Raw genomic sequence first — 55329 nt, 5'->3', positions numbered from 1 at the left:
CGTCGGCGAGCCTGCGGCCGGCGAGCTGCCACAACTCCTCGAAGAGCTGGGGCGCGGTAACGATGGTCGGACCGGCGTCGAAGGTGAAGCCGTCCTGCCTGTGGACGCGGGCCCGTCCCCCGGGCTGCGCGAGGCGCTCCAAGACGGTGACGCGATAGCCGCGCGCGCCCAGCCGGACCGCCGCGGCGAGACCGCCGAAGCCCGAGCCGACCACGACGGCGTGCGGGCGCCGATCGATCTCTTGCGCAACCCGATGGTCGACCGCGAGTGTCAGCATTGCTTGACACTATCGCGGTCCTTTCCCGCCGCGCAAGGACGAAATCATGCGCGTTCCTGGCGGCGATGGTCGCGTCAGAACTCGCCCGCGAGGCCGGCGCGGACACCGACAGCGTTGTCGCCGCCGTAGGCCACGCCGGCGGTCACCGCGATCGGGACGCAGCAGGTCGGCAACCGGTGCGCCACAGCGAGACCGCCGGCCCACTCGCCCCGGTAGGTCGCCCCGTTGGTGGCCCAGGTCGTCTTGCCCGGCGCCGACGGCATCGGCGCGGTCGCCATCGCGATGGCCATGGCGACGCCCTGCCGGGCCTCCTTCCGCGTCTGGATCGCGTAGCGCTGGACCGAGTCGGTCTTGGCTTCCAGGTTGTTGACCTGCGCCTGCACCGAATCGATCCGGTTGCCGAGGCCGGCGATCGTCGACGGTCCGTAGGCCGAGGCCGCGAGGTTACCGTTCGCGTCCGTGGTCACGAAGGCCGTCGCTCCGCTCTGGGCGGCGGTGCTCGCCTGCGAGGCGATGCCGGCCAGCGTGTAGGTGTTCGCGGAATTGCCGATCGCCACCTGGTTGGCCTGGGTCGTCTTCACGTTCGCGCCGATCGCGATCGTGTTGGCCTGATTGGCGGCCGCCCCGTTGCCGAGCGCGACGCTGTTGTTGCCGGCCGCCGAGGCGGCCGCGCCGACGGCGGTCGAGCCGGTCCCGGTCGCGCCGGCGACGAAGCCCAGGGCGGTGCTGCCGGCTCCGGACGCCGCGGAGGCCGTGCCGATGGCCGTTCCGCCGAGGCCCTGCGCGCTGGCCGCGTAGCCGAGGGCGACGCTGCCGGTGTTGGCGGCGCTGGCGCCCGTGCCGACCGCGGTCGAGGCCGTCCCGGCCGCGCTCGAACCGTAGCCCACCGCCAGCGCGTCGCTGCCGACGGCGATCGGCGCGGCCTGGTTGCTGGTATTGTTGGCGGCGACGCCCGTGACGCTCGTGAGCTGCGAGAGCCTCAGCTCGTTGATGACGGTCTGCCCCTGGGACTGCGTCACGTTGCCGGTGATGATGTAGATGCCCTGATTAGACCCGCCACCGGTACCACCACCGGTTCCGCCTCCGCCGGTCCCACCCCCGCCGGTGCCGCCGCAAGTGCCGCAGCCGCCCGTTCCGGTCCCTCCCGCGGTTCCCAGGGTGAGACCGGTGCCGAGCAGCCCGTCTCCCGGACCGGTCGTGCCGACGAGCACGCCGGTCCCGAGCACACCCCCGCTGGTGGTTCCTACGTTGAGGCCGGTCCCCAGCACGCCGGTGCCGGGATCTGTGGTACCGACCGTGACGCCGGTGCCGAGAAGCCCGCCGCTCGTCGTGCCGACATTGAGGCCGGTTCCGAGCACGCCGCTGCCGGGGCTGCTCGTGCCGATCGTGAGCCCGGTGCCGAGGATGCCATTCGTGGTTGTATCCAGCGCGCCGCGCAGGAGCTGCGCCTGGGCGGGCGTCGCCAGGGCCGTGCAGAGCAGGAGCCCGGCCGCGATCGGGATCGCGCGGGCGGCGCCCGGACGGAGGACAGCGATCATCGCAGTCCGCGGCGTAACCGGGACGACGGTCAAGGGACGCATCTGGAACTCCATTGCTGCGCGGCCGGGGAGCGATTCCGATCCGGCCCTGCAACCCGTTGGTCGGCAAGCAGGAACGAGATGCAGCTTCTGGTAGAATGATTAACGCTAACTTTCAGTTGTATTTGGTTTCGTCGTTTCCCGTACAATGACGCGGTTCGCGGAGGCCGGCGCGCGCGCCGTCGCCCGCCTCAGAAAACGCGTGTTTGCGCGGCGATATCGCGCCGCAAAGGGGCTATAGGGGCTTGGAAATCCGAGCTTTCGGCAGGGAACGGACGCGTGATGGACGGTCGAGGTCAGACCATTTTCGTGGCGGGCCATCGCGGCATGGTGGGCTCGGCGATCGTGCGTCGCCTGCGTGAGCTCGGTCACGAGCGGATCCTCACGGCCGACCGCCGGACCCTCGACCTCCTCGATCAGGCCGCGGTCCGGCGCTTCTTCGCCGAGAACCGCATCGACCAGGTCTACCTCGCCGCCGCGCGCGTCGGCGGCATCCACGCCAACAACACCTACCCGGCCGAGTTCATCCACGAGAACCTGCTGATCCAGTCGAACCTGATCGACGCCGCGCACACGCACGGCGTCGACCGGCTGCTGTTCCTGGGCTCGTCCTGCATCTACCCGAAGCTCGCGCCCCAGCCGATGCGCGAGGACGCCCTGCTGACCGGGCTGCTCGAGCCGACCAACGAGCCCTACGCGATCGCCAAGATCGCGGGGATCAAGATGTGCGAGAGCTACAACCGCCAGTATGGGCGCCGCTATCGCAGCGTGATGCCGACGAACCTCTACGGCCCGAACGACAACTTCCATCCCGAGAACGCCCACGTGCTGCCGGCGCTGATGCGCCGCTTCCACGAGGCGAAGCGGGAGGGTCTGGCGAAGGTCACGGTCTGGGGCACCGGCCGGGCGATGCGCGAGTTCCTGCACGTCGACGACATGGCGCGGGCCAGCGTCTACGTGATGGAGATGGACGACGCGGTCTACGCCGCGAACACGCGCCCCGACCTCTCGCACATCAACGTCGGGACGGGTGAGGACTGCACCATCCGTCAGCTCGCCGAGGCGCTCGCGCGGGTGATCGGCTACGGGGGGGAGCTGGCGTTCGACGCGACCAAGCCCGACGGCACGCCGCGCAAGCTGATGGACGTGTCGCGGCTGCGGGCGATGGGTTGGCGGCCGGAGATCGCCCTCGAGGACGGCCTGCGCCAGACCTACGGCTGGTTCCTGGAGAACCACGCGACGCTGCGGAGCTGACCGGGCCCGCAGTCCCGCCGCCCGGCTCACCGACCATCGCACAGCCACCGGGCATCCGCCCGGCGAGGAGACGGACCATGGCCCACCGGCCGCCCGACGACAGCGCGGACGCGCGACGGCGGAAGTTCCTGCAGAGCTTCCAGAACTTCGACGCGAACAGCCGGTTTCCCGCGCCCTACGCGCAGTTCGCCGGGAAGCCGCTGACCGAGGCGTCCGGTCAGGGCTGGCGCTACGACGCCCTTGGGTATCGCAACGACGCGCACGCGGACGCGCGGCCGCCCTCCGAGACGCTGCGGGTCTTCGTCGTCGGCGACAGCACGCTGATCGACGGCCAGGTCTTCGCCGATACCGTGCCCGGACGCCTGGAGACCGGGCTGAAGCAGGCGCACGGGCCCGGCGCGCGGGTCTACAATTTCGGCGCGGTCTCGGCCTGTCTCAACCAGATGATCGCCCTGATCACGACGCGGCTGATGGACCTGCAGCCCGACGTCATCCTGGTGGTCGGCGGCGCGACCGACATCTTCCAGCCGTGGAGCTTCGATCCGCGGGCCGGCGTTCCCTACAATCACTTCGCGAACGAGAGCCTCTACGACTACTTCTTCGACCCGAGGAAATCCGCCGAGGACGCGGAGGACCTGTCGTATGACGGCCTGCAGGCGATGATCTTCAATCGCCTCGAGAACCTGCGCGCGCTGACGAACTGGCAGTCCGACATCTGGGAATGGGAGGTGGTGCGGCAGTTCGAGCTGGCGCTCAGGCGCCTCGCGCGGCTCGCGCCCGGGATCGGCGCGCCGGTCCGGTTCCTCCTGCAGCCGACGGTCGTCCGCAAGGGGGCGCTCGCGGGCGCGGAGGCCGGCGCCGCGTCCGGCGCGTTCCTCGCCTATCTCGACCGCCAGTACGAGCGCTTCGAGAGTGTCCTCGGGCGGCTGGACACGGCCGACCGGTCTTTCGCGGCGCGGGATCTGAGCCGGCTGTTCGAGGCCGACGCCCGCGCCCTGTTCACCGACATCGTCCACGTGACTTCGGAGGGGCGCCAAGTGATGGCCGACCGTCTCCAGGCGGAGGTGGTCGAGACGGTCGGGGCGGCGACGGCCGCCTGAGCCATGGCCGAACCGATCGTCTTCGTGGGCGACTCGATCACGGAGCTCTGGGGCTTCCACCGGGCCGGCACTTTCGAGGCCTACGACCTCATCCCCCGTGGCGGCTCCGGGCAGACGGCGCGCTGGATCACCATGCGGTTCGCCCGCGACCTCGCGGAGACCGGCGCCCGGGGCGTGCATCTCCTGTGCGGCGTCAACGATATCGGCCGCAACGAGGGTGTCTTCGTCCCGGTCGAGGAGATCTGCCGCACGCTCGCCGGCATGCTCGACGAGGCCCGTGCCCTGGGCGTGAAGGCCTGGATCGGCTCGCTCACGCCGGTGGACGGCATCCCGTGGAATCCGGAGGTGCGGGACGCCCCCGCCATGATCGCGGCGGTCAACGCGTGGCTCCGGGATCACGCCCACGAGCACGGCGCGACGTTCATCGATTACCACGCCGTGCTGGTGTCCGAGACCGGCGGACTCCGGCCGGATTACGGGACGGACGGGCTCCACCTGAGCCCGGCCGGATACGCGGCGATCGAGCCGTTGATGCTCCGGGCGCTGGGGCGCATCCCGGACGCCCCATCCGCCCCTGCCCTGTCGGTGAACGGTGCGCCCGCGAACACGGCCCGGTCCGTCCGCGCGCGCCTCATCGGCGTCGCGGTGGTGGCGGCGGCCCTGTTGGCCGCCATCGCCGCCCTGGTCCTCGAGCTCCGCTGATCAGACCCGGCGCACCGCGCCGTGCGCCGCGCTCGTCGTGAGCATGGCGTAGGCGCGCAGGGCCGCGCTCACCTTCCGCTTGCGCGGCTTCGCCGGCTGCCAGCCCGCCGCCTCCTGGGCGGCCCGCCGCTGGTCGAGCTCCCCCGTCTCGACATCGAGGTGGATGCGCCGGTTCGGGATGTCGATGGCGATCCGGTCGCCGTCCCGCACGAGGCCGATGAGGCCGCCCTCGGCCGCCTCGGGCGAGACGTGCCCGATGGACAGGCCCGACGACCCGCCGGAGAATCGTCCGTCGGTGACGAGCGCGCAGGCCTTACCCAGACCCTTCGATTTCAGGTAGCTCGTCGGGTACAGCATCTCCTGCATGCCGGGGCCGCCGCGGGGGCCCTCGTAGCGGATCAGCACCACCTCGCCGGCCGTGACCTTGCCGTTGAGGATGCCGTCGACGGCCGCGTCCTGGCTCTCGAACACGCGGGCGGTGCCCGTGAAGGTCAGGATCGAGGTGTCGACGCCCGCGGTCTTCACGATGCAGCCCTGCTCGGCGAGATTGCCGTAGAGCACGGCGAGGCCGCCATCCTGCGAGTAGGCGTGCGCCGCGTCGCGGATGACGCCGCCCTCCCGGTCGAGGTCGAGCGCGTCGAAGCGCGATTCCTGGCTGAACGCCACCTGGGTCGGCACGCCGCCCGGGGCCGCGCGGTAGAAGGTCTGGACCGAGGCGGCCGGTTCGCCGCGCACGTCCCAGCGGGCGAGCGCCCCGCCGAGCGTTCCGGCCGAGACGTTGCCGACGCCGGTGTCGATCAGGCCGGCCCGGTCGAGCTCGCCCAGGATCCCCATGATGCCGCCCGCCCGGTGGACGTCCTCCATGTGGACGTTGGCCACCGCCGGGGCGACCTTGCACAGCACCGGCACCCGCCGGGACAGCCGGTCGATGTCGGCCATGGTGAAGGGCACCTCGCCCTCGTGGGCGGCGGCCAGCAGGTGCAGCACCGTGTTGGTCGAGCCGCCCATGGCGATGTCGAGGGTCATGGCGTTCTCGAACGCCTGGAAGCTCGCGACCGCGCGCGGCAGCACGCTGGCGTCGTCCTGCTCGTAGTGGCGGCGGGCCAGATCGACGATCAGATGGCCGGCCTCGACGAAGAGGCGCTTGCGGTCGGCGTGGGTGGCGAGCACCGAGCCGTTGCCCGGCAGCGCCAGACCCAGCGCCTCGGTGAGGCAGTTCATCGAGTTCGCCGTGAACATGCCCGAGCAGGAGCCGCAGGTCGGGCAGGCGGAGCGCTCGATGACGGCGACGTCCTCGTCGGAAATCCGGTCGTCGGCCGCCGCGATCATCGCGTCGACGAGGTCGACCTTCCTGGCGATGCCCGGCAGCTGGACCTTGCCGGCCTCCATCGGGCCGCCCGAGACGAAGACGGTCGGGATGTTGAGGCGCAGCGTCGCCATCAGCATGCCGGGGGTGATCTTGTCGCAGTTCGAGATGCACACCATCGCGTCGGCGCAGTGCGCGTTGACCATGTACTCGACGGAATCGGCGATCAGCTCGCGGGACGGCAGCGAGTACAGCATCCCATCGTGGCCCATCGCGATCCCGTCATCGACCGCGATGGTGTTGAACTCCTTGGCGACGCCGCCGGCCGCCTCGATCTCCCGGGCGACGAGCTGGCCGAGGTCCTTCAGGTGGACGTGGCCCGGCACGAACTGCGTGAAGGAGTTCACCACCGCGATGATCGGCTTGCCGAAATCCGAATCCTTCATGCCGGTGGCGCGCCAGAGGCCGCGGGCACCGGCCATGTTGCGGCCGTGGGTGGTGGTGCGTGAGCGATAGGCAGGCATCGAGAGCTTCGACTGGTTCAAAGGTGAAGGGCTTCTGCGCCCGCGCCCGCGCATCCGCAAGCGTCGCCGGGAGACCGGCACCCGTGGCATGCTTCTGGCGGATGGCAGGAGGGAGGGGCGGATCACGATGACACAGGTGGATTTCCTCCGGCGCGCGATCGCGCAGGGTCAGGGCCGGGCCGAAGCCGATCTGGTCCTAAAGGGCGGCCACTTCCTCGACCTCGTCACCGGCGATCTGGTGGCCTCCGACATCGCGATCTGCGGCGACCGGATCGTCGGGACCTTCGGAGCGTATAGCGGCACCCGGGAGATCGACGTGTCCGGCAAGGTCGTGGTGCCGGGCTTCATCGACACGCATTTCCACGTCGAGTCGTCGCTGATGCCGCCGCAGGAATACGAGCGGTGCGTCCTGCCGCACGGCGTCACCACCGGGATCTGCGACCCGCACGAGATGGCCAACGTGCTCGGCACCGACGCCTTCACGTGGTTCCTCAGATCCTCCGAGACGCTGGCGATGGATCTGCGGGTGCAGCTCTCGTCCTGCGTGCCAGCCACCGACCACCTGGAGACCTCGGGCGCCCGGATCGAGGCGCAGGATCTCCTGCCCTTCGCGACGCACCCGAAGGTGATCGGCCTCGCCGAGTTCATGAACTTCCCGGGTGTTCTGGCGAGCGACCCGGGCGTGCTGGACAAGCTCGCGGCCTTCCAGGGGCGGCACATCGACGGGCACGCGCCGCTCCTGCGCGGCCTCGGCCTCAATGGCTACATCGCGGCGGGCATCCGCACCGAGCACGAGGCGACATCGCCCGAGGAGGCCCGCGAGAAGCTGTCGAAGGGCATGACCGTGCTGATCCGCGAGGGCTCGGTGTGCAAGGACCTGCACGCCCTCGCGCCGATCCTGACCGAGCGGACGGCGCCGTTCCTGGCCTTCTGCACCGACGACCGGAATCCCCTCGACATCGCCGAGGAGGGGCACCTCGACTTCGTCATCCGCACGGCCATCGCCCTCGGCGTGCCGCCGCTGGCCGCCTACCGGGCGGCCTCCTGGTCGGCGGCCCGCGCCTTCGGGCTGCACGACCGGGGCCTCGTCGCGCCCGGCCAGCGCGCCGACCTCGTGGTGCTCGACGATCTCGCCGCCTGTGCCGTGTCGCAAGTCCTCAGCGCGGGCCGGCCGGTGGACGCCGCGCTCTTCGACGCGCGCGCGTCGATCGAGCCGATCGGCCGCCGGAGCGTGCGGGCGCGGCACGTGACGGCCGCCGACTTCGCCGCTCCGGGCTCCGGGCCGTCGACGCCGGTGATCGGCGTCGTGCCCGGCAAGATCATCACCCTGCGGCACGACCTGACCCTGCCCTATTCCGGCGGCGAGCGCCGGATCGACCTCGACCAGGACGTCATCAAGGTCGCGGTGGTCGAGCGCCACGGCCGGACACAGCCGGGCGCGCGCGGCGTCGGGGTCGCGTTCGTGAAGGGGTTCGGCCTCAAGCGCGGCGCCATCGCCTCGTCGGTCGGGCACGACAGCCACAACATCACGGTGGTCGGGGCGGACGACGCCGACATGGCCGTGGCGGTGAACCGGCTCGGCGCGATCGAGGGCGGCTTCGTGGTGGTCGAGGGCGGCCGGGTGCTGGCCGAGATCGCGCTGCCGGTCGCCGGGCTCATGAGTCTCATGCCGTTCGACGCCATCCGCCGCTCGCTCGTAACCTTGCGCGACGCGGCGCGAAGCCTGGAGGTCGTCCTTCCCGAACCCTTCCTGCAGGTGGCCTTCCTGCCCCTGCCTGTGATCCCCCACCTGAAGATCACCGATCGAGGGCTCGTCGATGTCGACCGCTTCGCGCTGATCGATCCTTGAAACGCTGATTGATCCTTGAAATTAGATTGTGCGCAATCTAAATGGGCTGTGCGGAAGCGAGTCGGCACCTACATGCCGGCGGCATCCCCAAACCGGAGAGTCCCATGCCCGTAGACGTGAAGTACCGCACCACCGCCACGGCCACCGGCGGCCGCGACGGCGCCGCCCGGACTGCCGACGGCAGCTTCGAGGTCAAGCTCTCGACCCCGAAGGAGCTCGGCGGCGCGGGCGGTCCGGGCGCGAACCCGGAGCAGCTCTTCGCGTCCGGCTACTCGGCCTGCTTCCTCGGCGCCATGAAGGCCGTCGCGCCGTCGCTGCAGCTGAAGGTCCCGGCCGAGACCACCGTCACCGCCGACGTCGGCATCGGCCCGCGCTCCGAGGGCGGCTTCGGCATCACCGCCGACCTGACCATCAGCCTCCCGGGCCTGGACCGCGCCGACGCGCAGAAGCTCGTCGACGCCGCCCACCAGGTCTGCCCGTACTCCAACGCGACCCGCGGCAACGTCAACGTTGGCCTGAAGCTGGCCTGATCCCGCCCGGGGCCGGCCCGCGGACGCGTCCGCGGGCCGCTGTGCCGCTTTTGCCCGCGCGCGGCGCGACGGCGGTGCCGATCCCGTCCCAATCTTGGATGCGGACCGAGCGTCCGCGGCCGCTCACCCGTCGGCCCGGGCCCGCATGCAGACCTGGCCCCCCGCGTCGAGGGTCGCGCCCTCGAACGCCGTCCCGGCGACCCGCCCGCAGACCCGAAACACCTGGTTCGCCGTCATCGGCGCGACGCCGCGATACGTGAACGTCCGCGGCACGCGTCCGAGGAGCGTCGCGGCGAGGTTCATCAGCAGCGTCGCCTGCATCGGGCCGTGCACGACGAGGTCGGCGTAGCCTTCCACCCGCGTCGCGTAGGGCTGGTCGTAGTGGAAGCGGTGGCCGTTGAAGGTCATCGCCGAGTAGCGGAACAGCAGCGTCGGGGTCGCCGGCACCTCCCAGATCACCGCGTAGGATTCGGAACCGTCGCGCTCGGGCGCGGCGCCGGTTCCCGTCTGCGCGCCCGCCGCCTCGCGGTAGACGATATCCTGCCGCTCGCGGATCGTGACGCCCCGTTCTGTCGAGACCGTGTGGTCGACGGTGACGAAGCACAGGCTCCCGCTCCGCCCGCTCTTGAAGGCGACGTCCCGCACGGTCTCGGTGCGCGTGACCGTGTCCCCCGCGCGCAGGTCGGAGAGCGTCTCGATCTCGCCCCCCGCCCACATCCGCCGGGGCAGCGGCACCGGGGGCAGGAAGCCGCCCTTGGCGGCGTGGCCGTCGGGCCCGAGGGAGTCGGCCGGCGGCGTCTCCGGCGCGAGGCACCAGTGCAGGGCCGGCGGCGCGATCCCGTCGGCGACCGGCGCCAGGTGCGGCGCGAAGGTCGCGCGGAACTCGGCGAGGAGGCGCGGGGTGACGAGGTCGGACGCCGCCCGCGTCCGGCCGATCCAGGCGCTGAGATCGGTCATGTCAGTACGAGCGCGGCAGGCCGAGCACGTGCTCGGACAGGTAGGCGAGGATCAGGTTCGTGGAGATCGGCGCGACCTGATAGAGGCGCGTCTCGCGGAACTTGCGCTCCACGTCGTACTCCTCGGCGAATCCGAAGCCGCCATGGGTCTGGATGCAGGCGTTGGCGGCCTCGAAGGAGGCGTCGGCGGCGAGCATCTTGGCCATGTTGGCCTCGGCCCCGGGATTGGCCCCGCCCTCGTAGAGGGTCAGCGCCTCGCGGACCATCAGCTCGGCCGCGCGCATGTTGGCGTAGGCCTTCGCGATGGGGAACTGCACGCCCTGGTTGGCACCGATCGGCCGCCCGAAGACGGAGCGCTCGCCGGCATAGGCCCGGGCCCTGTCGATGAACCACTTGGCGTCGCCGACGCACTCGGCGGCGATCAGGATCCGCTCCGCGTTCATGCCGGACAGGATGTAGCGGAAGCCCCTGCCCTCCTCGCCGATGAGGTTCTGCGCCGGAACGCGGAGATTGTCGAAGAACACCTCCGTGGTGGCGTGGTTCATCATCGTGCGGATCGGCCGGATCGTCAGGCCGTTGCCCTTGGCCGCGCGCATGTCGACGAGCAGCACCGACAGCCCGTCCGTGCGCTTCATGCCCTCGGCCCTCGGCGTGGTGCGGGCGAGGAGCAGCATCAGGTCCGAGTGCTCGGCGCGGCTGGTCCAGATCTTCTGGCCGTTGACGACGTATTGATCGCCCTCCAGGCGGGCCGTCGTCTTCAGGCTGCCGGTATCGGTGCCGGAGGTGGGCTCGGTCACGCCGAAGGCCTGGAGCCGCAGGCGCCCCTCCGCGATGACCGGCAGGTACTCGGCCTTCTGCGCCTCCGAGCCGTGCCGCAGCAGCGTGCCCATCGTGTACATCTGCGCGTGGCAGGCGCCGCCGTTGCAGCCCGCCCGCTGCACCTCCTCGAGGATCGCGGCGGCCGCCGAGAGCGGCAGGCCGGCGCCGCCGTACGCCTCGGGGATCAGCACCGACAGGTAGCCGCTCTCGGTCAGCGCGTTCACGAATTCGGTCGGGTAGGCCATCTCCCGGTCGAGGGCCCGCCAGTACGGTCCCGGGAAGCCGGCGCAGAGCTTGGCGACCGCCTCGCGGATCTCGGTATAGGCTTCCATCGGGGGCTCCTCAGGCCGTGCGGCCGCCGTCGACGGGGAGATCGACGCCGGTGATGAACGCCGCCTCGTCGGAGGCGAGGAACAGGGCGGCGGCGGCGATGTCGCTCGCCTCCGACAGGCGCCCGAGCGGGATCGTGGCGATGAAGCGGTCGCGGTTCTCGGGCGTGTCGAGGACGCCCATGAAGTGCTCGAGGAGCCCCGTGGCGCCCATCACCGGGCAGAGGGCGTTCACCCGGATCTTCCAGGGCGCCAGCTCCAGGGCCAGCGACTTCGAGGCAAGGCTCGCCGCACCCTTGGAGGCGTTGTACCACGTCAGACCCGGGCGCGGCCGCAGCGCCGCCGTCGAGCTGACGTTGAGGATCGCGCCGCCGCCCGCGTCGCGCATCAGCGGGGCGACTTCCCGGACGTAGTGGAAGATCGACTTCACGTTGACCCGGAAGACCCGGTCGAAATCCTCCTCCGTCACCTCCATCAGCGGCTTGTTGCGGTGGGTGGTGCCGGCATTGTTGACGAGAATGCTCGGCACGCCGAAGCGCTGCCGCGTCTCGGCGACGCTGGCGGCGACGTCGGCGGCCAGACCGACATCGGCGGCGATCGCGATGGCGTTGTCGCCGATCGCCGCCGCGACGCGCCCGGCCGCCGCGCCGTCGATGTCGACGCAGGCCACCCTGGCGCCCTCCGCGGCGAAGCGCTGGGCGATCCCCGCCCCGAAGCCGCTGCCGGCCCCCGTCACGAGCGCGATCTTGCCGTTCAGTCTCATCGTCTCCTCCCGCCCACGCCGATGTGCTGTCAGATCACTGTCCTCGAGCGCGGAGCGCGAATTCCTCGCGGATCCGCGCCCCGTGCTCGTCGATCGCGGGGACCGGCCCGAGGGCGCGGACCGCGCCGTCGATCAGCACCGGCGGCGCCACGATTCGGGCCGGCCCCGAAGGCGTCCGGACCTCCGCGCGGATCAGCGCCGGGTGGGTGGCGAGGTCCGCCAGCGTGTTGACGAAACCGTAGGCGGTGCCCGCCGCCTTCAGCCGGGCGGCGGCCGCGTCGCGGCCCAGCCGCACCAGCGCGGCGCCGATGCGCAGATCGACCGCGGCGCGGTTGGCCACCCGGGCGTTGTTGGACGCGAAGCCCTCGGCCCGGGCGAGCTCCGGCTCCCCGAGCACGCCGGCGCAGAAATTCGCCCATTCGCGCTCGTTCTGGATCGAGATCAGCACGAGGCTGCTGTCGGCCGTGGGGAAGGCGCCGTAGGGGCAGATCGACGGGTGCGCGAGGCCGACCCGCTGGGGCGCCTTGCCGGTCCCCTCGAAGTAGAGCAGCGGGACGTTCATCCAGTCGGCGGCGCCGCTGAACAGGCTGACCTCCAGGGCGCAGCCCTGCCCGGTGATCCCGCGGGCGATCAGCGCCTCGAGGACCGCGGCGTGGGCGTCCATCCCGCAGGCGACGTCGCAGACGGAGACGCCGACGCGGCCGGGCCCCGCCGGGTGGCCGGTGATCCCGGCGAGCCCGCTCTCGGCCTGGACCAGCAGGTCGTAAGCCTTCATGTCGCTGTAGGCGTTGCCGGCGCCGTAGCCGGAGATGTCGACGGTGATCAGCCGGGGGTAGCGCGCGCGCAGCTCCGCCGAGCCGAAGCCCGCCCGGGCCGCCGCGCCGGGGGCGAGGTTCTGCACGAACACGTCGGCCTGCGCGAGGATCGCGTGCAGCAGGCTGCCGTCGGCCGGATCCTTGATGTCGGCGACGAGGCTCTCCTTGCCGCGGTTGAGCCAGACGAAGTAGCTCGCCAGCCCGTTGACCGCCGCGTCGTAGCCGCGGGCGAAATCCCCCTCCGGCCGCTCGATCTTGATGACCCGGGCCCCGGCATCGGCGAGCCGCGAGGTGCAGTAGGGCGCGGCGACGGCCTGCTCCAGGGCGAGCACGGTCAGCCCTCGCAGCGGCAGGTTCTGGCTCATCCGCATCCTTCGGCTTCCCGCGGTCTCAGAGGGCCGGTGCCGCATGAACTGGAACGGCGAGAAGCCCCGCCAAGCGGGCCGCGGTGACAGGGCTGCCCGGCCATTGGCTTCGGGACGCCTCTTCCGCGACGCTCAGCGACTCTGCGCGCGGAGCGAAGCGATCCAGGGAAGCGCGACGTCGGCGAGCGCGGCGCATCTGGATCGCTTCGCCGCGCTCGCGAAGACGGCGGTTAGCCTCACTCCGCCGCGCGCAACGCCGGCGGGCCGCGGACCTCCTCCACCGGCTCGGGGTCATCGAGCGCCGCGTCCACCGCCTGCGGCTTGTCGCGGAACGAGAAGCGGTGCGCCAGCCGGTCGAGGTAGATGTAGATCACCGGCGTGGTGAACAGCGTCAGCACCTGGCTGACCGCGAGGCCGCCCACCATGGCGTAGCCCAGCGGCTGCCGGATCTCCGAGCCAGTCCCGGTGGCGACCATCAGCGGGATGCCGCCGAGCAGGGCCGCCATCGTGGTCATGAGGATCGGCCGGAAGCGCAGCAGCGCGGCCTTCCGGATCGCGACCTCGGGCGAGAGACCCTCCTCCCGCTCGGCGACGATGGCGAAGTCGACCAGCATGATGCCGTTCTTCTTCACGATGCCGATTAGGAGGATGATGCCGATCAGCGCGATCAGGCTGAAGTCGAACCCCGCCCACATCAGCACCGCCAGGGCGCCGACACCGGCCGAGGGCAGCGTCGACAGGATGGTGATCGGGTGGATGAAGCTCTCGTAGAGGATGCCGAGGATTAGGTAGACCACGAACAGGGCCGCCAGGATCAGCAGCGGCACCGTCGAGAGCGATTGCTGGAAGGCCTGGGCGGTGCCCTGGAAGCCGCTCACCACGGTCGGTGGGACCTGCAGCTCCCGCATCGCCCGGCCGATCGCCTCCGTGGCCTGCCCGAGGGCGACGTCGGGAGCGAGGTTGAAGCTGATCGTCACCGCCGGGAACTGCCCCTGGTGGTTCACGGCCAGCGGCGCCACCGGAACCGTCGTCCAGCGGGCGAAGGCCGCCAGCGGCACCTGCCCGCCGCCGATCGGCGCCTTGATGTAGATCTTGTCGAGGCTCTCGACGCTGCCCTGCAGCGCCAACAGAACCTCCAGGACGACGTGGTAGCTGTTGAGCTGCGTGAAGTACTGCGCGATCTGGCGCTGGCCGAACGCGTCGTAGAGCGTGTCGTCGATGAGCTGGGGCGTGATGCCGTAGCGCGAGGCGGCGTCGCGGTCGATCGACAGCGTCAGCGTCGTGCCGCGGGTCTGCTGGTCGGTGGCGACGTCGCGCAGCTCCGGCAGCGTCTTCATCTTGTCGAGGATGCGCGGCGCCCAGGTGTTCAGCTCGGCGAGGTCCGGGTCCTGGAGGGTGTACTCGAACTGCGTCCGCGAGGTGCGGCCGCCGGTGCGCACGTCCTGGGTCGCCTGGATGAAGGTCCGGATGCCCTCGACGCGCTCCAGCTTGGGGCGCAGCCGGCCGATCACCTGGAAGGCGTTGACGTCGCGCTCGTCGCGGGGCTTGAGCGTGATGTACATGCGCCCGGAATTGAGCGCCTGGCCGTTGCCGCCGAGCGACATGCCGACGGTGGCGACCGCGGGATCGGCCTGGACGATCGCGCCGACCTTCTCCTGCAGCGCCTTCATCGCCGAGAAGGAGATGTCCTGCGACGCCTCGGTGACGCCGATCATAAAACCGGTGTCCTGCTGCGGGAAGAAGCCCTTCGGGATGGCGACGAACAGGTAGCCGGTCAGCGCCAGCGTGGCGAAGAAGACCAGCAGCGTGACGCGGCGGAAGCGCAGCGCGACGTCGAGGGCGTCGGCGTAGACCGCGAGCAGCCAGTCGAAGGCGGCCTCGCTCATGCGGTAGAGGCGGCCGTGGCGCTCGGCGTCGTGGGATTTCAGCAGCCGCGAGGCCATCATCGGGGTCAGCGTCAGAGACACGAAGGCCGAGACCGCGATGGTCATCGACAGCACCACGGCGAACTCGCGGAACAGCCTTCCGATGATGCCGCCCATCAGCAGGAGCGGGATCAGCACGGCGATCAGCGACACCGAGATCGACACGATGGTGAAACCGATCTCGCCCGCGCCCTTGAAGGCGGCCTCCATGGGCCGCATTCCCTCCTCGACGTAGCGGCTGATGTTCTCCAGCACGACGATGGCGTCGTCGACCACGAAGCCGACCGAGATGGTGAGCGCCATCAGCGAGAGGTTGTCGAGGGTGTAGCCCGCCATCCACATCAGCGCGCAGGCGCCGAGCAGCGCGAGCGGCACGGTCACGCTCGGGATCACGGTCGCCCAGAAGCTGCGCAGGAAGACGAAGATCACCCCGACGACCAGCGCGATCGTCAGCAGGAGGGTGAACTGCACGTCCTCGACCGAGGCGCGGATGGTCTGCGTGCGGTCGCTCAGGATGCCGACCTTGATGGCGGCCGGCAGTGTGGCGGTCAGGCGGGGCAGCTGGGCCTTGATGCTGTCGACCGTGTCGATGACGTTGGCGCCGGGCTGCTTGAACACGACCAGGAAGATGCCGCGCTTGCCGTTGGTCCAGCCGGCCTGCTTGGTGTCCTCGGGGCCGGCGACCGCCTGTCCGATGTCGCGGACGCGCAGCGGCGCGCCGTCGCGATACGCGACGATGACGTCGTTCCAGTTGTGGGCCGCGGTGAGCTGGTCGTTGGCGTAGATGGTGTAGCTGTGGCTGCCGCCGTCGATGCTGCCCTTCGGGTTGTTGACCGTGGTGAGGGTGAGCTGCGCGCGCACGTCCTCCAGCGACAGGCCCTTGGCCACGAGCTTGGCCGGGTCGATCTGGATCCGCACGGCGGGCTTCTGCTGGCCGCCGATGAAGACCTGCGCGACGCCCGAGATCTGGCTGATCCGCTGGGCGAGCTGGACGTCGACCGCGTCGTCGACGTCGATCAGCGGCATGCTGTCGGAGGTGGCCGAGAGCAGCAGGATCGGCGAATCGGCCGGATTGACCTTGCGGTAGGTCGGCGGGGTCGGGAGGTTCTTCGGGAGCTGGCCGCTGGCGGCGTTGATGGCCGCCTGGATGTCGCTCGCGGCGCCGTCGATGTTGCGGTTGAGGTCGAACTGGACCGTGACCGTCGAGATCCCGAGGGAGCTCGTCGAGGTCATCTGCGACACGCCGGGAATCTGCGAGAACTGCCGCTCGAGGGGCTGCGCCACCGACGAGGCCATCGTCTCCGGGCTGGCCCCGGGGAGCTGCGCGGTCACCTGGATGGTCGGGAAATCCACCTGCGGCAGCGGCGCGACGCCGAGCAGCGGGTAGGCCACGATCCCGAGGAACAGGATGCCGACCATGATCAGCGTGGTCGCCACCGGGAACCGGATGAACGGTGCCGAGATGCCGCCCTTCATGGCCGGGCCCCGCGCGGGGACGCGCCCGCCGTGAGGCGTCCCGCGCGCGTCACTGGACCGCCTCCGCCTGCGCGGTGTGGGCCGCGTGCGGATCGGCCACGAGGCTGCCGTCCTGCACCTTGTACTGGCCGGCGACGATCACCCGCTCGCCGGGCCGGAGGTCGCCGCTGAGAACGCGCGTCCGCCCCGAATCCGAGCGGCCCGCCTTCAGCGCGCGCTGATGCGCCCGGCTGGCATCGTCCACCACGAAGGCGAACAGCCCGTCGGGCCCGTGCTGGATCGCGTCGTCCGGCACCGTCGTGGCGACCGCGACCGTGCCGACCCGCATCTTGGTGGAGACCGACAGGCCCGGCCACAGCGCGTGGTTCCTGTTCTCGTAGACGGCCTTGAGGCGGATCGTGCCCGTCGCGGTGTCGACCTGGTTGTTGAACAGGGCCAGCTTGCCGTCGGCGAGCTTGGTCAGCCCGTCCGACGTCCAGGCCTCCACCGGCACGTCACCGGCCTTGAGGGCCGCGGTGATGGCGGGCAGCTGATCCTCCGGGGCCGTGAACACCACGAAGATCGGCTCGACCTGGGTGATCGTCACGATCGGGGTCTGGCCGGCCGCGTTGACGATGTTGCCGATATCGACTTGCCGGAAGCCCGTGACGCCGTCGATGGGCGCGCGGATCGTGGCGTAGCCGAGCTGCGTCGTGGCGTTGTCGATGGCCGCCTGGTCGGACGCCACCTGCGCGGTGAGCTGGGCGACCAGGGCCGTCTGCGTCTCGGTCTGCTGCCGGGAGGCGAAGGCGCCCAGCCCGGTGTAGCGGACGAGGTCCGCCTTCGCGTTGCCGAGGTTGGCCGTGTCCTGCTCCTTCTTGGCCTTCGCCTGATCCAGCGCCGCCTGGTAGGGCCGCGGGTCGATCTGCACGAGCACGTCGCCCTTGCGGACGGTCTGACCCTCGCGGAACGCGACCTGCTGGATCTCGCCGTCGACGCGCGTGCGCACCTGGACGGTGTTGTACGCCTGGACGGTGCCGAGGCCGTTCGACACGAGGGCGAACGGCCCCTGCTCGACCGTGCCGAGGGTGACGGGCACCGGCAGCGGGGCCGCCGCCCGGGACTTCACCGCGGGCTGATTCAGGCGCGTGTAGCCGTAGGCGCCGCCGCCCGCGACGGCGAGCAGCAGGAGGATCAGGCCGGCCGCGCCCGAGCGCTTCTTCGCCGGTTTGGTCGCGGCGCGACGCGCGTCGCCGTGGCGCCGGTCCGTGACCGTCTCGTCCGCGCGAGACTCGTCGCGGTCGTGCACGTCCTCACTCAGCATGCGCCGCTATCCGCCCGTTGATCCGACCGCTTCGCGGGCCGGGATAATTTTGCATTCAATAGCATACAATGGCCGCGCCGGACATCGCGGCGCTCCCCGGATCGCGGCAATGTTCCGTGAGCGGAAAGCGTGCTACCGCCGCCGAGAGTGGGCCGCGCCGCGGGGCCCGACGCCCCGCGCGGACGACAGGCGCCCGGCGTGCCCGCGCGGGACGGCCGCCGACGCCGCGCCGAGGATGTGAGACCGGGACGCCGCATGGCCTCGACCCTGGAACTGGACGGCCTGAACGAACTGCGCGACGCGCTGATCGAGGAGCGGCAGGTCATCGTCGCGTCGGTGCGCAAGCTGCGCGACGCGCGGCGGCAGAAGGGCACCTTCGTGCTGGGCGACGGCGCGGATGCCGGGCCGCGGCTGGTCGCCGTGCAGGAGCAGATCGTCGTGGTCGAATCCATCATCGCCGCGCTGAAGCGATCCCGGGCCTGAGGTGCTCGCGGTCCGATCGGACGCACCCGTGCGGCGCCCGGGCCCTGGCCGATACCGGTCGGGATTGTCACAGTTCGGTGTCCGAGATGTTTCTGAGGCTCGCGGCGTGTGCGGCCCCGTGCGGACACTGTTCGAGACGGCGGGCTGCGTGGCCGGTCGCGTATTTATCGATTATCGTCAATAGATTATTGAATTCATGTCCCGGCAGGCGGCGGAACAGCGGCTCCGGATGCAATTCGGTCCAGCCGGATCATCGTCCCGGTCGATCGACCGCCGTCAGCCTCCCCATCCTCGCCGATCTACGATCCGGTGTTCGGTTTGCCGGCGATGGATTGCGCCGCGCGTGACGATCCCGTCGGCTTGTACAGGATCTGCTCAACTTTCGGGCTGGACGATCGCGATCCTGTCCTGTTAGCGGACCGCACCTCAAGGCGCGGAACCTCGAACATGGACGCCTTCGATCACGCCAATATCGCGCGCGATGCCGACGAAACCGTCGATTCGCCTGTCGCGGATGAGCTCGTCGTGCTCTGGCGGGCGCTCGCCGCGGACCGGCGCGCCCAGGACGAGCGGACCGCGCGCCTGCGCGCCATGCGCCTCATCGGCGGCGAGGACGGCGCCGACTGATCACGCGGTCTCCGGCGCGCCGCCCGGCAGCCGGCTCGCCAGCACGAAGCCGACCGCCATCGCCATGGCCTCGGCCTGCGCGATCAGCGTCGGCTCGCCGGCCTCGCGCGCCGCCTGCAGCAGCTCGATCGCGTGCCGGCCGAGGCGCAGGTCCACATCGTCGTCGCCGGCCGGGACCCCCTCCGGAATCCCGTGATTCTGGCTTCGGTCAGTCATTGGCGTGCGTGGGTCTCGAAGCTGTGGGCAGGGGCCTGAAAGGCGCCGAGGCCGCGATCCAGGATTGCGTGTCGGTGACGTCGCCGAACACCCGCATCACCGCGCTCACCGACCGGTGGATCTCGTCGGCGGAGATGCCGTCGAGGTCGTGGCTCGCGGAGGCGTCGGACAGGAAGGTCACGTCCTGGCCGCGGTGGAAGCCGTCGACCGCCGTCGCGAGGCAGGACGACTCGCCGGCGAAGCCCGCGATGACGAGCGGCGGCGATCCCCGCTCCATCGCGTCCGCGAAGGCGGGGCTGGCGTAGCAGGACGGGCGGTCCCGGTCGAAGATCATGTCGCAGCCGTGCGGCTCGAACCCCTCGATCCAGCGGACGAAGCGGCTGCCCGCCTGGAACAGCGGCGCGCCGATCCAGCGGACGTAGACGACCTGCATGCCGCTCGCGCGGGCATGCGCGAGGGCGCGCCGGCAGTTGGAGAGCGCGGGCTCGATCCCCGCCAGGGCGAGCGGGCGGCCCGCGATCTCGTATTCCTGCTGCATGTCCACCAGCACCAGGGCGGGGACGCTGCGCGGCCGGCGATACAGCGCCGGGTTGATCGGCCGGTTCATCGCGCGGCCACCGCCCGGTCGACGGACGGGCGGGTCACGGCGCGGCTCCGCGAGCGGTCGAGGGCGCCCGCCCGGTGCCAGCGCCCCTCCGGCCGGATGATGACGTAGGGGTCAGCGCCGAGGCCGATCGCCTGCGGGTGCGGCTCCGCCTCCATCAGCATCTCGACGTAGTCGAAATCCGAGAAGACCAGCTCCTGCGCGCCCTCGAAGACGCGGAAGCCGAAGCGGCTCCAGAAGCCGACGAGGCGCTTCTGGGCGTGGCCGTAGAGCCGCCGGTAGCCCTTGACCCGGGCCAGCTCGATCCCGGCGCGGACCAGCGCGAAGGACAGGCGCGTGTTGCGGAACTCCGCTCGAACCGCGAGGCGCTCGATCTTGGCGAAATCCGCGAAGAACCGGATGCGCAGGCAGCCCGCCGGCTCGTCGCCGACGTAGCCGATCAGGTGCGTCGCCGAGAGGTCGTTGCCGTCGAACTCCTCCTCGTACGGGCAGGCCTGCTCCGCCATGTAGACGGCGGCGCGCAGGGCGATCACGCGCGACAGGTCCTCCATGTTCCGCGCGACCGCGACGCTGATGCCGGTCCCGCCGGACCGGTGGGTGTCGTACGGGGGCGCCGGCTCCGCCTTCGGCGCGCGGGCGAAATGGTACAGGGCACCGCGGGCGGAGGTCTGCGCGGTGAAGCCGAGGGTGGTCAGCAGGTCGGCCCCCTCGGGGGTGGCCGCGCGGGCGTAGAAGTCGACGCCCCGGTAGGTCGGGCTCGACAGACGGTCGAAGACGAGGCCGACGCCGCCGGAGAGGCGCCGCCGCGCGTAGACGGCCCAGACGTAGATGCCCGCCGGGCGCTCGTGCTGGCCGGCCAGCAGCGCGGCGGGCGGATCAAACGCGTCGAGCGTCCCGGCCTTGAGCGCCGCCAGGCCGTCGGCGTTCAGCATCAGGCAGGCCACGAACCCCTCGCCCCGCGGATCCGCGGCGTCGAACCGGTGGCGCTGGGCGATCGCCAGGACGCTGTCGGGATTGAGCGACATCACCCGCTGGACGGTGCGCAGGGGCGCGAGATCGGGCAGATCCGCGCGCGCCGCCGCGATCAGCCGCGCCAGATCGTCCGGGGTCGGCGTGAAGATGACGAGGTGCCGGGCAATTCGGCCGACCTCGAGCGCATTCAGCGCGTGCCGCGGCTCGGGAGAGACTAGCGCTGTACCGAGTTGATCGGCGTCCTTGGCCACGAACTGCGCGCTAGCAATGTGCACCGTCATCGGATGACCTGTCATTCGGGTACGGATTGACGGTTAAGCACTTCGCATCTAGCGCTCTGGCTGTATGTGCAAAATTTGAAACAGGGGTGTTCCGTCGATGGAACAGGCGGAGGCGATCCGGGACCCGATGCCCGACTGGCAGAGCATCCGGGTCTTCCTGGCGCTCCAGCGGTCCGGCAGCTTCCGCTCGGCGGCCACGAAGCTCGGCCTGTCGGTGAACTCGGTGCGGCGCCGGATCGACGATCTCGAGGCGCTGATCGGCGCGCCGCTGCTGACCCGCCACGTCGACGGCATCCGCCTGACCGCCGAGGGCCACGCGATCCTCGAGGCCGCCGGCCGCATGGAGGCGGCCGCCTTCAGCCTCGTGCGCACCGGCGAGGGCGCGCCCTTCGCCGAGACCGGCGAGGTGCGGATCGCCGTGACGGAGGGGCTGGGGGCGTTCTGGCTCGCGCCGCGGCTCGTCGAGTTCCAGCGCGCCAACCCGCGCCTGACCGTCGACCTGCGCTGCGCGATGGAATCCGCCGACGTCCTGCGGCTAGAGGCCGACGTCGCGATCCAGCTGACGCGGCCGACCAGCCCGGACCTGCGCATCGTCAAGCTCGGCCGGATCCACATGGTGCCCTACGCCGCGCGGAGCTACGAGGAGACCTACGGGCTCCCGGCGCGCCCCGAGGACCTCGAGCGCCACCGGATCGTGGTGCAGGACGGCGGCCAGACCGTCGCCCTCGAGGATTACGTGCGCACGGTGCCGGGCTTCCCCGCGAAGGTCCCGATCACCCTGAAGATCAACGTCAGCAGCGCGTATTACTGGGCCATCGCCAAGGGGGCCGGGATCGGCCTGCTGCCGACCTATGCCAGCGCGATCGGCGCGCAGGTCGTCCCTGTGGACAATCTCGGCCGCTTCAGCGTCGATATCTGGCTGACCTATCACCCGGACGCCGAGCGGATCACCCGCGTGCGGCGGACGATCGACTGGCTGCGGGCCTCCTTCGATCCGAAGCGCTATCCCTGGTTCCGGGACGAGTTCATCCACCCCCGCGACCTGCCGGGTGCCGTGAAAGGCGCCCCCCTGCCCGACCTGTTCGCCGGCTTCATCGCCATGACGCCGTGACGCCTCCGTGATTCCGGCGGGCCGCGACGGCCGCTGGTCCGGGTCCTGCAACGGCCGACGCCCGCCCTTGACCGCGCCGCGCGCATGATCCTTGCTCCGGCCGCCGCGACGACGAGGTTGCCCGTGCTGCTGACGCCCCGTGAGAAGGACAAGTTGCTCATCGCCATGGCGGCGCAGGTGGCGCGCAACCGCCTCGCCCGCGGCGTGAAGCTCAACCATCCGGAATCGGTGGCGTTGATCACCGACTTCGTGGTCGAGGGCGCGCGGGACGGCCGCACCGTGGCCGACCTGATGCAGGCCGGCGCCACCGTGCTGAACGCCGATCAGGTCATGGAGGGCGTGCCCGAGATGATCCACGACATCCAGGTGGAGGCGACCTTCCCGGACGGCACGAAGCTCGTCACCGTGCATCACCCGATCCGCGGTGCGGCCTCGTCCGACATCCCCGGCGCGGTGACGACGCTGCCCGGCGAGATCGTGTTCAACCTCGGCGCCGAGCGGACCGTGATCGAGGTCGCCAATGTCGGGGACCGGCCGATCCAGGTCGGCTCGCACTATCACTTCTTCGAGGTCAATCCGGGCCTCGTGTTCCCGCGGGAGCAGGCCCGCGGCAAGCGCCTCGACATCGCGCCGGGCACCGCCGTGCGGTTCGAGCCGGGATCGACGCGGGAAGTGGCGCTGGTGCCGCTCTCCGGCGGGCGCACCGTCTACGGGTTCCGCGGCGACGTGATGGGCAAGCTCTGACCATGGCCAACACGCCCAAGCCCGCCAGCCTGCCGCGCTCGGCCTATGCCGACATGTTCGGCCCGACCGTCGGCGACCGCATCAGGCTCGCGGACACGAGCCTGGAGATCACGGTCGAGCGCGACTTCACCACCTACGGAGAGGAGGTGAAGTTCGGCGGCGGCAAGGTCATCCGCGACGGCATGGGCCAGAGCCAGGCCACGAACGCCGACGGCGCCGTCGACACGGTGATCACCAACGCGGTGGTCCTCGACCACTGGGGCATCGTGAAGTGCGATGTCGGCATCGTGCGCGGCCGGATCTTCCGGCTCGGCAAGGCCGGCAATCCGGACGTGCAGCCCGGGGTCGACATCGTGGTCGGGCCGGGCACCGAGGTCATCGCCGGCGAGGGCAAGATCCTGACGGCGGGCGGCTTCGACAGCCACATCCACTTCATCTGCCCGCAGCAGATCGAGGAGGCACTCTGCTCGGGGGTCACCACGATGCTCGGCGGCGGCACCGGCCCGGCGCACGGCACCTTCGCCACCACCTGCACGCCGGGCCCCTGGCACATCGCCCGGATGATCGAGGCGGCGGATTCCTTCCCGATGAACCTCGCCTTCGCCGGGAAGGGCAACGCGTCCCGTCCGGAGAGCCTAGTCGAGATGGTGCGGGCGGGTGCCTGCGCGCTGAAGCTGCACGAGGACTGGGGCACCACGCCCGCGGCGATCGATACCTGCCTGTCGGTGGCGGACGCCCACGACATCCAGGTCATGATCCACACCGACACGCTCAACGAATCGGGCTTCGTCGAGGACACGATCGCGGCCTTCAAGGGCCGGACCATCCACGCCTTCCACACCGAGGGCGCGGGCGGCGGCCACGCGCCGGACATCATCAAGGTGGCCGGGCTGCCGAACGTGCTGCCGTCGTCCACCAACCCGACGCGGCCCTACACGTGGAACACGATCGACGAGCATCTCGACATGCTCATGGTGTGCCACCACCTCGACCCGTCGATCCCCGAGGATCTCGCCTTCGCGGAGAGCCGCATCCGGCGCGAGACCATCGCGGCCGAGGACATCCTGCACGACATCGGCGCCCTCTCGATGATGTCCTCCGACAGCCAGGCGATGGGCCGGGTCGGCGAGGTCATCATCCGCACGTGGCAGACCGCCGACAAGATGAAGCGCCAGCGGGGCGCCCTGCCGGGCGACGCGTCCGGCACCGACAACCTGCGCGCGCGCCGCTACGTCGCCAAGTACACGATCAACCCGGCCATCTCGCACGGCATCTCCCGGCATATCGGCTCGGTGGAGCCCGGCAAGCTCGCCGACCTCGTGCTGTGGACGCCGGCCTTCTTCGGCGTGAAGCCCGACCTCGTGCTGAAGGGCGGCACCATCGCGGCCGCGCCCATGGGCGACCCGAACGCCTCGATCCCGACGCCGCAGCCGGTGCACTACCGGCCGATGTTCGGCGCCTACGGACGGGTTCCCTTCGCCACCGCCCTCACCTTCGTCTCCCGGGCGGCGGTGGAGGACGGCCTGCGGGAGCGGCTGGGCGTGCAGAAGGAGCTGGTCGCCGTTGAGAACGTCCGCGGCGGCATCTCGAAGAAGAGCATGGTGCTGAATGACGCCACGCCGGTCATCGAGGTCGATCCGGAGACCTACGACGTGCGCGCCGACGGCGAGCTGCTGGTCTGCGAGCCGGCCGAGGTGCTGCCGATGGCGCAGCGCTACTTCCTGTTCTGAGATAGGATGGGCTCGGTGGCAGGAGAGCCGCGATGACGAAGATCGCCCAGCTTCCGGCGAGGGACGACCTCTACACGACCGATCTCTGCCTCTGGACTGAGGAGCAGGCGGCCCTGCTCCGGGCCGGGCGCTGGCCGGATCTGGACCGCGCCAACGTCGCCGAGGAGATCGAGAGCTTGGGCGGATCCCAGAAATCCGAGATCCGGAGCCGTCTCGCCATCCTGCTGCTGCACCTGCTGAAGTGGGAATTCCAGCCGGAGAAGCGGAAGTACGGCTGGCGCGCGACCATCCTCGAGCAGCGCATCCGGATCGATGACCTGATCGACGTGAGCCCCAGCCTCCAGTCCTGGCCGGATGCGGTGCTCGCGAAGGCCTATTCCGTCGCTGTCCTCGGGGCCGCGAGCGAGACGGGCTTGCCCGGATCCGTCTTTCCGAAATCCTGTCCCTACGCGATCGAGCAGATCCGTGAGCTCGGCTTCTATCCGGGCACGCCGGAGACGGACGTTGTCTGACCGCGCCCGAGAACCCCACCCGAACCGTCGACCATGATCCGCGCCACCCGCATCCTCCGCCGCGACGCCCTGTCGGGTGGCGAGATCGTCGACCGCGTCGTCCTCGATCACGGCGACCGCCACCGCCGCCGCGTCGCCATGCGCGGCGCGGGGGGGCTGAGCTTCCTGCTGGACCTTCCGGAGCCGACCGTGCTGGAGGACGGCGACGCCCTCGTCCTCCAGGACGGGCGCCTCGTCTGGGTCGAGGCCGCGCCGGAGCGCCTGCTCGAGATCCGGGCTCCCAGCGATCACGCCCTCAAGCGCCTGATCTGGCACATCGGCAACCGGCACATCGCCGCCGAGATCGGCCCGGACGCGGTCTGGATCGCGCACGACCACGTCCTCGCCGAGATGGTCCGGGGCCTCGGCGGCACCGCCGAGCCGGTGGAGCGCCCGTTTCGGCCGGAGGGCGGCGCCTATTCCGGGGATCTCGGCCACGGCCACGGGCACGACCACCCGCATGGCGGCCACCATCACCACCATGCCGCGGGCTGAAGCCGTGCAGGCGCTGCGCCTGATGGCGTGGCTGTCGCCCGGCTACCCGGTCGGGGCCTACGCCTACTCGCACGGGCTCGAATGGGCGGTCGAGGCGGGCGACGTCCGCGACGAGGCGAGCCTGACCGCGTGGCTCCGGGACGTCTGCGAGCGCGGCGCCCTGCGCAACGACCTGATCCTGGCCGCCCACGCCCACGCGGCGGCGCTGTCCGCGGACGGCGCCGCGCTGGTCGCCGTCAACGACCTCGCCCTGGCCCTGGCGCCGTCGCGCGAGCTGCACCTGGAGACGAGCCAGCAGGGCCGCAGCTTCCTCGACGCGACGCGCGGCGCGTGGCCCTGCGACGCCCTCGACGCCCTGGCGGAACGGCTGCCGGGGCCGGTCGCGTACCCGATCGCGGTCGGCCTCGCGGCCGGCGCGCACGGCATGAATCCGGGGCCAGTGCTCGCCGCCTACGGCCTCGCCTTCCTCCAGAATCTCGTCTCCGCGGCCCTCCGGGCGGCGCCCGTGGGTCAGGCCGCCGGCACGCGGGTCGTTGCCGCCCTCGCGCCGCGCCTCGCCGGGCTCGCCGAGGCGGCCGCCGCGGCGGATCTCGACGCCCTCGGTGCCGCCACCTTCCGCCTGGATCTCGGCTCTTTCCGCCACGAGACCCAGTATTCCCGCATCTTCCGATCCTGAGCCCGCAGCATGACCTCCACGAACGGCCCCCTCCGCGTCGGCATCGGCGGACCTGTCGGTTCCGGCAAGACCGCCCTGATGGAGCAGCTCTGCAAGCGATTCCGCGACCGCTACGAGATCTGCGCCATCACCAACGACATCTACACGAAGGAGGACGCGCGGATCCTCACCGTCGCGGGCGCCCTGCCGGAGGAGCGCATCCTCGGCGTCGAGACCGGGGGGTGCCCGCACACGGCGATCCGGGAGGATGCCTCGATCAATCTGGCCGCCGTCGCCGAGATGAGCCGGCGCTTCCCGAAGCTCGACCTCGTGCTGATCGAATCCGGCGGCGACAACCTCGCGGCGACGTTTTCGCCGGAACTCGCCGACATCACGCTCTACGTGATCGACGTCGCCGGCGGCGAGAAGATCCCCCGCAAGGGCGGTCCGGGCATCACCCGGTCCGACCTGCTGATCGTCAACAAGACGGACCTCGCGCCCCTCGTCGGCGCCGACCTGTCGGTGATGGAATCCGACACGCAGCGGATGCGCGGCACCCGGCCGTACGTGTTCGCGTCCCTGCGCGAGGGCGCGGGCGCGGACGCGGTGGCGCGTTTCGTGGAGGAGGCGGGCGGCCTGGGCCGCTGAGTCGACGCGCCGGTCCGGGCCGCCGGCGCGTCACGTTTCCTAGCGGCCGGCCTCGGCCGAGCGCGCGCGGACCGACGACCTGCTCGGGGTGCCCATGAGCGCGTCCAGGCGGCTCATCCGCGCGTTGAAATCGTTCAGGACGGTCTGGCGCGCCTTGATCGCGGCGCTGGGCTGCGCCTTGGCGGGGGTGTGCCGCGGGCGGGCCTCCGCCTGGACCGCCGGAACGACGAGGAGCGCGGCCAGCGCCGCGATGGTCAGAGTGCGGGTCATCGTGAAAACCTTCGGCGCCCGCCGTGTCGGACGGCGCGACGCTGCGCTGAGGATATGCGCGCCCGGAGCGCGGCCGCGTGCGCGAGCGCACAGCACGCAGACGTGATCGGGATGAGCGCCGTCGGGCGCTCGCGGCGTTGACAGCGGTCCGTGACTGATTCAACCCGCGATATCGGGGCCTTCTGAACGGTATCGCGCATGCGAAATCTGCGGTGGCTGGCCGCCCTTCCCTTCCTCGGCATCCTGGTCGGCCCGTTCTTCCTGAACCGGGTCGAGCCCTTCGTGTTCGGATTGCCGCTGCTCCTCGCCTGGCTGGTGTTCTGCGTGATCGGAACCTCGGTCGTGATGGGGGTGATCTACCTGACCGACCCTCAGAACCGCGCGCCGGAGGATCCCCGATGAGCATCGCGCTCGTCATCGTGGCGGCCGGCTTCGCGCTGGCGATCGGGCTCGGCCTCTACGCGCGGCTGGGCCGCGAGATGGGGCTGGAGCAGTGGACTGTCGGCGGCCGCGGCTTCGGCACCGCCCTGGTCTTCCTGCTGATGGCCGGGGAGATCTACACGACTTTCACGTTCCTCGGCGGCTCCGGCATCGCCTACGGCAAGGGCGGCCCCGCCTACTACATCCTCTGCTACCTGACGCTCGCCTACGTCACCTCGTACTGGCTGCTGCCCCCGGTCTGGCGCTACGCCAAGCAGCACAACCTCTACACGCAGCCCGACTTCTTCGCGCGCAAGTACGGCAGCCGCGCGCTCGGCATGCTGGTGGCGCTCGTGGGGATCGTCGCCCTCGTCCCCTACCTCGTGCTGCAGTTCAAGGGCCTCGGGATCATCGTCTCGACGGCGTCCTACGGCGCGATCTCGTCGACGACCGCGGTCTGGATCGGCGCGGCCGCGCTCACCGCCTACGTCGTGGTGTCGGGCGTGCACGGCTCCGCCTGGACGGCCGTGATCAAGGACACCAGCATCCTGTTCGTGGTGGTGTTCCTCGGGATCTACCTGCCGGTCCACTATTACGGCGGCTACGAGGGCCTGTTCACGGCGATCGAGGCGGCGAAGCCCGGGTTCCTGGCCCTGCCCGACCGCGGCCAGAGCCCGACCTGGTTCACCACCACGGTCCTGCTCACAGCGCTCGGCGGCTACATGTGGCCCCACACCTTCGCGTCGCTCTACACGGCGCGGGAGCCCGGTGCCTTCCGCCGCAACGCCGTGATCCTGCCGATCTACCAGCTGATCAACCTGTTCGTGTTCGTGATCGGCTTCACCGCCGTGATGCAGGTGCCGGGCCTGACGGGGCCCGACGTCGACCTCTCGCTGTTCAAGCTCGCCCTCGCGACCTTCCCGCCCTGGGTCATCGGGCTGATCGGCGCCACGGGGGTGCTGACCGCCCTCGTCCCGGGCTCCATGATCCTGATCGCGGGCGTGACCCTGGTGGCCAACAACCTCGTCCGGCCGCTGCGCCCCGGCATGGACGATGCCGCGACCGCGCGGCTGTGCAAGATCCTCGTGCCGGTGCTGGCGCTGGCCTGCGTCGGCTTCACCCTGTCGGGCGGCGACACGATCGTGCAGCTCCTGCTCATGGGCTACAACTTCGTGACGCAGCTCTTCCCCTGCTTCATCACCAGCCTGATGCGCCGCAATCCCCTCGACCGCCGCGCCGCCATCGCCGGGATCGTCGCGGGCGTGGCCACCGTGGCGGCGACCGTCCTCTCCGGGTTCAGCCTGGCGAAGCTGCCGGTCCTGGGACCGCTCCAGGACGTGAATGTCGGCATCGTGGCGCTGGTGGTGAACGTCGTCGTGACGGTCGCCGTGGCGCAGATGGTGCGCGCGGGCACGGCCGCCGCGCAGGCCGCGGAGTGACGCCGCTCAGCCCTGCCCGCGGCGCGCGGTGAGCCAGGACGCCAGCAGCACCGCGACGCTCACCAGCCCGACGAGGAGGGTCGAGGCCGCGTTGATCTCCGGATTCACGCCGAGGCGGACCTGGCTGTAGAGCCGCATCGGCAGGGTGGTGGAGCCCGGGCCGGAGACGAAGCTCGCGATCACCAGGTCGTCGAGCGACAGGGTGAAGGCGAGGAGCGCGCCGGCCGCGAGGGCGGGCGCGAGCAGCGGCAGCGTCACGGTCATCAGCACGCGCGCCGGCGCCGCCCCGAGATCGGCCGCGGCCTCCTCGAGGGACCGGTCGAGGCCGCGCAGGCGCGCGCCGACCACCACCGCCACGAAGCCGGTGCAGAAGGTCGTGTGCGCGATGACGATCGTCAGGAGGCCGCGGTCCAGCCCGATCCCGATGAACATGAGCAGGAGCGACAGCCCGATCATCACCTCCGGCATCACGATCGGCCCGAAGACGAGACCCGTGAACAGGGCGCGACCGCGGAAGCGGCCCTGCCGCTCCAGGGCGAGCGCGGCCAGCGTCCCCAGGATCGTGGCGAGCAGGCTCGCGAGGAAAGCGACCTTCAGGGAGACCCAGGCGGCCGACAGGAGCGGCGCGTCGGCGAGCAGGGCGCCGTACCAGCGGGTCGAGAACCCGCCCCAGACCGCCACCATCGGCGAGGCGTTGAACGAGTACACGATCAGCACCGCGATCGGCCCGTAGAGGAAGCCCAGGCCGGCCACCAGGGCGGTGCGGGTCACCCAGCTCACGGCGCCTCGCCCTCGCCCGCGCGCAGGCTGTCCCGGAACAGCACCACCGGTCCGATGACGATGGCGAGGATCAGCACGGCGACCGCCGCGGCCAGCGGCCAGTCGCGGTTCGAGAAGAACTCGCTCCAGAGCACCCGGCCGAGCATCAGCGTCTCCGACCCGCCGAGCAGGTCGGGGATCACGAACTCGCCGACCATCGGGATGAAGCAGAGCCCCGCGCCGGCCGCGATCCCCGGCAGGCTGAGCGGCACGGTCACGGTCCAGAACACCCGGCTCGGCGAGGCGCCGAGATCCGCCGCGGCCTCGCGCAGGGTCGGATCGAGGCGGTTCATCACCGCGTAGAGCGGCAGCACCATGAAGGGCAGGTAGGCGTAGACGAGCCCGACGATCACCGCCGCGTCGGTATTGAGGATCGTCAGCGGCGCGTCGATCAGGCCGAGCCGGCGCAGGGCGAGGTTGAGCAGGCCCTCGGGCTTCAGGATCGCGATCCAGGCGTAGATCCGGATCAGGAAGCTCGTCCAGAACGGCACGATCACCAGCGCGACGAGGAGCGGCTGCCAGCGGGACGGCGCCCGCGCCAGGGCGTAGGCGAGCGGCGTCCCGAGGGCGACGAGGATCAGGCTGGCGACGCTCGCGTAGGTCAGGGAGCCCAGGGCGGCGTCGCGGTAGAGGGGGTCGGCGGCGAGCGTGCGGTAATTGTCGAAGTTCAGGGCCTCGAGGAAGGCCGACCAGCCGTCGAGCCCGCCGCGCCAGTCGAGCAGCGGCAGGTAAGGCGGGATCGCCGTCGCCGGCTCCGAGAGGCTGATCTTCAGGGTGATGACGAAGGGCAACAGGAAGAACGCCGCCAGCCACAGGAAGGGCGGCAGGCGCGCCAGACGGTCGAACATCCGGCCGCGCTTGCGGGCGCGCGCGGACCCGGCCACCGTTCGCCCGGTCGCGCGGTCGGCCTCCGCTCCGGCGGCCCTCATGCCGGCAGGATCACGGCGACGTCGGCGGGGAAGCTGGCCCGTGCGTCCGAGCCCAGCGCCGCGGCGGCCTCCGCGGGCCGCCCGCTCGCCCGCAGCGTGGCGCCGTCGGGCAGGCGCAGCGTCCGGCGCACCCGGTCGCCCAGGAACACGGCGTCGGCGACGACCACCGGCAGCCCTTCCGCGCCCAGCACCACGTCCTCGGGCCGCACCGCCACCACGACCGCGGCCCCTTCCGCGAGCGCGGCCTCCGCGACGCCCCGCACGGGGCCGTGCGCGGTCTCGACCGTGCGGATCGCCTCGGGGCCCGCAGGCCCTATGCGACCGTGGATGAGGTTCACGTCGCCGAGCAGGCCGGCGACGAAGCGGCTCACCGGGCGCCGGTAGAGATCGGCCGGCGGCCCGACCTGGATCAGGCGGCCCGCCTCCATGACGCCGATCCGGTCGGCGAGCATCATCGCCTCCTCGGGATCGTGCGTGACGACGACGAAGGCGGTGCCGAGGCGGCGCTGGACCGCGCGCAGCTCGCCCTGGGTTTCTTCGCGCAGGCCGCGGTCGAGCGCGCCGAGCGGCTCGTCGAGCAGCAGCAGCTTCGGCTCCCGGGCGAGCGCCCGGGCCAGGGCGACCCGCTGCCGCTGGCCGCCCGAGAGCGTCTCCGGGCGACGGTCGCCGAACCCGTCCAGGCGCACGAGCTTGAGCAGTTCCGACACGCGCTCCGCCGAGGCGGAGCGGCCGAGGCCCTTCAGCCCGTAGCCGATATTGCCGGCCACGCTCATGTGCGGGAACAGGGCGTAGGACTGGAACATCATGTTGACCGGCCGCCGATGGGGCGGCAGCGCGGTCAGGTCCTGCGCGCCCAGCAGGATCCGTCCCGAGGTCGGGCTCTCGAAGCCCGCGATCATGCGCAGGAGTGTGCTCTTGCCGCATCCGGACGGGCCGAGCAGGCAGAAGAACTCCCCCGCCTCGAGGTCGAGGGACACGGCGTCGACGGCCCGATGCGTGCCGAAGCGCTTGGTCAGCTCCTCCAGCCGCAGGCGCGGCGCAGGCCCCTCGGACAACGGATCAGGAATCCTCGCGCAGCGCCTCGGCCACGCGCGCTTCCAGGAGGTCCGGCCGGCGCAGGACCAGGGCGCCGCGGGTGCGGTCGACCAGTCCCTCCGCCGCCATCGCGGTGAACTCCCGGGTCACCTGCTCGCGGCGGCAGCCGATCCGCGCGGCGAGGACGTGGTGGTAGGGCGGCGGCGAGACCACCCGCTCGCCCGCCGTGCCGGCCCGGGGCACGGAGAGGCGGAGCAGCTCGGCGTAGAGCCGGTGCTTCAGGTCGAGCAGGGCGTGTTCCATGAGCCGCGTGTTCAGCTCGCGCACGCGCTTGGCCAGGAGCCGGAACAGCCGGTCGGCGATCGCCTCGGAGGCGAACACGATCTGCCGGAAGACCGGCGCCGGCACCACGCAGACCTCGCCGCGGGTCAGCGCCGTGACGTTGGCCGAGCGGCCGATCCCGTCGATGGCCGCGAGCTCGCCGAAGAAGGCCCCGCCCCGCATCTCGCCCAGGATGACTTCCTTGCCGGACTGGGTCCGGTTCAGGATGCGGACCTCGCCGGAGGCGATGAAGTACACGTCGGTGGAGATATCGTCGAAGTCGACGAGGACCTCGTTCTCGTCGAAGCGGCGCCAGTGGCAGCGGGGCTCGTAGGGGCTGAGCTCGATGCCGGGATCCTTGAAGAAAGGTATTGTCCCCAACCGCGCCATCGATCGTGTTCCCTCAACTCCGGCCTCCGTCCCTGCCCTGACGGGGGCCGGCCAGCAGATCTGGGGACGGGAGCAGCCCGCACAGTGAAGCCGCGCCCCGCCGGGGCGGTGCTGGATCGATCGGGCGCCGCAATCGTGACGGTCGCGGGCGGGGCGGTCAAGCCGCGTCCCGATGAACAGGAGTTTATTAGCGTGGATCAGGTATCAGGGCTAAATTCCTGGCCCGCCGAGGCGGGCAGTATCGATGCATCAAGACGTACCTTTCCCGCGCTCGACATCCTCCACCGGTCCCCGCCAGCAGGCGACACTCGCGCGCCCCTTCGAGCGTTCGGGCCGCAGCCTCCATTCCGGGCGGCACGCCACGGTCCGCGTCAGCCCCGCCCCGGCCGGCCACGGCATCGTCTTCCGCCGCCACCTGAGGGACGGACGGGCGGTCGACGTGCCCGCCCACTGGCACTACCGGGAATCGCAGCCGCTCTCCTCGGCGCTGCGACGCGACGGCGTCCTCGTGCGCACGATCGAGCACCTAATGGCCTCGCTCAGCGCGCTGCGGATCGACAACGTGCTGGCCGAGATCGACGCCGACGAGTTGCCGATCTTCGACGGGAGCGCGACGCCCTGGTGTGAGGCGATACGGATCGCCGGCCGGCGCGAGCAGAGCCTGCCCTGCCGGGTGATCCGCCTGCTGCGCACGGTGGCGGTCGAGAACGGGCGGCGCCGCCTCGAGATCGAGCCGGGCCCGGGTCTGCACATCACCGGCCACGTCGCGCTGGCGCATTTCGGATCGATCGACTGGTCGGGCGCGATCACGCCGGAATCCTTCGAGCGGGAGATCGCGCCGGCGCGCAGCTTCGGGCGCTACGCGCGGGCCATGGCGGGCCGCGCCTACGGCTACCTGATGCGGAACGACTTCCTGCAGGGCGTCTCGCCCCGCTCGGCAGCGCTGCTGGTGCGCGGGCACGTGCTGGGCGGGATGCGCGTCCCCGGCGAGCCGGTTCGCCACCGCATCCTCGACCTCGTCGGCGACCTCGCGCTGGCGGGCCACCCGGTCGAGGGTCGGATCTCGGCGTTCCACACAGGGCACGAGCTGAACCACGCCCTCGTCACCGCCCTGATGCGGGACGGCAAGGCCTGGGAACTCGTCTGAGGGTCGGGTTCAGGCGGAGGCGCGGCGGGGCGTCTCGCAGGCGACCGCGACCGCTCCGAAGGCGCGGACGAGGTCGGCATCGAGCTTCGCCCTCATCGATTCGAGGATGGCGTAGGCCTCGCGCGGGGCCTTCGGCGCCTTGTAGGGGCGCGACTCGATCAGCGCGGCGAAGATGTCGGCGATGGTGATCAGGCGGACGAGGTCGGGGATCTGCTGCCCGCGCAGCCCGTCCGGATAGCCCGACCCGTCGAGATACTCGTGGTGCGAGCGGACCACCGACAGGGTCAGCGCGTCGTAGTCGCCCGTCAGCAGCATCTCGTGTCCGAGCGCCGGGTGGCGAGCCATCTCGGCGCGCTCCGTCGGCGTCAGCGGCGCGGGCTTGTTCAGGATCGCGAGGGGGATCTTGGCCTTCCCGATGTCGTGGAGCAGCGCGCCTTTGACGAGGTAGCGGGAATCCGCCTCGTTGAGCCCCAGGACGCGGGCGAACTCGGCCGCGATCCCGGCCACGCTCAGGCAGTGGCGGTGCGTGACGTCGTCGAAGCTCGCCACGACCCTGAGCCATTCGCGCACCTTGGCCTCGCGGATCGCCTGGTTGACCAAGTCGGCGCCGTTCTCGACCAGAGCGGCCGGGGGCGCCTGATCGGCGCGGAACAGCCTGACGAAGGCCGAGCGGGCCTCGTTCACCTGCTCCTGCCAGTTGCCGGTCTGCGGCGGGGCCTTGGCGGTGCCGATCAGGGTCGCGACCGCGTTCAGCAGCATGGCGCTGACCGCGGCGGCCGGCATCGCGCGGGTCGCGCCGAGGGCGGTGGCCTGGATCTCGCCGCGGCCGAGGTTGCCGTGGATCAGGGCCAGGAACGGGATGCCGGGCCCGCGCGCGGTGGACAGCGCCTGGCGCAGCCGGCGCACGGATTCGGAGGTCAGCGCGCTGACGTCGCTGATGATCAGCCCCGCCCCCCGCGGCGGGATGGCGTCGCCGTAGAGGTCGTGCAGCACAACGGGCGTGACGCCGCCGAGATTGCGCGCGAGCCTCTCGGCGCGCTCGACATCGTCGGTCAGGATCAGGGTCTGGCCCAAGATTCCCCCCTGTGGCTCGCCCCCGCGCGGGCGCTTTTCCGGCTCACGCGACGACGGTCTAGAGCCGATGAACGCACTATCAACGTCTATTTGCGCAGCACTCGCCACAGGTTACACGGCATTCCGTTAAAAATCCGACAGCCGAAGCTGATGTTTGAAGCTTAAAATAGGCGTCGCGTTGTGTCGGGGGGCGACACGGGGATGCCGGCCTGCCCGCGCGACGGCGGCGCTTGCCTCGCGGCGTCCGGACCGCCAGAACGCCGGCATGCTGCGCGTCAACGACCTCACCTACCGCATCGGCGACCGTCTGATTCTCGATTCCGCGAGCTTCACGATCCCGGAAGGCGCCCGCGTCGGGCTGGTCGGGCGCAACGGGGCCGGCAAGACCACCCTGTTCAAGGCCATTCTCGGCGACCTCCCGGTCGACGCGAAGTCGGTGGCGCTGCCCAAGGGCATGCGGATCGGCGCCGTCGCCCAGGAGGCGCCGGCAGGACCGGAGACGCTGCACGCGGTCGTGCTCGCCGCCGACACGGAGCGCGCCCGCCTGATGGCGGAGGCCGAGCACGCGGACGGTCTGCGCCGGGCCGAGATCGAGACGCGGCTCGTGGATATCGGCGCCCACTCGGCGCCGGCCCGGGCCGCCGCGATCCTGCACGGGCTGGGCTTCGACGCGGCGGCCCAGGCGCGGCCCTGCGCGGACTTCTCCGGCGGCTGGCGGATGCGCGTGGCGCTCGCCGCCGTCCTGTTCTCGGAGCCGGACCTGCTGCTCCTCGACGAGCCGACCAACTACCTCGACATCGAGGGCACGCTCTGGCTGTACGATTACCTGGAACGCTACCCGCGCACCGCGATCATCATCAGCCACGACCGCGACCTGCTCGACACCAGCGTCGACCACATCCTGCACCTCGACCGCGGCAAGCTGGCGATCTACCGCGGCGGCTACACCAGCTTCGCCAAGCAGCTCTCGGAGAAGCGCGTTCTCCAGGCCAAGGCGAAGGCCAAGCAGGATGCCGAGCGCGCGCACCTGCAGAGCTTCATCGACCGCTTCAAGGCCAAGGCCACCAAGGCGCGGCAGGCCCAGTCGCGGATGAAGCGGCTCGCCAAGATGGAGCCGATCGCCGCGCTCCTCGAGGACGACGTGCCGGTGATCCACCTGCCGAGCCCGGAGAAGCCGCTGTCGCCGCCGATCGTCGCCATGGAGCGCGTCAAGGCCGGCTACGGGGACCGGATCGTCCTGACCGGCCTCGACCTCAGCCTCGCGCCGGACGACCGGGTCGCGCTGCTGGGCGCCAACGGCAACGGCAAGTCGACCTTCTGCAAGCTGATCGGCGGCCGGCTCGGGCCGGTCGCCGGCGAGGTGAAGCGCTCCTCCAAGATGGAGGTCGCCTACTTCGCCCAGCACCAGCTCGACGAGCTGCGCCCCGCCGAGAGCGCCTACGCGCATGTCCGGACCCTGATGCCGGATGTCCCCGAGGCGAAGGTCCGCAGCGCGACGGCGCGGCTCGGATTCGGCGCCAACAAGGCCGACACGCCGGTCGAGAAGCTGTCGGGCGGCGAGAAGGCGCGCCTGCTCATGGGGCTCGCCGCCTTCCACGGCCCGCACCTCCTGATCCTCGACGAGCCGACCAACCATCTCGACATCGAGAGCCGGCAGGCCCTCGTGGAGGCGATCAACGACTACGAGGGCGCCGTCATCCTCGTCTCACACGACCGGTTCCTGGTCGAGGCCTGCGCCGACCGGCTCTGGCTGGTCGCGGACGGCACGGTGAAGACCTTCGACGGCGACATGGACGATTACCGGCGCTTCGTCCTGTCGGGGCCCGAGCGCGAGGTCGAGCGCGACTCGGAGCCCTCCGGCGGGCAGAAGGCCGAGGCGCGCCGCGCCGGCGTCGAGCGCCGCGCGGCCCTCGCGCCCCTGCGCAAGCGGCTGGAGGCGATCGAGGCGCGGATGGCCAAGCTGACCGCGGCGATCCAGAAGATCGACGCCGCCCTGGAGGACGGGTCCGCGTTCCGGGAGAACGCCGCCAAGGCCGGCGAGATCGCCAAGATGCGGTCGGACGCCGCGACCGCGCTCGCCGCCGCCGAGGAGGAGTGGCTGACGGTCAGCGCGGAGATCGAGGCGGCCTGACGGGGCCGCCTCACACCGAGCCTTCGATCGCCCGCTCCAGGATGTCGACCCCGAGGTCGATCTCCGCGTCCGTGGCCGTGAGCGGCGGGGCGATGCGGAAGACGCCGCCCATGCCGGGCAGCTGCACGATGTTCATGCTCAAGCCGAGTTCGAGGCAGCGCCGCGTGATTGCGTCGCCGAGTTCTGGGGCCGGCACCTTCGTGTCCCGGTCGGCCACGATCTCCACGCCCTGCAGGAGGCCGCGCCCGCGCACGTCGCCGATGCAGGCGAAGCGCTGCTGAAGCGCCCGCAGCCGCGCCGCGAGCCGCGCGCCGGCCGCCTCGGCCCGGCCGACCAGGCCGTCGCGCCGGACGATCTCCAGCACCTTGAGGCCGACCGCGGCGGGAAGCGGGTCGGAGACGTGCGTGGTGTAGAACAGGAAGCCGCGGGCGTGGCAGAGATCCTCGATCTCCGGCGTGGTCAGGACCGCCGCGAGGGGCAGGCCGGCGCCCAGGGTCTTCGACAGGGTGAGGATGTCGGGCACCACCCCGTCGCGCTCGCAGGCGAACATCAGGCCGGTGCGGCCGATGCCCGTCTGGGCCTCGTCGAGGATCAGCAGCATGCCCCGCTCGGTGCACTTGCGCTTCAGCGCCGCGAGGTAGCCGGGCGGGAGTTCGAGGATGCCGCCGGAGCTGAGGATCGGCTCCGCCAGGAAGGCGGCGAGGTTGCCGGTCGACTGCCGGTCCACCAGCGCGAAGGCGTAGTCGAGCTCGGTCTGCCAGTCGGCGGCCCCGTCCCGCGCGAAGGTCGGGCGGTAGGCGTTCGGGGCGGGAATCGCGAAGGATCCGACCGGGGCCGGGCCGTAGCCCTTGCGGCCGGCGCTGTAGGTGGCCGAAGCGGCCCCCGCCGTCATGCCGTGCCACGACTGCGCGAAGCTGACGATCTCCCAGCCGCCTGTGGCGAGCTTGGCCATGCGCAGGGCGGCCTCGTTGGCCTCGGCGCCGGTGGTCAGGAGAAGCGCGCGCTCCAGCCCGCCGGGGGCGAGGCCGGCCAGCGCGGTCGCGAGGTCGACCACCGGCCGGCTCAGCATGCCGCTGAACAGGTGGTCCAGGCGCCCGACGTGGTCGGCGACGACGGCGGCGATCTCGGGATGCCCGTGACCCAGGATCGCGCTCATCTGGCCGGAGGTGAAGTCGAGGATCTTCCGGCCGTCCGCGTCGTAGACGAAGCTGCCCTCCGCCCGCTCGATGATGACCGGCGCGAAGGCGCCGCCGTAGCGCACGAGGTGCCGGCGCGCGCGCGTCCAGAAGTCGGGGTCGTCGTTCCGCGTCGTCATCGATCCGGGTCCCGTGGCAGGCCCCGCCATGCTAGGACCGCCCGCAACCCCAGAGAAGCTTATAGTTCTGAACCGAGGGTTCAGCGATCCTGATGGCCCAGAGCCTCGACATCGACCTCCTGCGCAGCTTCGCCACGGTGGCGGAGACGGGCGCGCTGAGCCGGGCCGCGGAGCGGGTCGGGCGCAGCCAGGCCGCCCTCAGCATGCAGATGAAGCGACTGGAGGATCTGGTCGCGCAGCCGCTGCTGCGCCGGACCGGGCGCGGGGTGGTGCTCACGGTGCAGGGCGAGCGGCTCCTCGTCCACGCGCGCCGGATCCTGGCCTCGCACGACGACGCGGTGGCGGAACTGTCCGGCGGCCGCCTCAACGGCACGCTCAGGTTCGGCTGCCCGGACGATTACGCGCAGGCCTTCCTCCCCACTCTGCTGCGCGGCTTCGCGCACCTGCATCCCGACGTGGCGATCGAGGTGGTCTGCGGCGCGACACCCCGTCTGGAGGACCGTCTCGCCCGCGGCGGGCTCGATCTGGCCCTCGTCTCGGTCCCGCTGGCGGCCGGGCGGGAGATCCTGCGGCGCGAGGACCTCGTCTGGGTGGCGCCGCGCGGCGCCGAAGCGCCGTGGCCCGACCCGTTGCCGCTCGCGCTCGGCGACCCCGACACGCTGGACCACCGGGCGGCGCGGGCCGCCCTCGACGCGGGCGGGCGCGCGTACCGGATCGCTTACGCGAGCGGCAGCCTGTCCGGGCTCCTGGCGGTGGCGCGCTCCGCCCAGGCGGTCGCGGTGCTCACCCGCGCCGCGGTCCCGCCCGACCTGCGTATCCTGAGCCGCGGCAGCGGCCTGCCCGCGCTGCCGCGGATCGGCCTGACGATCCGCCTGGACGAGGCGCACGCCGCGCCGCTGACCCGCGCCTTCGCCGCCCACCTGCGCGCGGTGCTGCCGACGCTCTGATCGGGCGGTCCCGCCGGGCTCCCGTTCGTCCGGGCGGAATAGCCCTGGTCCGGTCGCGATCGCGGCCGCCCCGAGCCGGTCGGGCCTGTCGCTAGCCCTCCTCGGACGGCTTCCGCCAGACGACGACGATCTCGTCGTTGTCGACGTTGATCCAGTTGATGTGGGTGCGCGGGTGGGCTTGGCGGATCGTCTCGAAATGCGCGCTGTTGCAGAGCAGGTAGATGTCGCTCCCCGTGTCGTCCAAACCGGCCTCCGCCTCGCGCAGGACGGAGCGGAGGCTCGGACCCGGCAATTGCACGGCCCGGAACCGCCGGCCGGGCACGTCCGGAAAGGCCAGGCTCCAGGCCGCCGTGACCCGCGGGCTGTCGTACGCCACGACCGTGTCGGCGCCGACGAGCCGGGACGGGCTGTGATCCAACCGGACATCCTCGCTCCAGTTGCGATTGGCGGCGCCGATCGTCTTCGTCGTCTCCGGCGACACGACCGGGGTCGTCGCCGTGGCCGTCGCCATCGCGGCGGCAGCGACCTGCGTGCCCCGCCGGTCGGTCACGTCGAGCGCGGCGTCGATCACCTGGATGCGGTTCTCGACGAGCGCGAAGACGGCCCCGGCCGCCTCCGGCGTGAGCGTGTAGATCGACCGCGGATCCGGCGCCGCGACGGGATTCACGTCGCGCGCCGGGGTGAGCGCGGTCGCCTCGCCGGGCGGCGCCTTCTGTGCGGCCGCCGCGATCGCGGCCATCGGAGGTACGTAATCCATCGCGCAGTCTCCAGCTTTCGACCCGATGCGGAACCCGGCCTCCGACCCGCGCAGCGCCGTCGCCCGCGCATCGACCGGTTGCCGACGGTCGTGCGGGCGTGGATCGACGACCGTCGCGGCGATGCGGAGGAGTGCCACCGCGGGCATGCCGCGGCTGCGCCGTCCGAGCGGCTCGGACCGTGGCCGGTTGTCCAGGCAGGTCGGTCGGAAGCGCCCCGCGCCCGTCGGAGCGGCCGCTGACGCGGAGTCACGGCGAGAGAGGGGATCCACCTCGGTCATCGGGGGCCTGCCGGTCCTCATGACCGCGAGCGCCCAGTCCGCGAGCTTCATGCTTCGTTGAATAGGATTTGTATCCACCGACTTGACTCTGTCAACGGCACGCAAGTTGAATCGTCTCCGCGACAGACTTTCATGGCCCGTATATCTGAGCGACATGGTAGGAATTCGGCGGTCCGCTGTACGCGTTGCTTCCGCTCTTTTCAGAGATGGTGGGCGGTGCTCCGAATAATCGGAGATCCCCGAGCGCGTGCTTTCAAGCCTGGGCGATCCACAGGCGGCGCGCGTCGCCGTGTGCTGCGGTTCCGCCGCGCGGGTCGCGCAGTCCGTCCGACGGTCGGCACCGCGAGGGGGCTCCTCCCGATGGGCGCGATCGGCGGTCCCGGCCCGCGGGATCCGCACGGGTGCGGTGTTTGCCCGCGGCCCGCGGACATGCGAGAGAGGCCGGATGTTGACCGTCGATAGCCTCTGGCGCGCGCGGCACCGGCTCGCGCAGTTCGGGAAGAAGCGGACCGGATCGCCGCGCATCCTCGTGATCGGGGTCTGCCAGGCCGGATCCATCGCCAAGACGATGCGCTACCTGCTGCCGCACGCGCAGGTGGATTTCGTCTCGGCGTTCACGGCGTCCCGCCGGTTCCCGCGGCTCGCCGACCTGATGGCGCACGCGGACGGCTACGACCACGTCTTCACCAGCATCTACCTGCCCAAGTTCAAGGGCGGCGGCACGATCGACACGTTGCGGACGCACCCGAAGGTCCGGCTGATCCCGACCATCGTGTTCAGCGCCTACCATCCCGACCTCGTCCACGTTGGCGTTCAGGATCACATCACGCTCAACGGCCTGATCTCGGGTCCGATGGGGCACTCGCACTCGGCGATCACGCTGTTCGCCTACCTGTCGGGCTTCTCGCAGGCGCAGGCGCTTCGGCTGTTCTCCGAGCCGGTCTTCGAGCGCCTCGGATACTTCAATCTCTGGGACGAGTCGGTCGCGTACCTGCGCGGCCTCGGCGTCCAGGCCGGGTACGATCTCGACACGCACCTCACGCGCTGGGCGCGTCGGGGCTGCTTCATGCACTCGATCAACCACACGAAGCTCTACGTGGTGGCCGACCTCGCCCGCGGCCTGCTGACCCGGGCCGGCGTGCCCTTCGAGGAATGCGACCTCGACGCGTTCCTCCCGGACGATCTCGGCGGCCAGGGCAGCTGGCCGGTCTATCCGGAGATCGCCCAGCATTACGGCGTGCCCGGCAGCGCCCTGTTCTTCAAGGCGGAGACGCGCCGGTCCGGCCCCGCGCGCACGATGAGCCGGCCCGAATTCGTCGCCGCCTCCTACGCGAACTACGACCGGCGCGAGCGGAAGCTCCTGATCTCGCAGCGCGTCCAGGGCTGGCTCAACGACGCGCCGACGGTGGATTTCCTGCGCGAGGCCGCGGGCCGGGGCGACGCGCCGGCGCGGCCGGCGAGCCGGGCCCCGGCGGTTAATGCCGGCAGCCTCGCCGGCCACGCCTCGTAGCGTCCGGAAGGGCACTTCCCCGCGGGCCCGGCGTTGTCGGCCACGGCCCGCCGCCGCGGGAAGGACGTCGAGGTGTTCCGATGAGTTCCGTGTCCCGCCATCGCACCGGTCGCGCCGCGACCGCGGCGGCCCTGACGCTCGCCGGATCGGCGGCGGCGCTGGTCGGATGGAGCGCGCTGGCCGTGGACCGGCGGATGACCCTGCCGCCTGCCCTGCCGGGCCGCCACGAGCGGATCCGAACCCGCCGCGCCGGCGCGCTGTCGCTCTACGGCTCCGCTGAGGCCGAGGGCGTGCCGCTCCTGCTGATCCACTCGATCAACGCGGCGGCCAACGCCTACGAGGTCCGGCCGCTGTACCTGCGCTACCGCGGCACGCGCCCGGTCTACGCCCTGGAACTCCCGGGTTTCGGCTTCTCGGAGCGCTCGCGCCGCCGCTACACGCCGCGCTTGATGGTGGAGGCGATCCACGCAGCGGTCGACGAGATCCGGAGCCGGCACGGCGGCTGGGCGATCGACGCCCTCGCCCTGTCGCTCTCGTGCTCGTTCCTGGCGCGGGCGAGCCTGGAGCGGTCCGACGCCTATCGCAGCCTCGCGCTGGTGAGCCCGACGGGGTTCGACGCCCGGCTCTCCGGGGAGGGTCCGCCGGACGGCCATCGCGGCCGCGACTGGCTGCTCCGCGTCCTCGACCGCCCTCCGCTCGGCCGGCCGCTCTTCGACGCGCTGGTCACGCGGCCGAGCATGCGGTTCTTCCTGGAGAAGACCTTCGGCTCCTTCGAGATCGACGAGGGTCTGCTCGCCTACGATCACGCCTCGGCTCACCAGCCCGGCGCCGAGCACGCCCCGTTCTGCTTCATCGCGGGCCACCTGTTCCCCACCGACGCGACCCGCCTCTACGAGCGCCTGCGCCTCCCGGTCTGGATGGTGCACGGGGAGCGCGGCGACTTCGTCGACTACCGGCTGGTGCCGCGGGTCGCCGACCGGCCGAACTGGCGCGTCGACACCCTGCCGACCGGCGCGTTTCCGCATTTCGAGCGGCCGGATGCGGTGGCGGCCGGCTACGACGCGTTCCTGGCGAGCATCATCCGCCTGCCGGCCGCGCGACCGGCGTGATCCGTTAGCGGGCCCGCGGGACACCGGCGCGCAGGCGCTCGCAGGCTGGCGGGTCGAGCTTGCGACGGCTGCCCATCGTGTCCGCCTCCTCGCCGGCGAAGTCGAACACCGCCGGCGTCCCGCTCAGGCCGTCGACGGCGGGCACGAGGAGCAGGCTCAGCTCGTCGATGAGGCCGGCCCTGAGCATGGAGCCGTTGATGTGGCCGCCGCCCTCGACGAGGAGGCGCTCGATCCCGAACAGGGCGCGCAGCTTCGCCATCGCCAGGGGAAAGTCGACCGTCCGGTCGCCGGCGAACAGGTAGGACTGGCCACCGGCCCGCAGCGCGCGCAGGTGCGAGTCCGGCACGGATTCGGTGAGCACCACCACGACGTGGTCTCCCTCGATCGCGTCGCGCGCGCCCCAGTCCAGGCGCCCCCGTGCGTCGAGGGCCACGGCGTATCCCGGCGCGTCGCGGCGGGCGACGTGGTCCTCCCGCGGGACCGGCGCGCCGTCATCGGCGACCGGCTCCGACAGCGGATCGGCGCTGTCGGCGTAGCCCTGCATGGTGACGCGCCCGCACATCCAGGCATCGCCCTTCAGCTCGCCGTGGACGCGCTCGTAATGGCTGTCGGCGTCCAGCGTCTTCCAGCGCCGGACCTTGATCCGGCCGTCGACCGACGACGTCATGTGACAGATTACGTAGGGGCGTTCGGCCGCTGCCATGGACGATCCTCGCTCGGTCCGCCGGGGCCTCCCGCGCGGGCCAGGGCGAAACTAGGCGGCGCGCCGGCCGGGCCCAGCGGAGCGAAAGCCGCAGCGCCTGCGCGTCGGTGGACCCGGCACGCCCCGGTCCGTAAGGATGAGGACGCCGCCCGGAGCGGCGTCCGTGTTGGAATCCGATGATCGACCTGACCCTCGAGGCCGCCCGCACCATCGTCGACACCGCCCTGCGGGAGGCGCGAACCCGCAACCTCAAGCCCCTCGCCGTCGTCGTCTACGATGCCCGCGGCGCGCTCAAGGCGGTCTCGGTCGAGGACGGCACGTCCCTGCGCCGGGCCGAGATCGCGAGCGGCAAGGCCAACGGTGCCCTGGCGCTGGGCCTCGGCTCCCGGGCGATCCACGCGCGGGCCGAGCAGCAGCCCTACTTCGTCGCCGCCGTGACGCACCTCGCCGGGCCCGACGCCCTCGTGCCGGTGCCGGGCGGCGTGCTGATCCGCTCCGGCGAGGGACGCCTTCTCGGCGCGGTCGGCATCTCCGGGGACACCTCCGACAACGACGAGATCTGCGCGGTGGCGGGGATCGAGGCGGCCGGCCTGAAGCCGGATACCGGCGCCTGACCGTGCGCCCGCGCCGGCGCGACTGGCTGGCCGGCGCGTTCGCCCTCGCGGCCGTGCGGCCCGCCCGCGCGGCCGACGCGCTCTACCGCCGCGGCAACGACGCCGATCCCGAGACGCTGGACCCGCACCGCTCGTCCACGGTCGCGGAGGCGCACATCCTGCGCGACCTCTGCGACGGGCTGCTCACCTACGACAACCGGGGCACGATCATCCCGGGCGCGGCGCGCGCCTGGTCGATCTCCGAGGACGGGGTGAGCCTGAATTTCGACCTGCGCCCCGACGGCCGCTGGTCGAACGGCGAGCCGGTCACAGCGAACGACTTCGTCTACGCGTTCCGCCGAATGCTCGACCCGGCCACGGCGGCGAAATACGCCGAGATCCTGTTCCCGATCCGCAACGCCGCCGCCGTGAACCGCGGCGAGACGCCGGCCGACGCCCTCGGCGTCGCCGCCGAGGCGCCGCTCCGGCTCGCGATCACGCTGGAACAGCCGACGCCCTACATCCTGGAACTCCTGACCCACCAGACCGCGCTTCCGGTCCACCGCGCCTCGGTCGAGCGCTACGGCGACAGCTTCACCCGGCCGGGAAACCTCGTGACCAACGGACCTTACCGGCTCGCCGACCGCGTGCCGGGCGGCGCGATCACGCTGGAGGCCAACCCGCACCATCCGGACGCCGCGAGCCTCGCGATCCGGCGCGTCGCCTTCCTGCCGACGCCCGACATCGCCGCCGCGGTGCGCCGCTACGCCGCCGGGGAGATCGACTCCCTCTCCGACCTGCCCGTCGACCAGATCACCGACCTGCGCCGCCGCTTCGGGCCGCAGGTGGTGCTCGGCCCCTCGCTGGGGCTCGCGGCGCTGGTGGTGAACACCCGCAAGGCGCCGTTCTCGGACCGCCGCGTCCGCCGGGCGCTGTCGCTCGTCATCGACCGCGAGTACCTCGCCGACGGCCTCAACGGCGGCACCATGAGCCCGGCCTACTCCCTGTGCCCGCCCGGCCTCGACAATTACCGCACGCCCCCCGAGACCGAGGGCCGCCTCGGCCTGCCGATCGACCACGAGGCGGAGGCGCGCCGCCTGCTCGCGGAGGCGGGGTTCGGCCCGGACCGACCGCTCACCGTGGAGTACCGGTTCAATATCAGCGACAACAACCGCACCATCGCGGTGGCGCTCGGCGAGATGTGGCGCGACCTCGGAATTGTGACGCGCTACGTCTACACGGACGCGAAGACGCATTTCGCCTACCTGCGCGACGGCGGCGACTTCGACGTCGCCCGCTACAGCTGGATCGCCGACTATTCCGATCCGCAGAACTTCCTGTTCCTGCTCCAGAGCGGGAATGACGGCATGAATGCCGGCCACTGGTCGGACGTCGCCTACGACGCCCTGATGGCGCGGGCCGCCACCGAGCGCGACCTCACCCGCCGGGCCGGCCTGCTCTACGACGCCGAGGCGATCGCCCTGCGCGAGCTGCCGTGGATCCCGCTGATGCATTACCGCTCCAAGGCGCTGATCGCGCCGCGGTTGCACGGCTACCACCCGAACCTGCGCAACGCCGCGCCGACCCGCTTCATGAGGCTCGACGCGTGATCGGCTTCATCCTGCGCCGCCTCCTCCAGGCGGTGCCGACGCTGCTCGCCGTGGTGACCGTCAGCTTCTTCCTGATGCGGCTCGCCCCGGGCGGCCCCTTCGACCTGGAGCGGCCGCTGGCGCCCGCCGCCATGGAGAACCTGCGCCGGGTCTACGGCCTCGACCGGCCGCTGATCGCGCAGTTCGGCAGCTACCTCGCGGCGCTGGCGCGGGGCGACCTCGGGCCCTCCTTCTCGTTCCGCGACCAGAGCGTCCTCGGACTGATCGCCCGGGGCCTGCCGGTCTCCGCGACGCTGGGCGCCCTCGCCCTCGCCCTCGCCACCGCGCTCGGCGTCGGGCTCGGGATCGTGGCGGCACTCCGGCGCGGCGGGTTCGTCGACCGGCTCCTCGGCGTCGGGGCCGCCCTGACCCTCTCGCTGCCGAGCTTCGTCGTCGCGCCCCTGCTGCAGATCGCATTCGGCCTGACCCTGCGCTGGCTGCCGCTCGGCGGCTGGAACGACGGCGCCCCGAGCCACCTCGTCCTGCCGGTGGCGACGCTGGCCCTGCCGCAGGTCGGTGCCCTGGCCCGCCTGACCCGGACCTCGCTGGCCGAGGCCCTGCGGACGCAGCCGGTCCGCACCATGCGCAGCCTCGGCCTGCCGCCGGCCCGCGTCACCCGGCACGCCCTGCGGGGGGCGCTGCTGCCGGTGGTCGCCTATCTCGGACCGCTGGCGGCGGCCCTGCTCACCGGCTCGGTGGTGGTGGAGACGATCTTCGGGCTTCCGGGGATCGGGAGGTACTTCGTCGAGGGCGCGCTCAACCGCGACTACACGCTGGTGATGGGCACGGTCCTGCTCGTCGCCGGGCTGGTGATCCTGCTCAACCTCGCCGCCGACCTCGCCTGCGCGTGGCTCGACCCGCGCCTCCGGGTGGCGGCGTGACGGCGGTTTCCACGGCGCCGGCCCGGCGCGCCGCCCTCCGGTTCGCGCGGGAGCGGACCGCCGTGGCGGCGCTCGCCGTGCTCGTCCTGATCGCCCTCGCCTGCCTGATCGGCCCAGGCCTCACCGGTCACGACCCCGAGCGCGCCTATCCGGACCTGCGCCAGCTCCCGGCCGGCCTCACCGCGCAGCCCGACGCCGCGCGTCTCCAGCCGGCGCTCGAGCGTCTGGCCTTCCGCATGCGCGCGCGGCTCGACGCGGTCGAGCGCGACGGCGACACGTTGCGGCTCACCCTCGGCTCCGACGCCGGCGTCGACCGGCGTAGCCTCGTCTACCTTCCGCGCTCGGCTCTGTTCGGGACCCCGACCGTCGCGGAAGAGCGGGACGGCGGCCGCGGGCTCGTCGTGGCGGTGCCGGTCCGACGCCTGCACTTCCCCCTCGGCACCGACATCCAGGGTCGCGACCTGCTGACCCGCTGCCTCGTCGCCGGCCGGATCTCGCTGGCGATCGGGCTCGCGGCCAGCCTCGTCGCCCTGCTCATCGGCGTCGCTTACGGGGCGACTGCGGGCTTCATCGGGGGCGCCGTCGACGCCGTGATGATGCGCGCCGTCGACGCGCTCTACGCCCTCCCCTTCGTGTTCTTCGTGATCCTGCTGCTGGTCTTCTTCCGCCCGAGCCTGCTGCTCATGCTGGTGGCGATCGCCGCGGTGGAGTGGCTCGACATGGCCCGGGTGGTGCGCGCCGTGACCCTGTCGCTGCGCGAGCGCGACTTCGTCCGCGCCGCGCGGGCACTCGGCCTCGGGACACCCCGGATCATCCTCCGGCACATCGTGCCGAACACCCTTGGCCCGGTGGCCGTGACCGCGACGCTGCTGGTGCCGCAGGTGATCCTGCTGGAGAGCTTCCTGTCGTTCCTCGGGCTCGGCGTGCAGGAGCCGCAGACCAGCTGGGGCGTCCTCATCGCCGAGGGCGCCCGCTCCATCGAGGCGGCGCCGCACCTGCTCGCGGCCTCGGCCGCGTTCCTGATCGCGACCCTGGTGGCACTCAACCTGATCGGCGACGGCCTCGCGGACGCGCTGGACCCCCGCCGGGACTGAGTCCGGGTCCGGCAAGCTCCGCGACGTCAGCCCAGTTGCCGGATCGGGGCGCCGGCGAGCCAGGCCTCGATGTCCTCCACCGCCTGGGTGAAGAAGGTCCGGTAGTTGTTGCGCGACACGTAGCCGAGATGCGGCAGCGCCAGCACGTTCGGCAGGCGCCGGAACGGGCTGTCGGCCGGCAGCGGCTCGGTCTCGAACACGTCGAGGCCCGCGCCGGCGATCCAGCCCTCCTCCAGCGCCTGGACCAGCGCGGCCTGATCGACGATCGGCGCGCGCGAGGTGTTCACGAGAAAAGCGTCGCGGCGCATGCGGCGCAACTCGGCCGCGCCCAGGAGGTCGCGCGTCTGGTCGCCGAGGACCAAGTGGATCGTGACGACGTCGCTGGCCTCCAGCAGGGCCTCCTTCGAGGCCGCCCGCTCGACCCCGGCGGCGGCTGCGCGGCCATCGTCGAGGTTCGGGCTCCAGGCGATCACACGCATGCCGAAGGCGCGCCCGATCTCGGCCACCCGCGTCCCGATCTTCCCCAGGCCCAGAACGCCGAGGGTCGCGCCGGCGAGATCGGTCCCGATCGTGCTCTGCCAGGGGCCGCCCGCGCGCAGGGTCAGGCTCTCCGGCGCCACGTGGCGCGCCAGTCCGAGGATCAGCGCCCAAGTCAGCTCCGTCGGCGGCGTCGGGCTCGAATCGGTGCCGCAGACGACGACGTTGCGCGCCCGGGCCGCCGCGACGTCGATGGCGAGGTTGCGCATGCCGCTGGTGACGAGGAGTTCCAGCCGCGGCAGCCTTTCCAGCAGAGCCGCCGGGAACGGCGTCCGCTCCCGCATGATCACGAGGATCTCGGCCTGCGCGATCCGCGCCACGAGGTCGTCCGGGTTCGGGATGTGCTGGCTGATCGCGGAGATCGCGACGCGGTCGGAGAGGCGCGCCCAGTCCGCGAGCGCGAGGGCCGCCTGCTGGTAATCGTCGAGGATCAGGCCGGTGCGCATGGGGATGGGGTAGGCCTCGACGGGTGGAGCGTCAACGGATGCGGGGCGCCGGTGCGCGGCGCCCGGCGCCTACGCCCTGGCCAGGGCCGCGAACGCCGCCGCGACGCCGGCGGCGCCGGGATCCTGGACACCGGCGAGGTCCCCGGCGGCCAGGTAGCTGGAGCGGCCCGCGCCGGCGCGATCCATGCCGGCCGTGGCCTCGGCGCCGGCCCGGGCCGCCGCCGCGGCGGCCGCGAGGTCGCCGCCCTTCAGGGCCTCGACGGCGGGAATCAGGGCGTCGAGCAGGGTGCGGTCGCCGGCCCGGGCGCCGCCGTAACCCTGGACGCGCGCCACGCCCTGCCCGAGAGCCTCGGGCCACACGGCGCCGTCGGCGAGGGCCGAGGCCGTCGCGGCGAAGAAGATCGAGCCGAGCACGCCGCTCGATCCGCCGACCGCGCGCCCGATCCGCTCGGCGAGCGCCCGGCACAGGGCGGCCGGCTCGGCCTGCGGCAGCCGGTCCAGATCGGCCAGGACGGCCCGCGCCGCGCCCGCGAAGGTCGTGCCGGCGTCGCCGTCCCCGACCTTGGCATCGAGGCCGTTCAGGGTGTCCTCGGTCCCGATCAGGGCCTCGGCGACGGCTCGGATCCGCGCGGCGGTGACGGCGTCTTGCGACGGCACGAAGGCCTCGCCCGCGAGTCCCTCGGGCACCGGCCGGAGGATCGGCGGCGCGACCGGCACCGCCGCGGGCCAGGCCGGGACCGGGACGGGCTCCGACAGGGCACGCTCCAGCGCGTCGTCGAGTGGCAGGACCGACAGCGAGGCACCGTGCATGTCGAGCGCCGTCATCAGCGGCGCGGGCCCGAGCAGCAGGCGGACGCGCCGCCCCAGGTCGGTGGCGAGCACGGCGCGGGTGAGGACCTGCATCTCGAGCGCGGAGGCGGAGCCGAGATTGTTCACGAGCAGCGCCAGCCGGTCCGCACCTTCGACGGCCCGCGCGAGACGCTCGGCCATCAGCGCGGCGAGGTCGCTGGCCTTCGGCAGCGCGATGCGCTCCGCGCCGGGCTCGCCGTGGATGCCGAGGCCGAGCTCGGCCTGCCCCTCCGCCAGCCGCTCACTGCGCGGCGAGCCGGGGATCGTGCAGGTGGAGACCGCGATGCCGAGCGACTTCGCCGCCCCGGCCGCCCGGCGGGCGAGCGACGCCACGGTCTCGAGCGGTTCCCCGGCCTCCGCGGCGTGACCCGCCACCTTGTGGACGAACAGCGTCCCGGCGACGCCGCGCGGCTGCTTGGCGTCCGGCAGCGCGATGTCGTCCGCGACGATCACGGTCTCGACCCTGTGGCCGAGCGCCCGGGCGCGCTCGGCGGCGAGCCCGAAATTCAGCCGATCACCCGCGTAGTTCTTGATGACGAGCAGGCACCCCGCCGGCCCCGTCACCGCGAGGATCCCGGCCAGCACCGCGTCGACGCTCGGCGAGGCGAAGACGTCGCCGCAGACAGCGGCGCTGAGCAGGCCCGGTCCCACGAAGCCCGCATGGGCCGGCTCGTGGCCGGAGCCGCCGCCGGAGATGACCGCGACCTTCCCGGGATCCGGAGCGGCGCGGAGGACGACGCGGATGCCCGGGTCGCCGTCGAGCCGTGCCAGGCGTCCGCCGCTCGCGGCGACGAGGCCGTCGACGGCGTCGTTGACCAGGGTGGAGCGGGCGTCGATGAAGTGGGCCATGGCGTGACCTTCGATGGGGCCAATCCGCGATTCTGCGCCGGCGGATCCGCGCGCATTGTCCGCCTCGTCGAGCCCTGCTGGCAACGGTCTCCGTCCTCGCGAGCACAGCGCAGCGATCCGGCCCGCGCCACGCCGACCGAGGTCCCGCCGCCCTGTCACGCTTCGCGGCGCGCGCGAAGACGACGGTCCTGCCCGTCCCTATTCCTTCACGGCGCCGGTGAGTGCGGAGACGTAGTACTCGACGAAGAACGAGTAGAGGATCACCAGCGGCAGCGAGCCGAGCAGCGCCCCGGCCATCAGCGACCCCCACTTGTAGACGTCGCCATCCACGAATTCGCTCACCACGGCGATGGGCACCGTCTTGTTCTGCGTCGAGGACAGGAAGGTCAGCGCGTAGATGAACTCGTTCCAGCACAGGGTCAGGGAGAAGATCCCGGCGGAGATCAGCCCCGGGAAGGCGAGCGGCAGGATGATCTTGGTGAGGATCTGCCACCGGCTGGCGCCGTCCATCAGCGCGCATTCCTCCAGCTCGTAGGGAATGGTCTTGAAGTAGCCCATCAGGAGCCACGTCGAGAACGGGATCAGGATCGTCGGGTAGGCGAGGATCAGGGCGATCGGCGAGTCGAACAGGCCGTAGGCCTGGATGATCGTGGCGAGCGGGATGAACAGGATCGAGGGCGGCACGAGGTAGGCCAGGAAGATCGCCGCCCCGACCCAGCCGGCGCCCCGGTAGCGCACGCGGACGCAGGCATAGGCGGCGAGCACGCTCGCGAACAGCGACAGCACGGTCGCCGCCACCGACACGTACATCGTGTTCCAGAGCCAGCGCGGATACTGCGTCTCGAAGAGGAGCTTGTTGATGTGCTTGAGCGTCGGATCCACGACCCAGAACGGGTTGAACCGCTCCATGTCGATCAGCTGCTCGTCCGGTTTGATGGCCGTCAGCGCCATCCAGTAGAACGGGAACAGCAGCACGGCGAGGATGAGGAGGAGCGGCAGGTAGGTCGTCACGAGCCGCCGGGGCAGGCGCTCGAGATAGGCCATGCCCTCCGAATTGTCCGTGAGCCCGGCGGGCCGCGCCTCCAATACGGAGTTGAGATGCGGATCGGCATGGGCGGGCGGTGCGGGCGCGCTCATCGGTCGTTCCCCCCGGATTGCCAGGCCCTGCGCTGCAGGCCGAACCACGAGATGCCGATGGCCGCGAGCAGGAACGGCACCATGGCGGTGGCGATGGCCGCGCCCTCGCCGAGCGTCCCCGAGAGGATGCCGCGCTGGTACGACAGGGTCGCCATCAGGTGGGTGGCGTTCACCGGGCCGCCGCGCGTCATGGCCCAGATCAGCTGGAAATCGGTGAAGGTGAACAGCACTGAGAAGGTCATCACGACCGCGATGATCGGGGTCAGCAGCGGAAGGGTGATCCGCGAGAAGATCTGCCAGTTGGAGGCGCCGTCCAGCGTCGCGGCCTCGTAGAGCGAGGGCGAGACCGTCTGGAGACCGGCGAGCAGCGTGATCGCGATGAACGGCACGCCCCGCCAGATGTTGGCGAAGATCACGCAGGCCCGCGCCATGGCGGGATCGCCGAGGAAGTCGATGTTGCCGTCGATCACCCCGAGATGGCGCAGCGACCAGGAGATGATCGAGAACTGGCTGTCGAAGATCCACCAGAACGCGATGGCCGACAGCACAGTCGGCACCACGAACGGGATCAGCACGATCGACCGGATGATCGACTTGAACGGCATGTTCTTGTTGAGCAGCAACGCGAGGTAGAGGCCGACGCCGAACTTCACTACGGACGCCACCGCCGTGTAGAGGCAGGTGTTGAACACCGAGAGCCAGAAGACGTCGTCGTCCCAGAGCCACTCGTAGTTCTCCAGGCCGACGAAGACCCCGTCGCGGCCGATCCGCGCGTTGGTGAAGGACAGCCAGATGCCCTTCAGGAGCGGGTAGGCCAGGAACAGGCCGAGGATCAGCGCCGTCGGGAGCATGAACCAGAACCCCGCCCAGCCCCGGCTCGCGCGGACGCGCTGCCAGGCCGAGCGGGTCGGGATTGCGGCCGGGGCGGGCTGCGTCAGGGCCGTGTGCGCCATGGTCTCGCCTCCGGCGGGTGCGGTCAGGTGTTCCGGAAGATGCGGGTGGCGGCGCGCTCGGCGTTCTTGATGGCGCCCTTCACGTCCTCGCGGCCGGTGCAGTGACTGGCGAACATGTCGACGATCACGAAGTCGGCCAGCACCGCGGCGATCCGCTCGCTCACCGGCGCGAGGCCGCCCGCCGCCAGGGAGCGCCGTCCCGCCTCGGCGAAGACGGCGTTCTTCGGGTCGCTCGTCCAGATCGGGTTCTTCGGATAGTTCGACAGCGGCTCGCAGAGGTAGCCCTGGGCCGCCTCCAGCCAGGGATTGTAGTTCGCCGCCTCCATCATGAAGGCGATGAAGGCCTTACAGGCGTTCGGCGCCTTGGAGTACTTGAAGGCCAGGATCGGGAAGGCGAGCTGGAACTCGGTGGGCTTGCCGACCGGGCCGATCGGCCAGACCGCGTGGTCCATGTCCTCGGCGAGCTTCGGGTTGTCCTTCTTGGCCGCCGCGTAGATCGAGATGCCGTTGTTGGTCAGGTACAGGTCGCCGGCCAGGAAGGCCTTGTTGTTCGAGGAATCGTTCCACGACACCGTGCCGGGCACGAAGGTCTCGTACAGGGACTTGACGTATTCGAGCGCCTTGGCGGTCTCGGGCGAGTTGATGACGATCTTCTCGTTGGCGTCGACGAGGTTGCCGCCGTGCGACCAGAGCGCCCAGTGGCACCACGTGTTGCCGTCGCCGGTGGCGTGGCCGAGGGCGAAGCCGGCGGGCGTGTTGTTCTTCTTCAGGCCGCGGCAGAGTTCGAGGAAGCCAGCGGTGTCGGTGGGGAACTTGTCGAACCCGGCCTTCTTCATCGCCGAGATGCGGTAGTTCGGATAGCCGCCGTTGAACGCCACGGGGATCGCGATCCACTTACCCTTGACCTTGCCGTAGGCCTCGGCCGACGGGAACCAGGGTCCGTACTTCTTGCCGAGGGATTCCGCCACGTCCTCGAGCGGCAGGCACTTGTCGGGGAAGAGCGCCGGGAACGAGAACAGACCCCAGACCATGTCGGGTCCTTGGCCCGTGTTGGCGGCGACCGACGCCTTGGGCTGGATGTCGTCGAAGGACTCGTTGGTCACCGTGACCTTGACGCCCGTCGCCTTGGTGAAGGCGTCGACGAGCTTCATGAAGGCCTCGTCCTCGGCCGGCACGAAGCGCTTCCAGCGCAGGAGCGACAGGCTCGCGCCAGGCTCGGGCTTCCACTCCGCGTTCTGCGCCCAGGCCTTGGCGAAGCCGAGGAGGTCGCCGCCGGCGGCGAGGCCTGTCGCTGCGGCGCCCGCGAGGAGGGACCGGCGATCGAGAACGGACATCGTTTCTTCTCCCTCGGTGATCGTGATCCTAGAGGCGCCGCGCGCCTCGAATCCGCGTCGGATCCGACGCGGGTCAGTTCGGCAGGCGACGGCCGGTCTCGGCGTCGAAGAAGTGCACGCGGTTCGGCCGCAGCGAGATCGTCTCGCCCGGCCGCTCACGCACGCGCTCGCGCAGCACGCAGGTGAGGTCCTGGCCCCCCGCCCGCACCGCCAGCATGGTCTCTGAGCCGGTCGGCTCCACGACAACGACCTCCGCGGCGATCCCCTCGGGCGCGAGATCGAAATGCTCGGGGCGGACGCCCAGGATGAGCGGCCGACCGTCGACCCCGGAGGGCGCGTCGGCGAGCGGGATCGACAGGCCGGTCTCGGTGGTGAAGGTCAGACGCCCGTTCGCCCGGACCTTGCCGGGCATGAAGTTCATGGCCGGAGAGCCGATGAAGCCGGCGACGAACAGGTTGTCGGGCCGGTCGTAGAGCTCGAGGGGCGGCCCGATCTGCTCCACGACCCCGTCGTGCATCACCACGATCCGGTCGGCCATGGTCATGGCCTCGATCTGGTCGTGGGTGACGTAGATCGTCGTCGTCTTCAGGCGCTGGTGCAGCTCCTTGATCTCGGTGCGCATCGCAACCCGGAGCTTGGCGTCGAGGTTGGAGAGCGGCTCGTCGAACAGGAAGACCTGCGGGTCGCGCACGATCGCCCGGCCCATGGCGACGCGCTGGCGCTGGCCGCCCGAGAGCTGGCGCGGGTAGCGGTCCAGCAGGGGAGCCAGCCCGAGGATCTGGGCGGCCTTGTTGACGCGGAGATCGATCTCGGAGGCCGGCGCCTTCCGGATCCGCATCGAGAACGCCATGTTCTCGCGGACGGTGAGATGCGGGTAGAGGGCGTAGTTCTGGAACACCATGGCGATGTCCCGCTCCTTGGGCGGCACATCGTTCACCACGCGCTCGCCGATGCGGATCTCGCCGCCGGAGATATTCTCGAGCCCGGCGATCATCCGCAGGAGCGTTGATTTCCCGCAGCCCGACGGGCCGACCAGGATCACGAATTCACCGTCCCGGATATCCACCGACACGCCGTGCAGGACATTCGTCGATCCGAAAGCCTTGCGAACCTCGCGGATTCCCACCGAGGCCATGCTTCCTCCCGATCAAGGCCGCTCTGTCGGCGGCTCTAGGGCAGCAGTACAAATGAGGGTTCGCGGGAAAGCAAGCCGGCCTCCTGGCAAAGCTGCAGATATTCTTGGATCTGTCAGGCGAGCCCCCCGGCGCCCGTGACGAGCGCGGCCCGGTGAAACTTCCGGCGGGATGACGGGCGGCGCGGAATGCTATGGGATCGCGCGCCGGCCGCGGTCCCGGAACCGGGCCCGCCACGCGCGGACATCTCAGGATCACACATCCAGGGGACATGAGCACATGTCGTTATCGG

Annotated in this window: 53 protein-coding genes (2 of these 53 cut by a window edge); 26 read left to right on the top strand and 27 right to left on the bottom strand. The window is 71.4% G+C overall.

Annotated features, from left to right (window positions below):
• Both ACLBX8_RS06660 and ACLBX8_RS06655 read right to left on the bottom strand, forming a co-directional pair.
• Positions 1 to 277: the beginning of a phytoene desaturase gene (locus tag ACLBX8_RS06660; protein WP_020091964.1), read on the bottom strand. The gene continues 1247 nt to the left of window position 1, outside the view; only the first 277 of its 1524 coding nucleotides appear in the window; the start codon lies at positions 275 to 277; its stop codon lies beyond the left edge, outside the window.
• A gap of 74 nt (positions 278 to 351) precedes the next feature.
• The gene (locus ACLBX8_RS06655) at positions 352 to 1815 is read right to left on the bottom strand and encodes a hypothetical protein (RefSeq protein ID WP_447714787.1); all 1464 of its coding nucleotides are present in this window, start codon (positions 1813 to 1815) and stop codon (positions 352 to 354) included.
• 321 nt (positions 1816 to 2136) lie between these two features.
• Between ACLBX8_RS06655 and fcl the strand changes: the two genes are divergently transcribed.
• From fcl to ACLBX8_RS06640, 3 genes are all read left to right on the top strand, one after another.
• Complete coding sequence (gene fcl, locus ACLBX8_RS06650; RefSeq protein WP_447714786.1) at positions 2137 to 3108, top strand: GDP-L-fucose synthase; 972 nt, start codon at positions 2137 to 2139, stop codon at positions 3106 to 3108.
• 77 nt (positions 3109 to 3185) lie between these two features.
• Positions 3186 to 4208: an SGNH/GDSL hydrolase family protein gene (locus ACLBX8_RS06645; RefSeq protein WP_447681328.1), complete on the top strand. Its 1023-nt coding sequence runs from the start codon at positions 3186 to 3188 to the stop codon at positions 4206 to 4208.
• Positions 4209 to 4211: 3 nt separating this feature from the next.
• On the top strand, positions 4212 to 4910 hold the full coding sequence (locus tag ACLBX8_RS06640) for a GDSL-type esterase/lipase family protein (RefSeq protein ID WP_447698715.1): 699 nt from the start codon (positions 4212 to 4214) through the stop codon (positions 4908 to 4910).
• On the opposite strand, the gene ilvD is transcribed toward ACLBX8_RS06640, so the two are convergent.
• Complete coding sequence (ilvD, locus tag ACLBX8_RS06635) at positions 4911 to 6740, bottom strand: dihydroxy-acid dehydratase (protein ID WP_447698716.1); 1830 nt, start codon at positions 6738 to 6740, stop codon at positions 4911 to 4913.
• Positions 6741 to 6867: 127 nt separating this feature from the next.
• Between ilvD and ade the strand changes: the two genes are divergently transcribed.
• Positions 6868 to 8589, top strand: a complete 1722-nt coding sequence (gene ade, locus ACLBX8_RS06630) for an adenine deaminase (RefSeq protein ID WP_447698717.1) — start codon at positions 6868 to 6870, stop codon at positions 8587 to 8589.
• Between the two features lie 104 nt (positions 8590 to 8693).
• Complete coding sequence (locus ACLBX8_RS06625; RefSeq protein ID WP_020091957.1) at positions 8694 to 9119, top strand: organic hydroperoxide resistance protein; 426 nt, start codon at positions 8694 to 8696, stop codon at positions 9117 to 9119.
• 123 nt (positions 9120 to 9242) lie between these two features.
• Here the strand turns inward: ACLBX8_RS06625 and ACLBX8_RS06620 are convergent, their stop codons facing one another.
• The 6 genes from ACLBX8_RS06620 to ACLBX8_RS06595 all read right to left on the bottom strand — a co-directional run bounded on the left by ACLBX8_RS06620 (position 9243) and on the right by ACLBX8_RS06595 (position 17870).
• On the bottom strand, positions 9243 to 10076 hold the full coding sequence (locus ACLBX8_RS06620; protein ID WP_447698719.1) for an FAS1-like dehydratase domain-containing protein: 834 nt from the start codon (positions 10074 to 10076) through the stop codon (positions 9243 to 9245).
• Position 10077: 1 nt separating this feature from the next.
• Positions 10078 to 11226, bottom strand: a complete 1149-nt coding sequence (locus ACLBX8_RS06615) for an acyl-CoA dehydrogenase family protein (RefSeq protein WP_447698720.1) — start codon at positions 11224 to 11226, stop codon at positions 10078 to 10080.
• Positions 11227 to 11236: 10 nt separating this feature from the next.
• Entirely contained in the window at positions 11237 to 11986 is a 750-nt protein-coding gene (locus tag ACLBX8_RS06610) for an SDR family oxidoreductase (RefSeq protein ID WP_447698721.1), read from the bottom strand.
• A 34-nt stretch (positions 11987 to 12020) separates the two neighbouring features.
• On the bottom strand, positions 12021 to 13166 hold the full coding sequence (locus ACLBX8_RS06605) for a CaiB/BaiF CoA transferase family protein (protein ID WP_447698722.1): 1146 nt from the start codon (positions 13164 to 13166) through the stop codon (positions 12021 to 12023).
• Between the two features lie 236 nt (positions 13167 to 13402).
• Complete coding sequence (locus tag ACLBX8_RS06600) at positions 13403 to 16567, bottom strand: efflux RND transporter permease subunit (protein ID WP_447698723.1); 3165 nt, start codon at positions 16565 to 16567, stop codon at positions 13403 to 13405.
• Between the two features lie 49 nt (positions 16568 to 16616).
• Positions 16617 to 17870: an efflux RND transporter periplasmic adaptor subunit gene (locus ACLBX8_RS06595; protein WP_447698724.1), complete on the bottom strand. Its 1254-nt coding sequence runs from the start codon at positions 17868 to 17870 to the stop codon at positions 16617 to 16619.
• A gap of 255 nt (positions 17871 to 18125) precedes the next feature.
• On the opposite strand from ACLBX8_RS06595, the gene ACLBX8_RS06590 reads away from it, so the two are divergent.
• Positions 18126 to 18353: an HOOK family protein gene (locus ACLBX8_RS06590; RefSeq protein ID WP_447698725.1), complete on the top strand. Its 228-nt coding sequence runs from the start codon at positions 18126 to 18128 to the stop codon at positions 18351 to 18353.
• A gap of 447 nt (positions 18354 to 18800) precedes the next feature.
• Positions 18801 to 18980, top strand: coding sequence for a hypothetical protein (locus ACLBX8_RS06585; RefSeq protein ID WP_091926624.1), 180 nt, complete (start codon positions 18801 to 18803; stop codon positions 18978 to 18980).
• On the opposite strand, the gene ACLBX8_RS06580 is transcribed toward ACLBX8_RS06585, so the two are convergent.
• From ACLBX8_RS06580 to ACLBX8_RS06570, 3 genes are read right to left on the bottom strand one after another with little or no spacing between them, the layout of a single operon-like run.
• Positions 18981 to 19196: a hypothetical protein gene (locus tag ACLBX8_RS06580; protein ID WP_447698726.1), complete on the bottom strand. Its 216-nt coding sequence runs from the start codon at positions 19194 to 19196 to the stop codon at positions 18981 to 18983.
• Positions 19189 to 19803 carry a cysteine hydrolase family protein gene (locus ACLBX8_RS06575; RefSeq protein ID WP_020091947.1) on the bottom strand — a complete coding sequence of 205 codons (615 nt, stop codon included), beginning with the start codon at positions 19801 to 19803 and terminating at the stop codon, positions 19189 to 19191. The genes ACLBX8_RS06580 and ACLBX8_RS06575 overlap by 8 nt, the downstream gene beginning before the upstream one ends.
• Positions 19800 to 21053 carry a GNAT family N-acetyltransferase gene (locus ACLBX8_RS06570; RefSeq protein ID WP_447698727.1) on the bottom strand — a complete coding sequence of 418 codons (1254 nt, stop codon included), beginning with the start codon at positions 21051 to 21053 and terminating at the stop codon, positions 19800 to 19802. Before ACLBX8_RS06570 ends, ACLBX8_RS06575 begins: the two co-directional genes overlap by 4 nt.
• Positions 21054 to 21150: 97 nt before the next feature.
• Here ACLBX8_RS06570 and ACLBX8_RS06565 point away from each other — a divergent pair, with 97 nt between their 5' ends.
• The 7 genes from ACLBX8_RS06565 to ureG all read left to right on the top strand — a co-directional run bounded on the left by ACLBX8_RS06565 (position 21151) and on the right by ureG (position 26987).
• On the top strand, positions 21151 to 22164 hold the full coding sequence (locus ACLBX8_RS06565) for a LysR family transcriptional regulator (RefSeq protein ID WP_056528549.1): 1014 nt from the start codon (positions 21151 to 21153) through the stop codon (positions 22162 to 22164).
• A 123-nt stretch (positions 22165 to 22287) separates the two neighbouring features.
• Positions 22288 to 22908 (top strand): urease subunit gamma, encoded by a 621-nt coding sequence (locus tag ACLBX8_RS06560; protein ID WP_447698728.1) that lies wholly within the window; start codon positions 22288 to 22290, stop codon positions 22906 to 22908.
• A 2-nt stretch (positions 22909 to 22910) separates the two neighbouring features.
• On the top strand, positions 22911 to 24638 hold the full coding sequence (gene ureC, locus ACLBX8_RS06555; protein ID WP_447698729.1) for an urease subunit alpha: 1728 nt from the start codon (positions 22911 to 22913) through the stop codon (positions 24636 to 24638).
• 32 nt (positions 24639 to 24670) lie between these two features.
• The gene (locus ACLBX8_RS06550; RefSeq protein ID WP_091926618.1) at positions 24671 to 25150 is read left to right on the top strand and encodes a DUF29 domain-containing protein; all 480 of its coding nucleotides are present in this window, start codon (positions 24671 to 24673) and stop codon (positions 25148 to 25150) included.
• Between the two features lie 33 nt (positions 25151 to 25183).
• Complete coding sequence (locus ACLBX8_RS06545) at positions 25184 to 25684, top strand: urease accessory protein UreE (RefSeq protein WP_447681316.1); 501 nt, start codon at positions 25184 to 25186, stop codon at positions 25682 to 25684.
• Complete coding sequence (locus ACLBX8_RS06540; RefSeq protein WP_447698730.1) at positions 25650 to 26360, top strand: urease accessory protein UreF; 711 nt, start codon at positions 25650 to 25652, stop codon at positions 26358 to 26360. The genes ACLBX8_RS06545 and ACLBX8_RS06540 overlap by 35 nt, the downstream gene beginning before the upstream one ends.
• A gap of 9 nt (positions 26361 to 26369) precedes the next feature.
• Positions 26370 to 26987 carry an urease accessory protein UreG gene (ureG, locus tag ACLBX8_RS06535; protein WP_020091939.1) on the top strand — a complete coding sequence of 206 codons (618 nt, stop codon included), beginning with the start codon at positions 26370 to 26372 and terminating at the stop codon, positions 26985 to 26987.
• Positions 26988 to 27026: 39 nt separating this feature from the next.
• On the opposite strand, the gene ACLBX8_RS06530 is transcribed toward ureG, so the two are convergent.
• The gene (locus ACLBX8_RS06530) at positions 27027 to 27257 is read right to left on the bottom strand and encodes a hypothetical protein (RefSeq protein WP_447698731.1); all 231 of its coding nucleotides are present in this window, start codon (positions 27255 to 27257) and stop codon (positions 27027 to 27029) included.
• Between the two features lie 198 nt (positions 27258 to 27455).
• On the opposite strand from ACLBX8_RS06530, the gene ACLBX8_RS06525 reads away from it, so the two are divergent.
• Both ACLBX8_RS06525 and ACLBX8_RS06520 read left to right on the top strand, forming a co-directional pair.
• Positions 27456 to 27659: a DUF3311 domain-containing protein gene (locus ACLBX8_RS06525; protein ID WP_042673517.1), complete on the top strand. Its 204-nt coding sequence runs from the start codon at positions 27456 to 27458 to the stop codon at positions 27657 to 27659.
• Positions 27656 to 29116 (top strand): sodium:solute symporter family protein, encoded by a 1461-nt coding sequence (locus ACLBX8_RS06520; RefSeq protein ID WP_447714785.1) that lies wholly within the window; start codon positions 27656 to 27658, stop codon positions 29114 to 29116. The genes ACLBX8_RS06525 and ACLBX8_RS06520 overlap by 4 nt, the downstream gene beginning before the upstream one ends.
• 6 nt (positions 29117 to 29122) lie before the next feature.
• On the opposite strand, the gene ACLBX8_RS06515 is transcribed toward ACLBX8_RS06520, so the two are convergent.
• From ACLBX8_RS06515 to ACLBX8_RS06500, 4 genes are all read right to left on the bottom strand, one after another.
• Complete coding sequence (locus tag ACLBX8_RS06515; protein ID WP_447714784.1) at positions 29123 to 29896, bottom strand: ABC transporter permease subunit; 774 nt, start codon at positions 29894 to 29896, stop codon at positions 29123 to 29125.
• Complete coding sequence (locus ACLBX8_RS06510; RefSeq protein WP_447714979.1) at positions 29893 to 30783, bottom strand: ABC transporter permease; 891 nt, start codon at positions 30781 to 30783, stop codon at positions 29893 to 29895. The genes ACLBX8_RS06515 and ACLBX8_RS06510 overlap by 4 nt, the downstream gene beginning before the upstream one ends.
• Before the next feature lie 77 nt (positions 30784 to 30860).
• Positions 30861 to 31919, bottom strand: coding sequence for an ABC transporter ATP-binding protein (locus tag ACLBX8_RS06505; protein ID WP_447714783.1), 1059 nt, complete (start codon positions 31917 to 31919; stop codon positions 30861 to 30863).
• A 4-nt stretch (positions 31920 to 31923) separates the two neighbouring features.
• Positions 31924 to 32610: a Crp/Fnr family transcriptional regulator gene (locus ACLBX8_RS06500; RefSeq protein WP_026604752.1), complete on the bottom strand. Its 687-nt coding sequence runs from the start codon at positions 32608 to 32610 to the stop codon at positions 31924 to 31926.
• Positions 32611 to 32854: 244 nt separating this feature from the next.
• Here ACLBX8_RS06500 and ACLBX8_RS06495 point away from each other — a divergent pair, with 244 nt between their 5' ends.
• Positions 32855 to 33757: a UDP-3-O-acyl N-acetylglycosamine deacetylase gene (locus ACLBX8_RS06495; protein ID WP_100251183.1), complete on the top strand. Its 903-nt coding sequence runs from the start codon at positions 32855 to 32857 to the stop codon at positions 33755 to 33757.
• A 9-nt stretch (positions 33758 to 33766) separates the two neighbouring features.
• On the opposite strand, the gene ACLBX8_RS06490 is transcribed toward ACLBX8_RS06495, so the two are convergent.
• The gene (locus ACLBX8_RS06490; protein ID WP_447714782.1) at positions 33767 to 34831 is read right to left on the bottom strand and encodes an HD-GYP domain-containing protein; all 1065 of its coding nucleotides are present in this window, start codon (positions 34829 to 34831) and stop codon (positions 33767 to 33769) included.
• Positions 34832 to 35096: 265 nt separating this feature from the next.
• Here ACLBX8_RS06490 and ACLBX8_RS06485 point away from each other — a divergent pair, with 265 nt between their 5' ends.
• Positions 35097 to 36962 carry an ABC-F family ATP-binding cassette domain-containing protein gene (locus ACLBX8_RS06485; protein ID WP_091677043.1) on the top strand — a complete coding sequence of 622 codons (1866 nt, stop codon included), beginning with the start codon at positions 35097 to 35099 and terminating at the stop codon, positions 36960 to 36962.
• A gap of 10 nt (positions 36963 to 36972) precedes the next feature.
• Here ACLBX8_RS06485 and ACLBX8_RS06480 read toward each other — a convergent pair whose 3' ends face one another.
• The gene (locus tag ACLBX8_RS06480) at positions 36973 to 38277 is read right to left on the bottom strand and encodes an aspartate aminotransferase family protein (protein ID WP_234082422.1); all 1305 of its coding nucleotides are present in this window, start codon (positions 38275 to 38277) and stop codon (positions 36973 to 36975) included.
• A gap of 92 nt (positions 38278 to 38369) precedes the next feature.
• Between ACLBX8_RS06480 and ACLBX8_RS06475 the strand changes: the two genes are divergently transcribed.
• The gene (locus ACLBX8_RS06475) at positions 38370 to 39224 is read left to right on the top strand and encodes a LysR substrate-binding domain-containing protein (protein ID WP_447714781.1); all 855 of its coding nucleotides are present in this window, start codon (positions 38370 to 38372) and stop codon (positions 39222 to 39224) included.
• Between the two features lie 91 nt (positions 39225 to 39315).
• Here ACLBX8_RS06475 and ACLBX8_RS06470 read toward each other — a convergent pair whose 3' ends face one another.
• Positions 39316 to 39981 (bottom strand): hypothetical protein, encoded by a 666-nt coding sequence (locus ACLBX8_RS06470; protein WP_447714780.1) that lies wholly within the window; start codon positions 39979 to 39981, stop codon positions 39316 to 39318.
• A 724-nt stretch (positions 39982 to 40705) separates the two neighbouring features.
• On the opposite strand from ACLBX8_RS06470, the gene ACLBX8_RS06465 reads away from it, so the two are divergent.
• Together ACLBX8_RS06465 and ACLBX8_RS06460 are read left to right on the top strand one after the other, a co-directional pair.
• Positions 40706 to 41770, top strand: a complete 1065-nt coding sequence (locus ACLBX8_RS06465; RefSeq protein ID WP_447714779.1) for a WcbI family polysaccharide biosynthesis putative acetyltransferase — start codon at positions 40706 to 40708, stop codon at positions 41768 to 41770.
• Positions 41771 to 41850: 80 nt separating this feature from the next.
• A complete protein-coding gene (locus tag ACLBX8_RS06460) occupies positions 41851 to 42879 on the top strand; it encodes an alpha/beta fold hydrolase (protein WP_447714778.1) in 1029 nt (342 codons plus the stop codon).
• 4 nt (positions 42880 to 42883) lie between these two features.
• On the opposite strand, the gene ACLBX8_RS06455 is transcribed toward ACLBX8_RS06460, so the two are convergent.
• A complete protein-coding gene (locus ACLBX8_RS06455) occupies positions 42884 to 43582 on the bottom strand; it encodes a dihydrofolate reductase family protein (RefSeq protein ID WP_447714777.1) in 699 nt (232 codons plus the stop codon).
• Between the two features lie 176 nt (positions 43583 to 43758).
• Between ACLBX8_RS06455 and ACLBX8_RS06450 the strand changes: the two genes are divergently transcribed.
• From ACLBX8_RS06450 to ACLBX8_RS06435, 4 genes are read left to right on the top strand one after another with little or no spacing between them, the layout of a single operon-like run.
• On the top strand, positions 43759 to 44196 hold the full coding sequence (locus tag ACLBX8_RS06450; protein ID WP_020091923.1) for a GlcG/HbpS family heme-binding protein: 438 nt from the start codon (positions 43759 to 43761) through the stop codon (positions 44194 to 44196).
• A 2-nt stretch (positions 44197 to 44198) separates the two neighbouring features.
• Positions 44199 to 45785: a peptide ABC transporter substrate-binding protein gene (locus tag ACLBX8_RS06445; protein ID WP_091677059.1), complete on the top strand. Its 1587-nt coding sequence runs from the start codon at positions 44199 to 44201 to the stop codon at positions 45783 to 45785.
• A complete protein-coding gene (locus ACLBX8_RS06440; RefSeq protein WP_447714776.1) occupies positions 45782 to 46705 on the top strand; it encodes an ABC transporter permease in 924 nt (307 codons plus the stop codon). The genes ACLBX8_RS06445 and ACLBX8_RS06440 overlap by 4 nt, the downstream gene beginning before the upstream one ends.
• Positions 46702 to 47799 (top strand): ABC transporter permease, encoded by a 1098-nt coding sequence (locus ACLBX8_RS06435; RefSeq protein WP_447714775.1) that lies wholly within the window; start codon positions 46702 to 46704, stop codon positions 47797 to 47799. The genes ACLBX8_RS06440 and ACLBX8_RS06435 overlap by 4 nt, the downstream gene beginning before the upstream one ends.
• 26 nt (positions 47800 to 47825) lie before the next feature.
• Here the strand turns inward: ACLBX8_RS06435 and ACLBX8_RS06430 are convergent, their stop codons facing one another.
• The 6 genes from ACLBX8_RS06430 to ACLBX8_RS06405 all read right to left on the bottom strand — a co-directional run bounded on the left by ACLBX8_RS06430 (position 47826) and on the right by ACLBX8_RS06405 (position 55039).
• The gene (locus tag ACLBX8_RS06430; RefSeq protein WP_447714774.1) at positions 47826 to 48782 is read right to left on the bottom strand and encodes a D-2-hydroxyacid dehydrogenase family protein; all 957 of its coding nucleotides are present in this window, start codon (positions 48780 to 48782) and stop codon (positions 47826 to 47828) included.
• Positions 48783 to 48851: 69 nt separating this feature from the next.
• A complete protein-coding gene (locus ACLBX8_RS06425; protein WP_447714773.1) occupies positions 48852 to 50480 on the bottom strand; it encodes a dihydroxyacetone kinase subunit DhaK in 1629 nt (542 codons plus the stop codon).
• A gap of 198 nt (positions 50481 to 50678) precedes the next feature.
• Complete coding sequence (locus tag ACLBX8_RS06420) at positions 50679 to 51524, bottom strand: carbohydrate ABC transporter permease (RefSeq protein WP_234082978.1); 846 nt, start codon at positions 51522 to 51524, stop codon at positions 50679 to 50681.
• 89 nt (positions 51525 to 51613) lie between these two features.
• Positions 51614 to 52570 (bottom strand): carbohydrate ABC transporter permease, encoded by a 957-nt coding sequence (locus ACLBX8_RS06415; protein ID WP_020091916.1) that lies wholly within the window; start codon positions 52568 to 52570, stop codon positions 51614 to 51616.
• A gap of 23 nt (positions 52571 to 52593) precedes the next feature.
• The gene (locus ACLBX8_RS06410; protein WP_020091915.1) at positions 52594 to 53904 is read right to left on the bottom strand and encodes an ABC transporter substrate-binding protein; all 1311 of its coding nucleotides are present in this window, start codon (positions 53902 to 53904) and stop codon (positions 52594 to 52596) included.
• A 73-nt stretch (positions 53905 to 53977) separates the two neighbouring features.
• A complete protein-coding gene (locus ACLBX8_RS06405; RefSeq protein WP_020091914.1) occupies positions 53978 to 55039 on the bottom strand; it encodes an ABC transporter ATP-binding protein in 1062 nt (353 codons plus the stop codon).
• Positions 55040 to 55316: 277 nt separating this feature from the next.
• On the opposite strand from ACLBX8_RS06405, the gene ACLBX8_RS06400 reads away from it, so the two are divergent.
• Positions 55317 to 55329: the beginning of a fumarylacetoacetate hydrolase family protein gene (locus ACLBX8_RS06400; protein ID WP_447698744.1), read on the top strand. Its footprint extends 1181 nt past the window's final position; the window shows 13 of its 1194 coding nt (coding positions 1-13); it begins with the start codon at positions 55317 to 55319; its stop codon lies off the right edge, out of view.

This window comes from Methylobacterium sp. D48H, assembly GCF_053345715.1.
The sequence above is the reverse complement of the archived record's forward strand: the minus strand, read 5'-3'. Positions and strand labels throughout refer to the sequence as shown.

Bases quoted from the DNA above. Each gene is read 5' to 3' on its own strand.
- ACLBX8_RS06655 (WP_447714787.1), bottom strand. From the start codon at position 1,815: ATGATCGCTGTCCTCCGTCCGGGCGCCGCCCGCGCGATCCCGATCGCG.
- fcl (WP_447714786.1), top strand. From the start codon at position 2,137: ATGGACGGTCGAGGTCAGACCATTTTCGTGGCGGGCCATCGCGGCATG.
- ACLBX8_RS06645 (WP_447681328.1), top strand. From the start codon at position 3,186: ATGGCCCACCGGCCGCCCGACGACAGCGCGGACGCGCGACGGCGGAAG.
- ACLBX8_RS06640 (WP_447698715.1), top strand. From the start codon at position 4,212: ATGGCCGAACCGATCGTCTTCGTGGGCGACTCGATCACGGAGCTCTGG.
- ilvD (WP_447698716.1), bottom strand. From the start codon at position 6,740: ATGCCTGCCTATCGCTCACGCACCACCACCCACGGCCGCAACATGGCC.
- ade (WP_447698717.1), top strand. From the start codon at position 6,868: ATGACACAGGTGGATTTCCTCCGGCGCGCGATCGCGCAGGGTCAGGGC.
- ACLBX8_RS06625 (WP_020091957.1), top strand. From the start codon at position 8,694: ATGCCCGTAGACGTGAAGTACCGCACCACCGCCACGGCCACCGGCGGC.
- ACLBX8_RS06620 (WP_447698719.1), bottom strand. From the start codon at position 10,076: ATGACCGATCTCAGCGCCTGGATCGGCCGGACGCGGGCGGCGTCCGAC.
- ACLBX8_RS06615 (WP_447698720.1), bottom strand. From the start codon at position 11,226: ATGGAAGCCTATACCGAGATCCGCGAGGCGGTCGCCAAGCTCTGCGCC.
- ACLBX8_RS06610 (WP_447698721.1), bottom strand. From the start codon at position 11,986: ATGAGACTGAACGGCAAGATCGCGCTCGTGACGGGGGCCGGCAGCGGC.
- ACLBX8_RS06605 (WP_447698722.1), bottom strand. From the start codon at position 13,166: ATGAGCCAGAACCTGCCGCTGCGAGGGCTGACCGTGCTCGCCCTGGAG.
- ACLBX8_RS06600 (WP_447698723.1), bottom strand. From the start codon at position 16,567: ATGAAGGGCGGCATCTCGGCACCGTTCATCCGGTTCCCGGTGGCGACC.
- ACLBX8_RS06595 (WP_447698724.1), bottom strand. From the start codon at position 17,870: ATGCTGAGTGAGGACGTGCACGACCGCGACGAGTCTCGCGCGGACGAG.
- ACLBX8_RS06590 (WP_447698725.1), top strand. From the start codon at position 18,126: ATGGCCTCGACCCTGGAACTGGACGGCCTGAACGAACTGCGCGACGCG.
- ACLBX8_RS06585 (WP_091926624.1), top strand. From the start codon at position 18,801: ATGGACGCCTTCGATCACGCCAATATCGCGCGCGATGCCGACGAAACC.
- ACLBX8_RS06580 (WP_447698726.1), bottom strand. From the start codon at position 19,196: ATGACTGACCGAAGCCAGAATCACGGGATTCCGGAGGGGGTCCCGGCC.
- ACLBX8_RS06575 (WP_020091947.1), bottom strand. From the start codon at position 19,803: ATGAACCGGCCGATCAACCCGGCGCTGTATCGCCGGCCGCGCAGCGTC.
- ACLBX8_RS06570 (WP_447698727.1), bottom strand. From the start codon at position 21,053: ATGACGGTGCACATTGCTAGCGCGCAGTTCGTGGCCAAGGACGCCGAT.
- ACLBX8_RS06565 (WP_056528549.1), top strand. From the start codon at position 21,151: ATGGAACAGGCGGAGGCGATCCGGGACCCGATGCCCGACTGGCAGAGC.
- ureC (WP_447698729.1), top strand. From the start codon at position 22,911: ATGGCCAACACGCCCAAGCCCGCCAGCCTGCCGCGCTCGGCCTATGCC.
- ACLBX8_RS06550 (WP_091926618.1), top strand. From the start codon at position 24,671: ATGACGAAGATCGCCCAGCTTCCGGCGAGGGACGACCTCTACACGACC.
- ACLBX8_RS06545 (WP_447681316.1), top strand. From the start codon at position 25,184: ATGATCCGCGCCACCCGCATCCTCCGCCGCGACGCCCTGTCGGGTGGC.
- ACLBX8_RS06540 (WP_447698730.1), top strand. From the start codon at position 25,650: ATGGCGGCCACCATCACCACCATGCCGCGGGCTGAAGCCGTGCAGGCG.
- ureG (WP_020091939.1), top strand. From the start codon at position 26,370: ATGACCTCCACGAACGGCCCCCTCCGCGTCGGCATCGGCGGACCTGTC.
- ACLBX8_RS06530 (WP_447698731.1), bottom strand. From the start codon at position 27,257: ATGACCCGCACTCTGACCATCGCGGCGCTGGCCGCGCTCCTCGTCGTT.
- ACLBX8_RS06525 (WP_042673517.1), top strand. From the start codon at position 27,456: ATGCGAAATCTGCGGTGGCTGGCCGCCCTTCCCTTCCTCGGCATCCTG.
- ACLBX8_RS06520 (WP_447714785.1), top strand. From the start codon at position 27,656: ATGAGCATCGCGCTCGTCATCGTGGCGGCCGGCTTCGCGCTGGCGATC.
- ACLBX8_RS06510 (WP_447714979.1), bottom strand. From the start codon at position 30,783: ATGTTCGACCGTCTGGCGCGCCTGCCGCCCTTCCTGTGGCTGGCGGCG.
- ACLBX8_RS06500 (WP_026604752.1), bottom strand. From the start codon at position 32,610: ATGGCGCGGTTGGGGACAATACCTTTCTTCAAGGATCCCGGCATCGAG.
- ACLBX8_RS06495 (WP_100251183.1), top strand. From the start codon at position 32,855: ATGCATCAAGACGTACCTTTCCCGCGCTCGACATCCTCCACCGGTCCC.
- ACLBX8_RS06485 (WP_091677043.1), top strand. From the start codon at position 35,097: ATGCTGCGCGTCAACGACCTCACCTACCGCATCGGCGACCGTCTGATT.
- ACLBX8_RS06480 (WP_234082422.1), bottom strand. From the start codon at position 38,277: ATGACGACGCGGAACGACGACCCCGACTTCTGGACGCGCGCGCGCCGG.
- ACLBX8_RS06475 (WP_447714781.1), top strand. From the start codon at position 38,370: ATGGCCCAGAGCCTCGACATCGACCTCCTGCGCAGCTTCGCCACGGTG.
- ACLBX8_RS06470 (WP_447714780.1), bottom strand. From the start codon at position 39,981: ATGGATTACGTACCTCCGATGGCCGCGATCGCGGCGGCCGCACAGAAG.
- ACLBX8_RS06465 (WP_447714779.1), top strand. From the start codon at position 40,706: ATGTTGACCGTCGATAGCCTCTGGCGCGCGCGGCACCGGCTCGCGCAG.
- ACLBX8_RS06460 (WP_447714778.1), top strand. From the start codon at position 41,851: ATGAGTTCCGTGTCCCGCCATCGCACCGGTCGCGCCGCGACCGCGGCG.
- ACLBX8_RS06455 (WP_447714777.1), bottom strand. From the start codon at position 43,582: ATGGCAGCGGCCGAACGCCCCTACGTAATCTGTCACATGACGTCGTCG.
- ACLBX8_RS06450 (WP_020091923.1), top strand. From the start codon at position 43,759: ATGATCGACCTGACCCTCGAGGCCGCCCGCACCATCGTCGACACCGCC.
- ACLBX8_RS06430 (WP_447714774.1), bottom strand. From the start codon at position 48,782: ATGCGCACCGGCCTGATCCTCGACGATTACCAGCAGGCGGCCCTCGCG.
- ACLBX8_RS06425 (WP_447714773.1), bottom strand. From the start codon at position 50,480: ATGGCCCACTTCATCGACGCCCGCTCCACCCTGGTCAACGACGCCGTC.
- ACLBX8_RS06420 (WP_234082978.1), bottom strand. From the start codon at position 51,524: ATGGCCTATCTCGAGCGCCTGCCCCGGCGGCTCGTGACGACCTACCTG.
- ACLBX8_RS06415 (WP_020091916.1), bottom strand. From the start codon at position 52,570: ATGGCGCACACGGCCCTGACGCAGCCCGCCCCGGCCGCAATCCCGACC.
- ACLBX8_RS06410 (WP_020091915.1), bottom strand. From the start codon at position 53,904: ATGTCCGTTCTCGATCGCCGGTCCCTCCTCGCGGGCGCCGCAGCGACA.
- ACLBX8_RS06405 (WP_020091914.1), bottom strand. From the start codon at position 55,039: ATGGCCTCGGTGGGAATCCGCGAGGTTCGCAAGGCTTTCGGATCGACG.